General features: G+C 38.8%; 41 protein-coding genes. 17 read left to right on the forward strand and 24 right to left on the reverse strand.

The window, feature by feature from the left end; translation table 11 throughout:
- Nucleotides 1–513: 513 nt before the first annotated feature.
- A complete protein-coding gene (locus tag ACINWC743_RS04885; protein WP_009584615.1) occupies nt 514–1,779 on the reverse strand; it encodes an OprD family outer membrane porin in 1,266 nt (421 codons plus the stop codon).
- A 302-nt stretch (nt 1,780–2,081) separates the two neighbouring features.
- Entirely contained in the window at nt 2,082–2,999 is a 918-nt protein-coding gene (gene catM / locus ACINWC743_RS04890; protein WP_009584605.1) for a cis,cis-muconate-binding transcription regulator CatM, read from the reverse strand.
- A gap of 575 nt (nt 3,000–3,574) precedes the next feature.
- On the opposite strand from catM, the gene ACINWC743_RS04895 reads away from it, so the two are divergent.
- Entirely contained in the window at nt 3,575–6,046 is a 2,472-nt protein-coding gene (locus ACINWC743_RS04895; RefSeq protein WP_009584614.1) for a penicillin acylase family protein, read from the forward strand.
- Between the two features lie 165 nt (nt 6,047–6,211).
- Here the strand turns inward: ACINWC743_RS04895 and ACINWC743_RS24595 are convergent, their stop codons facing one another.
- The gene (locus ACINWC743_RS24595) at nt 6,212–6,889 is read right to left on the reverse strand and encodes a hypothetical protein (RefSeq protein ID WP_009584625.1); all 678 of its coding nucleotides are present in this window, start codon (nt 6,887–6,889) and stop codon (nt 6,212–6,214) included.
- Nucleotides 6,890–6,979: 90 nt separating this feature from the next.
- Between ACINWC743_RS24595 and ACINWC743_RS04905 the strand changes: the two genes are divergently transcribed.
- The 6 genes from ACINWC743_RS04905 to ACINWC743_RS04930 are packed head-to-tail and all read left to right on the forward strand — an operon-like array spanning nt 6,980 to nt 10,183.
- The gene (locus ACINWC743_RS04905; RefSeq protein WP_009584604.1) at nt 6,980–7,180 is read left to right on the forward strand and encodes a hypothetical protein; all 201 of its coding nucleotides are present in this window, start codon (nt 6,980–6,982) and stop codon (nt 7,178–7,180) included.
- Entirely contained in the window at nt 7,177–7,677 is a 501-nt protein-coding gene (locus tag ACINWC743_RS04910) for a DUF4123 domain-containing protein (protein ID WP_009584612.1), read from the forward strand. The genes ACINWC743_RS04905 and ACINWC743_RS04910 overlap by 4 nt, the downstream gene beginning before the upstream one ends.
- Entirely contained in the window at nt 7,667–7,999 is a 333-nt protein-coding gene (locus tag ACINWC743_RS04915; protein WP_009584635.1) for a hypothetical protein, read from the forward strand. Before ACINWC743_RS04910 ends, ACINWC743_RS04915 begins: the two co-directional genes overlap by 11 nt.
- Before the next feature lie 9 nt (nt 8,000–8,008).
- On the forward strand, nt 8,009–8,752 hold the full coding sequence (locus ACINWC743_RS04920; protein WP_009584603.1) for a Tox-REase-5 domain-containing protein: 744 nt from the start codon (nt 8,009–8,011) through the stop codon (nt 8,750–8,752).
- A 15-nt stretch (nt 8,753–8,767) separates the two neighbouring features.
- Entirely contained in the window at nt 8,768–9,460 is a 693-nt protein-coding gene (locus tag ACINWC743_RS04925; protein ID WP_009584637.1) for a hypothetical protein, read from the forward strand.
- 30 nt (nt 9,461–9,490) lie between these two features.
- Nucleotides 9,491–10,183, forward strand: a complete 693-nt coding sequence (locus tag ACINWC743_RS04930; RefSeq protein ID WP_009584634.1) for a hypothetical protein — start codon at nt 9,491–9,493, stop codon at nt 10,181–10,183.
- Between the two features lie 80 nt (nt 10,184–10,263).
- Here the strand turns inward: ACINWC743_RS04930 and ACINWC743_RS04935 are convergent, their stop codons facing one another.
- From ACINWC743_RS04935 to ACINWC743_RS04970, 8 genes are all read right to left on the reverse strand, one after another.
- Nucleotides 10,264–11,229, reverse strand: coding sequence for a p-hydroxyphenylacetate 3-hydroxylase reductase component (locus tag ACINWC743_RS04935; RefSeq protein ID WP_171064867.1), 966 nt, complete (start codon nt 11,227–11,229; stop codon nt 10,264–10,266).
- A gap of 71 nt (nt 11,230–11,300) precedes the next feature.
- On the reverse strand, nt 11,301–12,254 hold the full coding sequence (locus ACINWC743_RS04940) for a PDR/VanB family oxidoreductase (protein WP_009584600.1): 954 nt from the start codon (nt 12,252–12,254) through the stop codon (nt 11,301–11,303).
- A 34-nt stretch (nt 12,255–12,288) separates the two neighbouring features.
- Entirely contained in the window at nt 12,289–13,026 is a 738-nt protein-coding gene (locus ACINWC743_RS04945; RefSeq protein WP_009584633.1) for an SDR family NAD(P)-dependent oxidoreductase, read from the reverse strand.
- Between the two features lie 10 nt (nt 13,027–13,036).
- Nucleotides 13,037–13,522 carry an aromatic-ring-hydroxylating dioxygenase subunit beta gene (locus ACINWC743_RS04950; RefSeq protein ID WP_009584632.1) on the reverse strand — a complete coding sequence of 162 codons (486 nt, stop codon included), beginning with the start codon at nt 13,520–13,522 and terminating at the stop codon, nt 13,037–13,039.
- 10 nt (nt 13,523–13,532) lie between these two features.
- Nucleotides 13,533–14,810, reverse strand: a complete 1,278-nt coding sequence (locus tag ACINWC743_RS04955; RefSeq protein ID WP_009584639.1) for an aromatic ring-hydroxylating oxygenase subunit alpha — start codon at nt 14,808–14,810, stop codon at nt 13,533–13,535.
- A gap of 30 nt (nt 14,811–14,840) precedes the next feature.
- Nucleotides 14,841–15,368: a nuclear transport factor 2 family protein gene (locus tag ACINWC743_RS04960; protein ID WP_009584627.1), complete on the reverse strand. Its 528-nt coding sequence runs from the start codon at nt 15,366–15,368 to the stop codon at nt 14,841–14,843.
- 43 nt (nt 15,369–15,411) lie between these two features.
- Entirely contained in the window at nt 15,412–16,578 is a 1,167-nt protein-coding gene (locus tag ACINWC743_RS04965) for an acyl-CoA dehydrogenase family protein (protein WP_009584636.1), read from the reverse strand.
- Nucleotides 16,579–16,596: 18 nt separating this feature from the next.
- Nucleotides 16,597–17,709: an amidase gene (locus tag ACINWC743_RS04970; protein WP_009584608.1), complete on the reverse strand. Its 1,113-nt coding sequence runs from the start codon at nt 17,707–17,709 to the stop codon at nt 16,597–16,599.
- A gap of 149 nt (nt 17,710–17,858) precedes the next feature.
- On the opposite strand from ACINWC743_RS04970, the gene ACINWC743_RS04975 reads away from it, so the two are divergent.
- A complete protein-coding gene (locus tag ACINWC743_RS04975; RefSeq protein ID WP_004831289.1) occupies nt 17,859–18,326 on the forward strand; it encodes a MarR family winged helix-turn-helix transcriptional regulator in 468 nt (155 codons plus the stop codon).
- A gap of 49 nt (nt 18,327–18,375) precedes the next feature.
- Here the strand turns inward: ACINWC743_RS04975 and ACINWC743_RS04980 are convergent, their stop codons facing one another.
- From ACINWC743_RS04980 to ACINWC743_RS04995, 4 genes are all read right to left on the reverse strand, one after another.
- Nucleotides 18,376–19,374, reverse strand: coding sequence for a 3-hydroxybutyryl-CoA dehydrogenase (locus ACINWC743_RS04980; protein WP_009584638.1), 999 nt, complete (start codon nt 19,372–19,374; stop codon nt 18,376–18,378).
- Between the two features lies 1 nt (nt 19,375).
- Nucleotides 19,376–20,482 (reverse strand): NAD/NADP-dependent octopine/nopaline dehydrogenase family protein, encoded by a 1,107-nt coding sequence (locus tag ACINWC743_RS04985; protein WP_009584616.1) that lies wholly within the window; start codon nt 20,480–20,482, stop codon nt 19,376–19,378.
- A 99-nt stretch (nt 20,483–20,581) separates the two neighbouring features.
- Nucleotides 20,582–21,577 carry an AraC family transcriptional regulator gene (locus ACINWC743_RS04990; RefSeq protein ID WP_009584619.1) on the reverse strand — a complete coding sequence of 332 codons (996 nt, stop codon included), beginning with the start codon at nt 21,575–21,577 and terminating at the stop codon, nt 20,582–20,584.
- 90 nt (nt 21,578–21,667) lie between these two features.
- A complete protein-coding gene (locus ACINWC743_RS04995; protein ID WP_009584631.1) occupies nt 21,668–23,011 on the reverse strand; it encodes a spinster family MFS transporter in 1,344 nt (447 codons plus the stop codon).
- Between the two features lie 376 nt (nt 23,012–23,387).
- Here ACINWC743_RS04995 and ACINWC743_RS05000 point away from each other — a divergent pair, with 376 nt between their 5' ends.
- The 4 genes from ACINWC743_RS05000 to ACINWC743_RS05015 all read left to right on the forward strand — a co-directional run bounded on the left by ACINWC743_RS05000 (nt 23,388) and on the right by ACINWC743_RS05015 (nt 28,424).
- Nucleotides 23,388–23,780: a hypothetical protein gene (locus tag ACINWC743_RS05000; RefSeq protein WP_005029804.1), complete on the forward strand. Its 393-nt coding sequence runs from the start codon at nt 23,388–23,390 to the stop codon at nt 23,778–23,780.
- Between the two features lie 516 nt (nt 23,781–24,296).
- Nucleotides 24,297–25,688 (forward strand): GntP family permease, encoded by a 1,392-nt coding sequence (locus ACINWC743_RS05005; RefSeq protein WP_035300368.1) that lies wholly within the window; start codon nt 24,297–24,299, stop codon nt 25,686–25,688.
- Between the two features lie 32 nt (nt 25,689–25,720).
- The gene (locus tag ACINWC743_RS05010; protein WP_009584617.1) at nt 25,721–26,881 is read left to right on the forward strand and encodes an iron-containing alcohol dehydrogenase; all 1,161 of its coding nucleotides are present in this window, start codon (nt 25,721–25,723) and stop codon (nt 26,879–26,881) included.
- Between the two features lie 46 nt (nt 26,882–26,927).
- On the forward strand, nt 26,928–28,424 hold the full coding sequence (locus ACINWC743_RS05015; RefSeq protein ID WP_009584622.1) for a CoA-acylating methylmalonate-semialdehyde dehydrogenase: 1,497 nt from the start codon (nt 26,928–26,930) through the stop codon (nt 28,422–28,424).
- Between the two features lie 47 nt (nt 28,425–28,471).
- Here ACINWC743_RS05015 and ACINWC743_RS05020 read toward each other — a convergent pair whose 3' ends face one another.
- Nucleotides 28,472–29,224 (reverse strand): IclR family transcriptional regulator, encoded by a 753-nt coding sequence (locus tag ACINWC743_RS05020; protein WP_009584602.1) that lies wholly within the window; start codon nt 29,222–29,224, stop codon nt 28,472–28,474.
- A gap of 265 nt (nt 29,225–29,489) precedes the next feature.
- Between ACINWC743_RS05020 and ACINWC743_RS05025 the strand changes: the two genes are divergently transcribed.
- Both ACINWC743_RS05025 and yddG (ACINWC743_RS05030) read left to right on the forward strand, forming a co-directional pair.
- A complete protein-coding gene (locus ACINWC743_RS05025; RefSeq protein WP_009584610.1) occupies nt 29,490–30,545 on the forward strand; it encodes a GlxA family transcriptional regulator in 1,056 nt (351 codons plus the stop codon).
- A gap of 194 nt (nt 30,546–30,739) precedes the next feature.
- A complete protein-coding gene (yddG, locus tag ACINWC743_RS05030) occupies nt 30,740–31,660 on the forward strand; it encodes an aromatic amino acid DMT transporter YddG (protein ID WP_035300372.1) in 921 nt (306 codons plus the stop codon).
- Nucleotides 31,661–31,783: 123 nt separating this feature from the next.
- Here yddG (ACINWC743_RS05030) and ACINWC743_RS05035 read toward each other — a convergent pair whose 3' ends face one another.
- From ACINWC743_RS05035 to ACINWC743_RS05070, 8 genes are all read right to left on the reverse strand, one after another.
- Nucleotides 31,784–33,112 carry an MFS transporter gene (locus tag ACINWC743_RS05035; RefSeq protein WP_035300375.1) on the reverse strand — a complete coding sequence of 443 codons (1,329 nt, stop codon included), beginning with the start codon at nt 33,110–33,112 and terminating at the stop codon, nt 31,784–31,786.
- 167 nt (nt 33,113–33,279) lie between these two features.
- On the reverse strand, nt 33,280–34,167 hold the full coding sequence (gene yddG / locus ACINWC743_RS05040) for an aromatic amino acid DMT transporter YddG (protein ID WP_171064866.1): 888 nt from the start codon (nt 34,165–34,167) through the stop codon (nt 33,280–33,282).
- A gap of 75 nt (nt 34,168–34,242) precedes the next feature.
- Nucleotides 34,243–35,439 (reverse strand): hypothetical protein, encoded by a 1,197-nt coding sequence (locus ACINWC743_RS05045; protein ID WP_009584618.1) that lies wholly within the window; start codon nt 35,437–35,439, stop codon nt 34,243–34,245.
- Between the two features lie 157 nt (nt 35,440–35,596).
- On the reverse strand, nt 35,597–37,093 hold the full coding sequence (locus tag ACINWC743_RS05050) for an aldehyde dehydrogenase (protein WP_009584621.1): 1,497 nt from the start codon (nt 37,091–37,093) through the stop codon (nt 35,597–35,599).
- The gene (locus tag ACINWC743_RS05055) at nt 37,093–37,998 is read right to left on the reverse strand and encodes a dihydrodipicolinate synthase family protein (RefSeq protein ID WP_009584606.1); all 906 of its coding nucleotides are present in this window, start codon (nt 37,996–37,998) and stop codon (nt 37,093–37,095) included. Before ACINWC743_RS05055 ends, ACINWC743_RS05050 begins: the two co-directional genes overlap by 1 nt.
- 71 nt (nt 37,999–38,069) lie before the next feature.
- The gene (locus tag ACINWC743_RS05060) at nt 38,070–39,398 is read right to left on the reverse strand and encodes an MFS transporter (protein ID WP_009584629.1); all 1,329 of its coding nucleotides are present in this window, start codon (nt 39,396–39,398) and stop codon (nt 38,070–38,072) included.
- Between the two features lie 191 nt (nt 39,399–39,589).
- Nucleotides 39,590–40,915 carry an NAD(P)/FAD-dependent oxidoreductase gene (locus ACINWC743_RS05065; protein ID WP_009584620.1) on the reverse strand — a complete coding sequence of 442 codons (1,326 nt, stop codon included), beginning with the start codon at nt 40,913–40,915 and terminating at the stop codon, nt 39,590–39,592.
- Between the two features lie 76 nt (nt 40,916–40,991).
- Nucleotides 40,992–41,669, reverse strand: coding sequence for a GntR family transcriptional regulator (locus tag ACINWC743_RS05070; protein ID WP_009584626.1), 678 nt, complete (start codon nt 41,667–41,669; stop codon nt 40,992–40,994).
- Between the two features lie 628 nt (nt 41,670–42,297).
- Between ACINWC743_RS05070 and ACINWC743_RS05075 the strand changes: the two genes are divergently transcribed.
- From ACINWC743_RS05075 to ACINWC743_RS05085, 3 genes are all read left to right on the forward strand, one after another.
- The gene (locus ACINWC743_RS05075) at nt 42,298–43,887 is read left to right on the forward strand and encodes an alkaline phosphatase (RefSeq protein WP_009584607.1); all 1,590 of its coding nucleotides are present in this window, start codon (nt 42,298–42,300) and stop codon (nt 43,885–43,887) included.
- Between the two features lie 15 nt (nt 43,888–43,902).
- Nucleotides 43,903–45,432, forward strand: coding sequence for an alkaline phosphatase (locus tag ACINWC743_RS05080; RefSeq protein ID WP_009584613.1), 1,530 nt, complete (start codon nt 43,903–43,905; stop codon nt 45,430–45,432).
- Between the two features lie 69 nt (nt 45,433–45,501).
- Nucleotides 45,502–46,158: a hypothetical protein gene (locus ACINWC743_RS05085; RefSeq protein ID WP_009584599.1), complete on the forward strand. Its 657-nt coding sequence runs from the start codon at nt 45,502–45,504 to the stop codon at nt 46,156–46,158.
- Nucleotides 46,159–46,806 lie beyond the last annotated feature (648 nt).

Consider the following 46,806-nt stretch of genomic DNA (forward strand, 5'->3'; position numbering starts at 1 on the left):
TTATTAACTGATGTTACGCAGTAACTCTAAAATTAAATTTTGGAGCTAGATGAATATGGATACGCGAAAACGTCATCCGCAATTGCTTGAGGCAAGACTCCTTCTAATAAGTAAAGTTTCTGCGAAACTTTGAATATTTTGACGATAGTGAACGAGTTCTGCGGTGAGCAGCGATGTCGCTGCGCAAGATGGTTGCCCTTGCGGAGCTTTGCTCCTCATGCCAAAACAAAAGTACCTCGAGCCGAAGGCTATTCCATAAATTTAAACTTTGGATGTAAGACTCCGTCGTGTAAATTTAGCTTTTTCTTTTTCACCTACTTAATTTAAATCAAGTGCGTAACATCAGTTATTAAATTTAGAAAAATTAATGGGCATATTCATTTAAAGGAAGAAAAAATGCTGATCTTTTCATGGCAAAAATTGAATATGGATAATAATTTTATCCATATTCAATCAATGATAGTTTTTGATTGTTACGAAGCCCAATAAAAAAATATTGAGTTTTGCATCTAATCAAAATTTGAACGTATATGTTCCTAAAATACGGTTTTCTACAAAATCTGCACCCGGAGTATTTCCTGCCCCATATTTAATATCAGCACGAATATGCCGCCACTCAGCACCTAGACCTTTAAACTTTCCTTGTGGAACGATGTAACTAACAATCAGATTTTTTTCAGTTTCTTTATTATCCTTTAATCCTGCTCGATAAATACCACTTCCATTTAAATAACGTAATGTCAGTTTCAAACCTGGAATTCCGTTGTCTTTAAAATCATAACTATATAAAGCATGCCAAGTGAATTCTTTGGCTTTATAGAAAGCAACTGAAGACCATGTTTGTAAATAGCCTTGTGGAACAAAGCCGTTTAACAAAGGAATATTATCTTCTCCTGAATTTTTCTGTATGCCTAAAGACAATGTATTTGCACCATTTTGCATGGTACTTTGCAAACTCGTGGATTGAGCATCAATCTTTCCAAAATAAGCATCGCCATCCTCTTTGTAATTGAAATAGCGAGTTTCAACTTTAAATTTTGTTGCGCCTATTTGATTTGAATATGCTGCACTGACATAGTGTTGTTGATAAATATCTTCAAGTTGCCCAAACCAATAAGCACCATTCCAATGCGGTGTCAGCTTATAGTCCAAACCAATGAAATTTAATCCATCACTGCGTTTACGAGGATCTGTCGATGCTCCTAAAGTAAATTTCCTAAACTCATCATCATCACGTGCATTGACATGTGTAAATCTACCAGCAGATAACTTTAAATTTTCAATGTCTTTACTTTCCAACATTACACCGGCAAAAGTTGTGATCAGTTGGCGAGAGTCATCCATGAATAATACGGGCGTTTTTGGAAAAAGTTCACCAATTTTGAGTTCGGTATCCTGATATTTTAATTTTAAAGTCGCACCCAGTTTTAAATAATCTCGTGCCTGACGCCCTTCAGATTGATCATATTTAAAAATGGTATCTGATCGTTCGTCATAACGATCACTCAGACGCAATGCATACTGCACACCTAAATCTAATCCAAACTGTACGGGTGTATTTGTATAGCCAGACTCAAAACGTCCCATCACAGCTTGTGACCAACTCCCAATATCTTTATTTGTACCTTCAATGTTCCGCTCCATATAGAAATTACGTAAATAAATACTTTTTTCACTATTTTCTAAAAAGTCTGCATGAGCAGCATGAACATTTAAGTAAGCTAAAGCGGTATAAAGTGCGATTCTTTGCACTTTATAAAATACATTTAATCTCAACATAGGAAATCCTTTCCTGAAAGCTTAAGTTTTTGTTTATTGCAACGATGGGACCTTTACCCCGTTGTTATCTCAATCCAGTTCACTTTAAGAAATTAAATAAAAATCAGTGCTATATAATCTTTAAGTGTTTTGGCCTAAGCCTAAGTATTGGAATTATTAATGTAATTTTCCATATCATTAAAAGTATATTGTTATACCTTTTGCTAAATCCCCATCTCATCATCCATTTTGACAGGCACAACATACATCACTCAGCGATTAAAAGCTGAAATACAACAAAGCTCCAACTCGCTGTATTTGCCTTAGTATCCTTCGAATTGTAAGGGAATTCCTTCTTCTTCAAATACCTGTTTAACACACTCTAACACTTTGGATAAATAAGGACTTTGATCCATATTTCTCACCGCTAAAGAAATCGGACTATATGCTTCCATATCCAATATTGGGATATAAACTAGATTTTTCATTCCAATATCACTGGCACTTTCAGGAATAATACACACCCCTTCACCCGATGAAACCAAACCTAAAGCCATATGGATTTCACGAACTTCTATCATATTTTTTGGCACCAAACCTAATTCAGTAAAAATAGATTGAATCAACGTAGAAAAATTAGGTTTTTGTGTTGCCGGGTAAGAAAATATCGATTCATCAATAATTTGAGATAAATAAATCCCTTTATGAACATATTCAGTCAAATAATGATTTTTATGAATTGCTAATTTTAATTTTTCTTTGCGCAGTAAAATTCGTTTGATTGCAGGATCACTGATTCTCAAACGCCCAAAACCCAAATCAATTTTTCCAAGCTTTAAAGCTTCAATTTGATCTTTGGTTCCGTATTCGAGCAACTCAACCTGAATATCAGGATTATTTTGACGAAATAAGTAAATAATTTGTGGCAACAAAGCATACAGTAAAGAACTGACATAGCCGATCCGTATAATCATATTGATTGAACTGATACGCTTTGCCATAGATGTTGCTTGTGCAGTATGTGTAAGAATTTGCACAGCATGTTGATAAAAAAATTGACCTGCATCTGTTGTTCTTACAGGTCGAGAACCCCGTTCAAATAACAAAATACCCAGTTCTTCTTCTAACTTCTGAATTTGTCTACTTAAAGGTGGCTGAGCTATACATAACTTTTCCGCAGCTTTGGTAATGCTCTGCTCTTCAACGACCGTGACAAAATAACGAAGATGTCTTAATTCCATTTAATTGCCCTGCTTTGTTGAATTTCCATAAGATACAAACCCAACAGTCACAAATATAAAATATATTGAGTAATCAGCTTGGTGTTTAAGCATGATCCAATCATCCTTCATGGAACATTAATAAAGTCACAACATCTCAACTTTAATCACACCAAAACTGAACAATCCCACTCAAAACTCGCTTAACTTATAGAACTCTCCATCTTTAATATTTAAAAACAACTGCTTCAAAATACAGATCTATAAATTTGATCTTTTTCTAGTCTCCAATGAATAAAAAATATTTGAGAGTCTGATTTATAAACATTTGATTAAAGTAAAAGAACCAATTCAAGATCATATAAAATAAATATATAAATCATATTCTTAATAAATATTCATCATTTTAAAATAGACTTTTAACAATGCATTTTGGAAAAAGTATAAAGATATACCTTACAAATACTAGAAAATTACATATAAAAATAACAATAATTTTACCAACAATGCAAGCCCGTACGTCTTTAAGCTCACTATTTTAAGACCGATGCCACTGAAAGTATTGTTTTCTCATAATAATGAAAAGGATATTTCAATTGAAACTAAGCATATATAACCCTCAGCCACTCCGTTTAGTCCATTTGCTCAAAGCAAGTGCTTTAAGTTGTTTCTTTCTAGCAGGCTGTAGTTCCTCTTCACATCTAGAGTCAAATCAACCACAAAAGCAAGTCAGCATTAAACGAGATAATTATGGGACACCTCATATCTATGCAGATGATACATATGGGCTTTTTTATGGTTATGGTTATGCGGTAGCAACAGATCGTTTATTTCAGATGGAAATGTCTAAACGCACTGGCTTAGGCACTGTTGCGGAAGTACTTGGGTCAGAATACCTTCAATATGATATCGCAACACATAGCCGCTTTAACCCAGATGAAATTAAACGGCAAATTGCGCAACTTTCCCCTGAAGATCGTGCCATTTTTGATGGCTATGCCGCGGGTTTCAATAAACGCATCAAAGAAGTATTGGCAAATCCTGAACTGATGCCAAAAGAGTTTATTGATTATGATTTTCAACCATCGCTATGGGCATCAGAAGATATTGCAATGGTTTGGGTCGGTTTAATTCTAAATCGATTCTTTTCTGCCAGTTCAGAGGTCTCAAATTTAGATTTACTGACACAACTTCAGAAAGAAAAAGGTCAAGCTACAGGTTTAAAACTCTATCAACAATTGCGTTGGCTAGATGACCCAAGCGCCCCAACGATCATTGAAAGTGATCAAAAAGCACAAATCTCAGTGCATCAAAAAGCGCAAGTAAAAAATATTTCACCGATCTCAGATCAAGCCGCTAAGCAATATCTCGCTCAAGCCCGAGTCGCAATGGGTAAGAGTGTGGTCGATGGTGTTCCTACTGCAAGTAATGCATGGGTTGTCAAAGCAGATAAAACGGTTGAAGGTCAAACGGTTTTATATAATGGTCCACAGCAAGGCTGGTACACTCCTGCAATTACTTACTCCATCGGATTACATGGTGCTGGTTATAATCTGACAGGGATTACACCAGTTGGATTACCTGCAATTTTATTTGGTACCAATGGTAAAATTGCTTGGGGTTCGACAGTCGGCTCTCTTGATACTAACGATATTTATCAACTCAAATTAAATCCGAATAATTCAAAGCAATATCTCTATCAAGGACAATATATTCCTTTAGAACATCGTCAAATCAGTATTAAAGTACGTAATCAAGCAGACCATGTTTTAGATGTTTATAAAAGCAAACAGGGCTTTGTCAGTACATGGGATGAAAAAAACCATACCGCATATGCTCAAAAACGGAGTTGGGAAGGTCTAGAAATTGAAACCTTATTAGGTTGGGCAAATGCAGCTAAGGCAAATAACTGGAATGAGTTTCTTGATCAAGCCAAGCGTATTGCAGCATCTATTACTTGGTTTTATGCCGATACACAAAATAATATCGGTGTTGTTGCATTGGGGCGTTTACCGATCCGCCCTGAAAATCAACATATTCAGTTGCCAGCTCAGGGTGATGGCTCGATGGAATGGCAAGGTTTTTATGATTTTTCGCATAATCCCAAAGCTTATAACCCAGAAAAGGGCTATATCAGTAGTTGGAACAATAAGGCTTATGCTGGCTTACGTTCAGACTCATCCAACTTTTCCTATGTCGATCGAGTCAATGAACTAATAGATCCTTTGACGAGCAAACAAAAATTAAGCCAGCAGGATATTTGGGACATCAATAAACTGGGGGCTTGGTCAGACCTGAATGCACGCTATTTTATTCCTGATATGGTCAAAGCGGCTCAAAGTCGTAAATCTTCGTCTTTAGCCAAAAAAGTCGCACCATTATTAGCAAGTTGGGATTTTAAATTACGCCCTGACAGTGAAGGAAAATTTTATCAAGGTGCAGCTCCAGCGATTATGCGAACATGGCTCAGTCACATGATAGAACTCGTGCTTAAGCCTCATTTATCTGAAAATATTTATACACGTTACACAGATACACTTTATCCAGTCAACAATGATCCGAGAAGTACTCAGCCAGCCAGCGCATCGAAACTCATCTGGAATACTTTACAAGCTAAACAAGCCACGGTTCCTCAAACCGTTGATTTCTTGAATGGTCAATTGCCTGAAGATGTGGTTTTGATCGCACTTGAAAAAACATTGCTCGAATTAACTAGCCAATATAACTCGAAAGAACCGAGTGACTGGAAAATACCTGTCGCGACTATGGGTTTTTCAAACAAAAATTCTGTCGGTATTCCTTGGGCTGATCAGGCAAATCAACAACAACTCAACACTTATGGCAATACTGGAAGTGCGACTTTCCGTGTGGTATTAGATCCTAGCCAAGTGACAATGTGTTCTATTCTTGCCCCAGGTCAAAGTGGCTTTATTCATCGAAATGGTCAACTTAATCCACACTTTGCCGATCAGCTTTCATTGTTTGAAAATTACACTTGTAAAAATGATGCAGTCAGTCAAAAGCAAATTGATCAAAATACACAGCAAAGTATCACGTTAAATTATTAATTTTGCAAAAATGATAATGCGTTATAAGTGATTTTAAAGGTTCCTTCTCCTATTCATTAGGGTGAAGGTTCTCTATATAAAATTATTGTTCAAACAAATCTTCGTTGAAGAAGCCTATTGAACTCAATAACTTTATTATTTGTAATACAACTTCTTAGAATAATTTTATAAGATTGATATCTTCGCGATTTTTTCACTTCTGTTAGGGACAGGACCTGAGTAATAATTTTCTTTATTTTGAAAATAAATATCAAAACTTTCACTCATAAAAGCATCATGTTTACTTTGCTTTTTATAGATTCTAGCGATTTGGGGAATATAATATTCAAACCAGTCATTTAAACTTTTAAAAGATGAATAGTTTCTTAAATGATCGAATAAATACTGTAAGTCTGTAATTACAGCCGATACATCTGGATTAAACATCCAAAGTGATACTTTCATTGGTTCTATTGCTGTCATCGTATAATTATCTCGATGATCCAAACGAGCTACTGTATACAGCTGTGCACCTTGTTCTGTAAAACGGGAACATAGCAGTTTTGTCCTTTGTATCTGAGAATAATCTGTACCCACTTCTAACTCTCTAGCTCTTCTTGAAATCTCAAGACATTCAGGTAGCTTTTGTATGTTTGAGCACGCAATTAAACTAAAAATTTCAAAAGCTCTTTGCACCACATGATATTCGCCACTCCCCGTAATCATGCCCTCTTCCCAATAGTGCATTTTTCTAATTTTTTCTTCTGAGAAATCTAAAAATCCATCCTCATGTAAAATGGCAGATTGATGATCAGAAGCCACGATGGCACTGTCTTTAAGTTGAATCGCAAGGATAAATGTCATTTTTGTAATTAACTTTGTAGTTTACTTAATAGGTATATTAATATAAATTAAATACAAATTTAACAACATCTATTATAAAAAGAGGAGTATATGGCAGCAGACTCTCAGTTAATCATTGGTAAAGATGGAATAACCTTTATTACACCACGAGAATTCAAAGTTCATGCAGGTCAACACCAATTTAAAACTGGTGAAAGAATATCTATGCCAATTTTCCCTTTACAACAACCCATCTGTGTAGAATGTTTAATGGATGCGGCTAACCGAGGTTTGGGAATTATCAGGCGATGATTATAACAATAAAAGATTTTGATCAATTCATTGAGAATAACCAAAAAAATCTAGGATTCTATTGTCTAATCGATGGTGCTCAGATCGACCATAAACAAATTACGCATATTGAACATACCTTTGGCTCATGTGATTATCTATTTAAGGATACCTTTGAAGAAGAAGCTTATTTATTTGGCGGAATTTTAATTCATTTACCGTTTATTCAATCTTTACAATTCGAGAATATTATCAAGTTGATGAATCAACATAATGCGATGATTTTTTTCAAAAGCGCACTCAGCATAAAACAATTGAAAAATATATTACGTGAAAAACTTTATCTTGAATTAGAAGATGGAGGAATCGGTATTTTGAGATTCTATGACCCACGAATTTTAAATAGACTTCACCAAATCTTAACGCCAGAACAAAAAAAAGAGTTTATGAACGGAATTGATGTATATTATTTTAAACTCAATGACTTGGGGTATGAGATCAACAATAATGAAACTTAATCAAAATCAAATACTCAGCCTAGAATCATTAAAAGATAGAGATGAAATATGTGAAAGTATTTACAACGAAATTTTAGAAAACTCGTTATTACTTTCGATTTATGATCATGAAATACAACATCTTAAAACAGAAATTTATAACAGTTTTGATTTACTCGTCACTCAATTAATTACAGATAACGGTGTCATGATTGAGCTCATCATTTGGAATGTAATTCTTAGAAAAAACTTTTTATTTGATGAAAATATTCAAAAATTTATCTTTGCATCGAATGTTAAAGCCAAAGATTTATTATCAGTCTTAGAGTACGAAATGAATTAAGGACATAAAATGGATAACCTCTCTACTTTGGTACTCGGTTGGGCTGGTGTTGGTGATCAACCGAATCCTACAAAAACAACACCAAAGCCTCAAATTGGACAACCTACTCCTACGTCACCCAGCATAGGTGGTAAGCCCATAAGTGTGGGAACAGGAGCTGTCATTTTCGCTGGAATTCCAAATACTAGAGAAATTCCGTTATCTCCTGAAGCTTTAGAAGATTTAAAGAAAACTGCCAAAGAAACACAAGAAAAAATCAAAAATAAAGAAATCGAAAAGGAAAAACAAACCAAATGTAAAAAATGTGAAGCCTTTACGTTTGGCAAAAAACATCGCAAGAAAATTTCATTTGGTGATCCCGATAATGCCAAATATCAATTTAAAATATCCAATATGTTAAGTGATCCATTAAAGTTTAGAGCAGGCACGCCTTCAGTTTCAGAGGGAAAAACAAAACCTTCGACCCCGATTGAAGAATGGCTTTTAAATGATGTCTCTTTTGATGGCTTATGGCCAATACCATGTACACTGGTTGAGGCTAAAGGAAATTATGCGCAGTTTTTAACAGAATCAAAAAAAGGAATACGTAAATTTATTTTTGAAGGACTCACTAAAGAAGCAATAGGTCAAAGAAGTGTAAATATAAAATATAAAACTAATAAACTGGTATGGTATTTTCTTGAACAAGAAGCAAAGCAACATTTTGATATAGAAAGTGGTGAAATTGTTAAAACTATTTTTATGCCACTTTAAATTGAGGTAATTTGCATGGAATTTATTATTCATTCATTATTCTATAAAGCTTTATCAAACAAAGATAATGAAATTAAAAAACAACTTGAAGCTTTCAAAAAAATAATAAATGAAGCTCATCAGCTACATCCAATATTTTCAAATTTACATATTAATAATGCCATCAACCCATCTAAACCACTAGGCTATCCATTTCCTAGCGATGAGGCATTAAGATACTTTTATAAGTCACGAAAAAAAGACCCTTTTGATTCAGCACTTTTATGGAATGGAAAAAATGACAGCGCTGAATATATAAGTGTAACTCTCAATAGTATTAGTTTAAAGTTTGGTCTTGAAAATCAATTAGATATAGAAATATTAGAAAACTTATTAAAAATACTTCTTAAATATCTAAAATTTAAATACATTTTTATTTCCAATCATTTTTTTAGAGATACTATTATTTTCGAACACAGACATCCTGTTTCAGCAATATGCTTTGTTCCACAAATCATAAGTGAAAATTCCATTCCCCACTTATATAAAAAAATAGATGTTTTAAATGATCTCAATCATGGAAGTATCTTAATTTTTGACGAAAATATTTTTGAAGAATCTGATCGTATGAAAAAAATTATAGAAGAAAATGCTATTGCTTTAGTTGCCTTAAATGCAATTCCTGAAACTGAGCTGGATTCAGATTTTTTTAGTGAAGTTGATTTGTGATTTTGACTATTGATGATAAAGCTTTTTGATATGGAATATAATTTACACGCTTTATTTTACAAAGCCTTATCGAACTCTGATCAAGAGATTCAACAACAATTAAAAGCTTTAGAGAGTATCGTTCTTGAAGCTCAGAAATTACATCCTATTTTTTCAAATCTTTATATTAATAATGCGATTAACCCATCTAAACCTTTGGGTTATTCATTTCCAGGTCAAGAAGCTTTTAATTATTTATATAATGCTAGAAAAATAGATTCTTTTGAATCAGCGCTTTTATGGAATGGAAAAAATGACAGCGCTGAATATATAAGTATTACATTCAGTAATAGCGGATTGAGTTTTGGACTTGAAAATCAATTAAATATTGAGCTTTTAACAAAGCTGTTCCAAATAACGCTTACTCATTTAAAGTGTAAATTTATTTTTATTTATGATGACTTTTTTAGAGATATTGTTGTTTTCGAACATCGACAACCAGTTTCAGCGATATGCTATGTTCCACAAATCATAAGTGAAAATTCCATTCACCACTTATATAAAAAAATAGATGTTTTAAATGATCTCAATCAGGGAAGTATCTTAATTTTTGACGAAAATATTTTTGAAGAATCTGATCGTATGAAAAAAATTATAGAAGAAAATGCGATAGCTCTAGTTGCCTTAAATGCAATTCCTGAAACTGAGCTGGATTCAGATTTTTTTAGTGAAGTTGATTTTTGATGACAATAATTTTGTCTTCTCTCATCCTATACGACAAAAAGCCAATAACTGAACCTAATCAGTTACTGGCTTTTGTAATCTTATGCAATTCCTGCAATATCCTTTAAGATTTTTATAAATACTTCCTTTTCTTGTTCAGGATATTTTTCAAAAACTTCATTTTGATGACTGTCTGCAATATCAAATAAATAATGTGCGGTTTTCTTGCCCTTTTCGGTCAATTTGAAAAAACCATCACTTTCAACCATTAAGCCATCTTTTTTAAGAATTGTTGCAGCCTGTTCAACCTCGCGCATCGGCATGGCAATATCTCGAGGTAAATCCGCTTTATTGGAAGCTGTTCCACTTCCCAATACCAATAATAAGCGAGCTTCACTGGTACGGAACCCTGTCACAAGCTGTTTAGGAATATAATCGGTTTGATAGAATTTAAACGCCCGACTCATCAGATAACACACATTACTGTATAAATGTCCTTGATGAAGTTGCCCTAAATCCTCTGGTTCAGCTTGAACGGTATCTTTCAACTGAAGCAAAGGGTGTGGAATTACCCCAGAATAAGCCCCTTGATGGTAAACCAAAGGACTACGTCCTTGATCATGAAACTTCACCACTTTTCCAATAATGATCCAATGATCTCCACCTTCAATAATTTCATGTCGCTCACATTCAAACACAGCCGAACAATGATCTAAAACTGGCGCTTTGCCGGCACCTGTCTGATAGCTTGTTCCCTCATATTTGTCGATATTACGGCGTGAAAATTTGTTGGATAACTCAATTTGAGAACCCGATAAAATATTCACAGCAAAATGAGTGGCTTGTTCAAATACAGAAAAACTAGATGAGTTCTTATCAATACTCCATAAAATCAAAGGCGGATCCAAAGACACAGAGTTAAAGCTATTTGCAGTGACACCGACTTTTTCACCTTGATCATTTTGTGCGGTGACGATGGTGACGCCAGTTGCAAAGTTTCCTAATGCACGTCTAAACTGCATCGGATCTATTGCGATTTCATCCATTGATTGTCGTGAATTCATTATTCTCTCCTGAATTTTTATCCTATTCGATGTCCTATCTTTGTCATCTCGATATCGTGGTTTAATCCAACTGATTAAATATCAAGGACCAACCGTGCTGACTTAGATCGAGAACAACACACCAATATTTGTTCATTGCTAGACTTTTCTTCATCTGTAAAGTACACATCACGATGGTCTGGTTCGCCTTCAATCACATCGCACATACAGGTACCACACACCCCTTGTTCGCATGACATCTCGATGTCTATGCCTTCACGTGCCAAAGCTTGCAAAATGGTTTCTTCAGCATTGACCATAATGATCTTGCCACTACGTTCCGCCACGACTTCAAATGCATCTCCGCCAGTTTCTATCTCAACCTGAAAATACTCTTTATGAATTTGCTGTTCGGGAAAATTTTGACTAAGGGCTAAGTTAATTACCCAATCCATAAAGCCATTGGGACCACACGTATAAATATGGCTATCCTTTTCGATGTCTTGAATGGCGGATTGGAAAAACTCTCGATGGTTGGCACCTTCCGATTTAAAATGAAAGGTGCTAAACGGTGCCAGCACACCATTTTTAATTTCATCGACAAAAGCACACTGCTCTGGGCTTGCTCCACAATAATGCAGCTCAAAGGAAGCACCTTCTTGTGCAAGTTGATAAGCCATCGTAATCAAGGGTGTGATTCCAATACCCCCTCCTACTAATACTGCATGTTTGGCTTTAACCAATGGAAATAGATTTTTAGGTTCACTAACTTGAATCTGTATGCCATCTTTTAAATCATCAAATGCAGATACTGACCCACCGCGTGATTCAGGATCACGCAAAATTCCTAATCGAAAGGTACCAATCGCATTTGGATTTTGGCAAAGTGAATACTGACGTACCATGCCATTTGGCAAATGCACATCAATATGTGCACCTGCTTCAATTTTAGGTAATGCCGTTGAATTTGCAGACTCAAATTCCATGACTGCAACATTTCCACCTTCAACGTGACGGTTTCGAACAACCACATTATAGAGTATCGTCATGATTTATCTCCTTATTATGTGCTGAGCGCTAGGCTTAGCGCATAAATAATCCACCGTTAATATCCCACGTTGCACCAGTCACAAATGCAGCACTTGGGCTTGCCAGTAATGCACAGGTCTCAGCGATAAACGTCATACTGCCTAATGCCTTAACAGGGATATTTTCAATAAATTGCGTCATTTTTTCATCGGATACCACGCTATGTACAATCGGGGACTCCATCGGTCCGGGAGCAATCGCATTCACAGTCACCCCTTTGGCTGCAAATTCTTTAGCAAAAATTTTAGTTAGGGTGACGATTGCGCCTTTACTCGCTGCATAGTGTGCGCCTGTAGCAGTTCCACCATTTTGACCAGCCAAAGAAGCCATATTCACGATACGCCCATAACCCTGATCAGCCATATATTTGCCAATAATCTGGCAAGCTTGGAAAGTGCCACGTTGGTTCACCTGTGTCACCCAGTCAAAATCCGCAGCAGTAATCTCTAAAACAGGCGTTGCCTTGGTCACAGTTGCATTGTTAACCAATACATCCAGTTTTGAGAATTTCTCTTGAATCCACTGCACTGCTGCATGAAAGTCAGCCTCTACTGAAATATCGAGTTTTAAGGCAAACATATTTTCAGCATATTGACTGCTTGCTTTGGCATTCTCTGCCTTTTCTAAGCTACTTGCTGAAACAATGACTTGATGTCCTTGAGCCGCAAAATATTCGGCAATGACATTACCCAATCCAGAAGCAGCACCTGTCACTAAAACAACCTGTTTCATTTTTCTGCTCCTAGAGGATATAACTGATACCTGCCAAGGTATCGGTCGAGTTGACTAAGTTAATAATTTTTCTGTTGATTTTAAATCCATGCTCTGAGTCACGAACCAAATGAAATGTCACATCAGCGGTATAATGTTTTAGACTTTCCTTACGAAACTCACGTAAGTTTTGTGCGCAACGTAAAATAATTTCTCCATCTTGATCTTTTACAATGCGAACACGTGAGACACTACGTACAGTATTGGCTTTTGGTGCAGTTGAAATTGCCTCACCATTTTGTAAACGTTGCACACGTAACTTACGCATATGATGATCGTCATAGGCATAGTTCAAATTATTTTCATAATCTGTCAGTTTGGGATCAATCGGAATAATATACACGCCCTTCTCATTCCATAAATCTAACCATTTATCATGCTCAGAGTGGTCCAACATATCTGCCTCAGCCCAAATAAAAGCTGTAATTTCATTGAGCAAATCTAAATCAATTTTCATGGCATTCTCCTTAAGCCGTCATCAACTTTTTCCACTGCTGATAAGCAGCACGCATGCCTGTTTCAGCACTGACATCACTCTTTAAACCATCTTCAGTTTTCACTTCACCCGGTAGACCGCGATTTAACATGATCCATAAATCATTGCCTGCGTTTGCACCATGTTGTACACGTTCCCATGCCTCAGAATCGTCTGGAGTTCCAAAACCAAATGGTCCTTGGAAATGTTCATGTAGACGTAAACGATATTGATTGGCGATTTGTGGTCCACCATCCATGGTAATGACGGAGTGGTGAATTTCGGTTTCTTTGGCTGAAATAGGTTGCATGACTCGGAAGAAAGCCATTGAACAGGCGATGTTAGGAAACAAATTCAAGTTAAAACCAGATCCGCCAACAGCACGTACGATGCGACGGACTTTCAATTCTTCATGACCTTCATCACGTAAAGCCTGAGCCAAGTCCTCAAAGCGCTCTTGGATTGGTCGCTCCATTAACTCTTCATCTAGATCGACCAGTTCAGGAATCATCACCATGACACTGTGACCATTGCCTAAGTCTTCGACAAAACCGGGTTGATTTTCAAAATTGAACAGTTCTTCTGTTTTCTCATCAACTGAGCTTAAGAAAGACTTATGTACTAAAGGGAAATGATAGGCATCCGTGGTATTTTCTAACTGAATTTTCCAGTTACCTGGGAAACGAAAACGATGCTCACCCAATACTTTGATTGGATACCCTGCACCTTGCTTCATAAACAGATCAATCCATTTTTTAGCAGCCCCCAAAAAATCTTCTAAGGGTTCGATATCCTGTTTAAAGGTGGCAAAAATCATTCCATTGTATTCTTCAACCCGTAAGCTCACCAACGGAAATTCAGACTTGTCGAGACAGTCGCCATAACTTTCGGGTGAAGGTACACCACGTAATGAGCCATCAAGCGCATAACTCCAACCATGATAAGGACAGACAAAACTATTGGTCTTGCCCTTTTTATGTTCGCATACTGTTGCTGCACGATGACGGCAACGGTTTAACAAAACATGAACTTTCTTCTTACGATCTCGAACCACAACAACAGGTTGTTGACCTATATTGATCGTTTTATAACTTCCACCTTCTGGAATTTCACTGGCATGTGCCACCCAGACCCAAGTGCTGTAATAAATTTTTTCCATCTCTTGTTCGAAGATATGTTCATCTTTATATAAAGAGGTATGTACACGATCACTTTGAACCAAATCACTGTAATCAACTTCAATGTTCTGCATTGGAATAATACTGTTCATATCAATTATCCTTTTCAATCTATCCATAGGTTATTGCTGAGACGGTACTGGCAATTTCGCTGTACTGTTCCAGTGGGATACGGGGCGACTAAAAATATTTTCAGTCTGGAAATGTTTAATTTTCCAACGCCCATCGGCTTGCTGTTTAAACTTCACTGTAAGTTTTGCGGCGTTTAAATGGCTTTGATCATCAGCAAAGGTTGAGGTTTGCAACATCAACCAACTTGCATTTGCCTGTTCATCATTTATTTCAATTTGTTCTGAACTGACGAAGTGCGCATTCATCACAAAATGTGATTCTTTCTGGGTATAGCTTTTAAACATGTTGAAAATGGCTTGCCAAGAATCATAACGTCCAAAACATTGGGCATATTTTTCCCCAATCCCTTCCCATATACTGTCTGGATCAAATAAATCCATGAGTTCATCTAGATCAGTATTGGCATTTAAGCCATCACAAATTTCCATATAGCGGTTGATACAATTACGAATCGCATTTTGTGCTTCAAGTTGTTGTATCCGCTGTAAAAGATGCTGTAAAACGGCTTGATCATTCATCTTTGCTTCATCCCTGTACTATTTTTTAATGTTGTTTATCAAACTATAGATAACCGGGTGTTGGCTTCATGCCAAAACTGACCAATGCCGCATTTTGTAAGGTGGCATCTCCCATAAAGGCATGCTGTGTCACCACATTGGTATCATTCACAAAACGGCTAAATGGATTGTGGGTATAGATTGCGGTCATACCTGCCAGCATTTGGATTTTACGTGTTACTTGTGCGCAGACTCTTGCTACATGGGTACATGACAAACGCATGTCACTAATCTGTTCCGCAGTTGGTGTACGGTCAGCAAGCACTTCATTCCAAACGATTTGCATGGTGTCATAGAACCAAACACGTGCTGCTTTAAACTCCGCTTCAGCCTGTGCAAATTCATATTGGGTCACCGGACGATTGGCAATTTCAGCCCCACCTGTAATTGAAGATTTACCCGGTGCCAACTTTTGAAACTCTTCAAGTGCTGCTGCTGCTACACCAATCCCGACCACAGTTAAAACCTGTGTTGCCAGTGACAGTGAGGGATATTTAAAAAATGGTTCGGATAACTTCGATGGTTCGCCACGAACAAAAGTCCATTCTTTTGCGACCAGAACATCTTTCACCACCAAATCATGACTACCTGTTCCTTTAAGTCCCACTGTATCCCAAGTCATTTCAATTTGTGCCTGTTGAGCAGGCATAACTGCCATACGTGGCAAACCTTGAGTTTCATTATTTTTTTGTGGTGAAATCCCGACTCCTACGATATCAGCTCCCATGCAGCCACTAGAAAACTTCCAACGCCCACTGACCACAACGCCTTCTTCAGTAATTTCCGCAGGTTGTGGTGGGAAAATACCTCCTGCAAAAACGATATCGGGACTGTCTTGGTATAACTGCTCAAGCGTTGCTTCAGGTAAACTGCCTAAATATGCAGGGCTCATCCCAAAGCTTGCAACCCAACCTACTGAGCCATCCGCTTTAGACAGTTGCTCAATCAATTCACAAAACTGTTTTGGTGACCATTCATTGCCACCAAATCGTTTCGGAACCAAAGCACGATATACACCAATTTTTTTGAGTTTCTCGATAATGTCCTGACTAACATAAGCTTGATTGTCAAACTCACCTGTACAAGCACGCTCACGTATTTCCTGACATAAAGCGGCTAATTCTGCTGTTTTTGTGTCCATTACAAAATCCTTTGTCGCTAACTGATTCATTACCTGCTTCCTTGTAATTTATTGCCCCGCCTGAACGATATATTTCGCAATTGCACAGAGATATTCATCTGCATTTTGTTTTGCCACGATTTGTAAACCGATCGGTAAACCTGATGCTGTTTGTAGGGGTATTGAAATTGCTGGGTGTCCTGACAAATTAAAAGGACGAACCAAACTGGTTAAATTCAAAAACGCCACTGTATTTTCAGCCTCACTCACTTTGGGTGGAATCTGTGGCAAGGTTGGTAAAATCAAGGCATCGAATTGCGCCAGTAAAGCATCAATTTCAGCCTTAAAATTGGCTTTGATTTGTTCTGCTTGTTGGACTTGATCCATTGTTGTTTGTGCAGCTTTGAGTAATCGACCGTTGACATCTGCTCCAACCAGTCCTGTTTCGGTTAAAGCTGCATATGCCTGCCAGTTTTCATAATTGATAATCTGCATACCTGCTTCAAATGCTGGATCAAACCATTTTGATTTCACCTTAGTCAGTGTCAAATTAGCGTTGGCAAGATAATTCTGAATGGATTCAATCACTACAGCATCAGCACTGACATCAAGCCAAGCGAGTTTTGGTGCCTGCGCTAAGTCCGTTAAAGGGTGAAAGCTTGGATCAATAATCTGCATTGCGGTTTCAATCATGTTGACTGACATTGCAAATGGTCCAACACAGTCCAAAGAACTTACCGCTGGATGCACACCTTGACGACTGACTCGATCAAACGTTGGTTTTAAGCCATATACACCACAGCATGCAGCAGGCATACGGATTGAACCGCCTGTATCAGTACCTAATGTAAAATCAGCCAAACCTGCTGCTACGGCTGCCGCAGAACCACTTGAGGAACCACCCGGGATCAACTCAGGATATTTAGGATTAATTGCCGTACCAAAATGATGGTTAATGCCTGTAATGCCAAAGGCAAGTTCATGCAAATTGGTTTTCCCAGTAATTTGACAGTCGGCTGCCAAAATACGATCCACAACTTCTGCATTTTGAGTCGCAGCAGGTGTATTCATTAACGCTTGGCTGCCTGCCATCGTTTTCATACCTTGAATGTCGATGGAATCTTTCACCATCACTTTCAAAGCACCTGTGCCTTTTTGTACCTCTTGCACAACGATATTCATTCACTTTTCCATGTATTTTTATAGTTAATACAAATATCGGAAAAAGTAATGTAATTGTCAAGATATTTTTATTGATAAACAACAAAGAAAAATAAATTTAATTTTTGTATAATGGGAAATATCCATTTTTATAAAGTTATTACTTGGCTATGCTGACTCATTTAGAACAATTTCTACCTAACAATGAACCAAGCAGTTTACAAAGCTACCCTTTTTTCTGGATCTCGCAAGTTAACGGAAAATATACCCAGCTTATTGAAAAATCGATTAAAAAATTAGGTATAGATAACACGCGTCGTAAAATTATCTTGAGTACTAATGCTTTAGAACAAGCCAGTATTACAGAGATTGCCAATCTTTCTACGCTCAAATTAACCACGGCAACCAAAGCGATTTATCGTTTAGTTGAAGATGATATTGTGCAAGTTTTTTCATCAGAGGCTGACGAACGAATCTCGATGGTCAAACTGACTGATAAAGGTAAAGAACTGGTTGAACAAATTAATCAGATCAGTCAGGTGACCTTGTCTGGGATTCTAAATGCCTTTGAAGATGAAGAACTTCATCAGTTAAATGCCCAACTCAAAAAACTGTTTAATCTCATGCCTTCGAGTTAAATTTGATCGTAAAAGCTCATCTCTATCGAGATGAGCTAAGTAGCAAAGTTTAAACGGCATCATTTTGTAAGATATTAAACAGTGGTTTTAAATGCTGGCTGGTGATTCGATCTGCAAATTGATGTAACACTTGCTGTTTGTAATCAGCAATATCGACCTGATCATAATTATAAAAGCCTTGTTTTTCACGTAAGCCATTGCGTTGTTGACGCATATTGTCAGCAATGATTTCAGGTGCTTGATAGCGATCTCCTAGCTCCCTCTGCAAATATTGTGAGGCATAATACAAAATATCACCACCACCCCAATCAATGAATTCTAATAATCCCAAAACAGAAAAGCGCAAACCAAATCCTGTACGAATAGCAATATCAATATCTTCAACAGAGGCTACGCCTTCTTCGACCATTCTTGCTGCCTCATTCATTGCCAATGCTTGAATCCGTGGCACGATATACCCAGCTTTAGCATTACATACAACAGGAACCTTGCCGATGTCATGCAAAAAGTGTTTTAAGTCAGCCACCACCTCATCTGAAGTTTCTTCAGAACGACTTAATTCCACCAAGGGAATCAAATAAGCAGGATTCAACCAGTGTGCATTGATCACTCTCTCAGGATGAGAAATCATTTGCGCAATATCCGTGACCAAAAAGGTAGAGGTTGTCGAAGCAACAATACAATTGGCTAAAATATAGGGGTCTAGCCAAGCAAAAATTTCCTGTTTGAGTGGTTTTACTTCTGGAATAGCTTCAAGTAATAAATCACAATTGGATAAGATCTCGATTGATGCATCTCGGCTTAAAATACTAATTTGCTTATCTATGAATATATGCTGTTCAGCATTGATAAATTTTATTGTTTCAAGCAATCGAAGCTCTTTTTGCAAATCGCTCTGGATTTGATTGTGATAATCTTGGAATTCTATTTCACTTCGTTGCCTAGCATCAATTAACGCGACCTTAAGCCCTGCGTAGGCAAAAGCAATCGCCATTGCTTTGCCCATTCGACCCGCACCCAATATTGCAATCTTTGAAATTTTCCTCATTTTAAACTCCTTGCAATAAGATCGCTTGCAGTTCAGCTTTACTGTGATGGGCTAGACCTAAATTTTCAAAGGTCCGACCTTCCAGATATAAATCTTTTCCAGTAATTGCAGAGGCAATATTCAGCAAACCCTCTGCCACAGGTGTTGCGACACCCGCCCAACGTCCCACCGAAACTAAAAAGGATAATCCTAAACGCGTGTCTTCCAACATATAACGATGTGACTGTAGATCAATATCTTCTCGCCAATCTCCACTATCAGTTAATTTGCCATGCGCACCTCGACCATACATCCATTCATCTCCCTCATCGGCTTTGTTATAGTGATCCGCCAAAGGGAAATGAGGTGCAGCATAACCTAGTGCCTCACGTACTTGCATTCGCTCAACATCGAGCTGATTGGTCACACGGCGAATTGAAGGTTGCGTACCTTCATTGTGAATATCCCAAGCTTCAAAATGCTCTAGCGGACCAGCATTCATGAGGATCAAAGGAGGATGAATAATTGGACCAGCATTCATCAATGCTCCGCTTAAACTATCTTCAATCGGCTCCACACTTGGATAAGCCTGCTTAAGCTGCTGAAAAGCATGTTCTGACAATGCGCTGGGAAACACACCCGTCGGCAATCTTGTAGCATAACCACTAATTACAATTTGATTGACTCCATGTTTGCGCACTAAATACGGTAAAGTCCCCGTTTCTGCAAAAGCCACTTCGGCATGGTTATCAGCATCTCGCATGGCTTTGGCGAAAATAAAACTACCAAATGTTGCCGGAGGTAAAAACACCACTTGCCCTGCTTTAAAAAATTTTGCCGCTTGTTGGGCTAAATCTTCATGTGTGGTCGCTGGCAAAGGAATAATGATCAATTCGGCATGTTGGATCGCCGCTTGCAAATCATCAGTCAAGTTGATCTGACTCTGTTCAAATCCCACTGTTAGGGTTCGATCTCCTTGATAATCCTTAACCTTCAATTGCCCTGTCATGGCGAATTGTTTTAAGGCTGCTGAATCACGACGCCATAACACCACGTCATGTCCTTTTTCTGCCATTTCTGCTGCAGCTGCATAGCATCCATGCCCACCGCCGAGTACTGTAATTTTCATGATCTCTCCTGATGATTCATTTTCAATTGAACATAGGTGAGCCATAATCATCTGGCTTATCCAAATGCGCATGGCTTATTCAATTCGCGCAGGCATTTTTTAGTTGAGCTGAGTATTCATTTTTAAGGTCTGAGAAGGCAAACATCCATAGCGCTTTTTATAAATTGTCGAAAAATGTCCAAAACTTTGGATACCGTAACGCAATAAAATATCAGTTACCGTTTCATTGATTTGTGTCGCTTGTAAAGCCTGATGCACATGCTTCAATCGTTGCTCACGGATATATTCCACTGGGGTTTGCTGTAAATATTGCCCAAAGCCTTTTTGCAATGTACGGATCGACACATCACAGTGTTGACTCAAGTTTGACAATGAAATCGGTTGTTGTAATTGATCTTGAATATACTGTTGGGCTTTTTTCAGATACCGTGGTAAAAGCTGATGACCTTGTATACGCAACTGCTCGCTATAGTTGTTTGGAATTTTGAGTAAAATCAATTCAATCAGATACTGGCTAAAGCTACTCGAAATAAATTGCCAGTTGTGAATATGATAATAAGCATGACACAGATAATTGAGCGTTTCGATCACAGCATCTATGCGCTCATTCGTACAAGACGGCGAAGTATCAAACTGAAGTGGTTTATGAGCAGAATGTCCCAACATCTTACATAACTGTGCTTCTACATCGTGCTGTGACAATTTTAGAATAATATTGCGACAATCTTGGTTGGTGATAATCTGTTGCCGTGTATAAGGATGTGTGACGGACATGATTCCAGCGGATTGCAGCACATGTTGATTTGCTAGACTGACTTTGCATTGTCCTTCAAGCGTAAGTCGAAATAAATAAAAGTTAGATCGCTCATCAATCGTAATCATCACAGGCGCACTATATTTCAAATCGTAGAGCGCATTATTTCCAAAACTAAAACCATTTAATCGTGTATTCAATGGTTCTCTTAAAGCAACATCAAAATGATGCGGACATAAGTAATGGCTAATTTGTTCTTTGATGGTCTGATAGTCATCAGACTTCAATAATAAAAATTCATCCAGATAATGAAGGTGATTCAGTTTGACAGATATTTCCATCATTACACTCCCTTGTTATGGATTGATCAAATCAACAGCAACGCCCATCACTAAAGAATGGGCGCGGATTGGTCATCAAACATGACTAAATCATGAAGCATGTTCCCTTTGCATACTGTCACTAAATGCCTGACAGCCTTTTTTCAATAAAATAAATGCCAATATGCATGAAATTGTTCCCACAATACTCAATGAAGTTCCGACCATCAGTGGGTTTTCAAAAACTTTATCGCTAATTAATGCCACCAGAGTCGTACCTATTCCAACGGCAACCAGATTACTGATGAGTAAAAAGATGGCAGAAATTTGAGCACGGAGTTGGTTTGGTGCCAGCATTTGCATCGCTGTGGTTGAAATTGGCATCGGAAAAGATGCAAAAAACATGGCAGGTACAAGGAAAACAACTGAGAGCCATAATTGATCGACGTGGGTAAATATCATCATCGGTAAAATTAAACCGACAATTCCAATAACACCAGTAATCATGGGTGCATCTTTACGACCTTTTTGAATAAACCAGTCATTTAACCAGCCTGCACAGAATACCCCTAAAATATTTGCCACCAATAAAACACTTCCAAGCATATAGCCAGCTTCTGTTGGGGTCAGTCCAAATTTACGCATATAAAATGCAGGTGACCAACTGATTAAGCAGTACAACGCCATCGCATAAAATGTAAAACCTAAATAATGACATTTAAATGTTTGTGCATGTTTTTTGATGAATTTGAAAGCATCAGCCATGCTGGTTTTTTCCACTTCGCCTTGTGCATTTAAACGTTGTCCCTTACGTTTTGGTTCTTTGACGGTGAGTAAAACCAATAATCCAATAAATACCCCTGGTAAACCGACAATAATAAATGCCGCCTGCCATGCTTTTAAGGCTCCAAATACAGGAATCAGAATCGTATCCATATTTTTGAGCAAACCAATCACATACCCACCGACCAGAAAGGCAATACCACCTCCGACAAAAGAACCGATGGAATAAACTGCAACCGCTCGTCCCAATTTATCCTTACTAAACATATCACTAAACATCGAATAGGCTGCTGGGGATAAGGCCGCCTCGCCTACACCTACGCCCATACGACTTAAAAAAAGTTGAATAAAGTTTTTACTGAGTCCACAAAATACTGTTGCGATACTCCAAAAGACCACACCGATTGCAATAATTTTTGGTCGTGAAAATCGGTCTGCCAAATAGGCCAAAGGTAAGCCCATAAAAGCATAAAACAATGAAAATGCTAAACCATGTAATAAGCTAAACTGAGTATCTGATAGACCAAGATCGGCTTTAATCGGTTCAATCATCAGTGCCAATATCTGTCGATCAATAAATGAAAATATATATGCCAACATACACAGTAAAACGACATACCATGCATATATATTGGATTGAGCCCTTGTTGGCTCAGTTGTATGAGTATCCATCTTTCTTCCTTGTCCATGCCATTTTTCTAATGGGTCTACTTATTGAAAAATCTTGCGACCAGAACACATCTCCTTTTCCAGTCAATTTTCAATAAGGTAAATCATCCTGCCATATAATTATTATTTTTACATGGAATTTTCCATAATAGTTCAGGTATAAAGTTATACCTTTTTTGCTATTTTGGCTATTCCCGATTTTCCTCAGTATGATAAATAATTAAAAAATAATTTATAAACATATGATATATTTAGTTTTATGATATTTTATTGCTTAAATAATTTTCTGACCAAAATATATTTTTTAAATTTATATTGAATTTTACATTTATTTTTGCAATAAAATAAAAAGAGAGAAAAGCTTTCAACGGAAATGGATATGGCACTTTTAAAAGAACACGCAATCGAAAGTATACATACAATGCATGTATTGATCGAAAAGATTTTTACTGGACAACATTCAGAACAAGATCTTCCCCTTCTGATTGATTATTTTGCAGATCATTTTGAAATGGTCGGTGCGGCAGGAAAACGAATTAAACTCCAAGAAGTCAAAGGGCTGTTTGCAAATAATCAAGGAAAGATGCCCGATCTTCAAATTGAAATTTATGATGAGCAAATTCTGACACAGAGCTCAGATACCATCGTACTTAGCTATACTGAGAAACACACCAAATCTTCGGGTGTACTGATTCGCCGTTCATGTGCACTGATTGAGGAAATTGAAGGAAAAATGCGCTGGAGTTATTTACAAGAAACATTCTTATCTTAAACATAACCATCATCAATAAATCATGCCCTGTATCTAATTGATCTGCTAAATGTATATGGGGCATACTCTATTTTGTGATATTCCTCTTTTACTGCCATTTAAAGTTGTTGCGGCTTAAAATGTATTTGCCTTTTTATCCCTTAAAAAAACAATCTTCGATGCATTCAACCCTCCATAAAAATAAATTTATTTCCTCTCATGGTAAAACCCTCTCTTTATTTAGTTTTTTTCTCAATACTTCCGATCTCAACGACAACTGATCATTAAAAAATCACATCATTTTAATGTCTATATTGCATATGAAATTTTAAATTATTCATAAAATCAAGCAATAACACCCCCATCAAAACGATCTAACATTTTTAAAATGTACTCAAATCTGATTCTCTCATCTCGGCAGTATAAGAAAAAAATCGTTTTTAATTTTCTGTTGACATCATCAAGATTAAATTATATACATTAATAACGATACGAATCGTATCATTATAGATAAAATGATAAACAGGATGTTTAAAAATGATCGGACTAATTGGGATAGTCATATCCTTAATATTGCTGATGTATTTAGCATATAAAGGATTTAGCGTTATTGTACTTGCTCCACTACTCGCTTTATTTGCAGTGGCTTGGAGTGGATTAAGTAATGAGCTGCTTGGTTTTTACTCGCAAGTGTTCATGACAGGTTTAGGCGGTTATATCATCAAATATTTTCCACTGTTTTTATTGGGTGCAGTATTTGGAAAATTAATGGATGACTCTGGTTCAGCCCAAACCATTGCCAACTTTTTTGTTGATAAATTAGGACATCGTCGTGCAATGTTATCTATTGTGCTGTCCTGCGCTATTTTGACTTATGGCGGTGTTTCGCTTTTTGTAGTTGGTTTTGCTGTATTTCCAATTGCCTCAGCACTGTTTAAAGAACTTGGTATCCCGAAACGCTTAATTCCAGCAGCGATAATGCTAGGTGCGCTCACTTTTACTATGACTGCTCTGCCTGGCACTCCTGCGATTCAGAATGCGATTCCAATGCCCTTCTTTAATACCGATCTATATGCCGCACCGGGTCTGGGCACTTTAGCGTCAATTTTTATTTTGCTGACAGGCATGTGGTGGTTAAACAAGCGTCTTGCACAAGCAGACCTCAATAAAGAAGGCTATGGCAACCATGTTGAAATGCATGTTGAAACAAAGTTGGTAAAATCAAACCCAAGTCTGATCATTGCATTTGCCCCAATTTTAATTGTGATTATCACCAACTTAGTGCTGACTAAATTGATTTTACCTTCGCTGGACACTGCCTATTTAGCAACAGATAAGTTTGGTAATACTTCATTGAATTCAGTGATTGGATTATGGGCAATTATCTGTGCCTTAGTCTTGGCGTGTGTGAGTATTATTGTTCTCAACTGGAAAGCCATTGTTGATATTAAAGATTCCATTCAACAAGGGGTTTCCTCTTCCTTTTTACCCATATTCAATACTGCCTCGGAAGTTGGCTATGGTTCGGTAATCGCATCATTGGCTGGTTTTATTATCTTACGTGACTTTTTGGTCGGCATTGCGCCAAACAATCCGCTGATCTCGGAAGCCATTGTGATCAACGTATTGGCAGGTATCACAGGTTCGGCATCTGGGGGATTAAGTATTGCACTCAATACCATGGGTGAAACCTATAAAAATCTAGCGATTGAGCACGGTATTTCTCAAGAACTTATGCACCGTGTCGCTTCTATGGCTTCTGGGGCACTTGATTCTCTGCCTCATAATGGCGCTGTAATTACCATTATTACTTTATGTGGTTTGACGCACAAACAATCTTATTACGACATGTTTGTAGTCGCTGTCATTATTCCACTGATTGCGCTGTGCGGTGTAATCACATTGGGAACATTATTCGGTTCATTTTAAAAACACATCATCCATTACGAAAGGAATTAAAGATGTCTCATTCAGTTAACCTTCCAAGGATTATGGAAGTTGGAAAAAATGCCAGAGCGAAGCTCCCGGCGATTCTTGAAAGTTTAGGTGCAAAAAAGCCACTGATCATTACCGATAAAATGATGGTTACGTTGGGTTATATTCAACAGATTCAAAACATTCTAGAGGCAGCCGGAATCGAGAGTGACTATTTTGATGAAACGATTCCTGAACCGACTTCAGGTTCAATCGAAGCCGGCGTTCATCATTTGCAAACTCATCAATACGATGCGATTATTGCAATCGGTGGTGGTAGCCCAATTGACAGTGCAAAAGCGATCAGTATTTTGAGCAAACATGGTGGAAAAATTTCGGATTATAAATTTCCTCGTCAAGTCAATGAAATGGGACTTCCAATTATTGCCATTCCCACAACAGCAGGAACAGGTTCGGAATGTACCCGTTTTACCATCATTACCAACGATCTCACCAGTGAAAAAATGCTCTGTGCAGGTTTAGGATTTCTCCCTGTTGCCGCCATCATTGACTATGAACTCACCATGTCCTTACCTGCTCGTACCACGGCAGATACTGGTATTGATGCATTAACGCATGCGATTGAAGCCTATGTCAGTAAGAAAGCCGGACCATATAGTGATGCTCAAGCAATTGCAGCGATGAAACTCATCGGACCAAACTTGCAAGTTGTTTATCATCAGCCTGATCACGAACAAGCTCGTGAAAAAATGATGCTGGGCTCTACTTTTGCAGGCATTGCCTTTTCCAATGCTTCAGTCGCTTTAGTGCATGGAATGAGTCGTCCAATTGGTGCATTTTTCCATGTTCCACATGGCTTATCCAATGCCATGTTGCTGCCGATGATCACTGAATTTTCAATACAAGCTGCACCTGAACGCTATGCAGAATGCGCTAAAGCAATGGGCTGCGCACATCTTGATGATTCAAATGACGTGGCAAATCAAAAACTAATTAATACTTTAATCGAAATCAATCGCGATCTCAAAGTGCCGACTTTGGCGGAGTTTGGTGTAGACAAACAATATTTCGATGAGGTAGTGCAAACCATGGCAGAGCAAGCGCTGGCATCTGGTTCACCATCCAACAACCCTATTGTTCCTACAGTTGAACAAATGGTCTCGCTCTACCAAAAACTTTGGTCATGATTGAACGCCCTTTTACTATTTTTTATCACAATGAGGATATCCCCACATGGAATTAATCGGACATTTTATTAACGGTGCTTTAAATACTGAACACAGCAGAACTCAAGCTGTTTTCAATCCATCACTTGGTACACAAACAAAAGAAGTCGCATTAGCGACCAAAGCTACAGTTGAAGAGGCTATTGCTGCTGCTGAAGCTGCATTTCCTGAATGGCGTAACACCCCTGTGATAAAACGTGCTCGTGTCATGTTCAAATTCAAAGAGTTGCTTGAACAAAATGCTGAAAAAATCTGCCAATTGATTGGTGAAGAACACGGAAAAATAGTGCACGATGCAGCAGGAGAATTACAGCGCGGTATTGAAAATGTCGAGTATGCCTGTAGCGCACCAGAGTTTTTAAAAGGTGAATTTAGTAAAAATGTAGGACCTTCAATTGATTCATGGAGCGAATTTCAACCTTTAGGTGTGGTTGCAGGGATTACGCCTTTTAACTTTCCTGTGATGGTGCCTTTGTGGATGTTCCCGATGGCAATTGTCTGCGGAAATACCTTTGTCTTAAAACCGTCTGAACGTGACCCATCTTCGACCTTATATATTGCACAATTACTCAAAGAAGCTGGACTACCTGATGGTGTACTCAATGTGGTCAATGGTGACAAAGAAGCAGTGGATACTTTACTGCATGATACACGTATCCAAGCGGTGAGTTTTGTGGGCTCAACACCAATTGCAGAATATATTTATAAAACCGCAACAGCGGCAGGTAAACGTTGCCAAGCATTGGGCGGCGCCAAAAACCATGCCATCGTTATGCCAGATGCAGATATTGATAATGTCGTAAACTCATTACTTGGTGCGGCTTTTGGTTCATCAGGTGAACGCTGTATGGCATTATCTGTGGCGGTTGCTGTAGGAGATGAGATTGCAGATCAAATGATTTCAAAGCTCTCTAATGAAATCGGTACATTGAAATATGGTCCATACTCCGACAAAAACAATGACTTTGGTCCCGTCATTACTGCACAACATAAAGCAAAGGTTGAGGGTTATATCAGTAGCGCAGAACAGCAAGGTGCAAAAATTGTTGTTGATGGTCGAAATGCAGCACCAGTTGGCTATGAAAATGGCTTTTATGTTGGTGCAACATTAATCGACCAAGTTCAGCCCAATATGACCAGTTATAAAGAAGAGATCTTTGGTCCAGTACTGCAAGTCATTCGTGTAAAAACCATGCAAGAAGCCATGAATCTGATTGATGATCATGAGTATGGTAACGGAACGTGTATCTATACTCGTGACGGTGAAGCTGCTCGCTATTTTAGTGATCACATCAAAGTCGGTATGGTGGGTATTAATATTCCGCTTCCAGTACCTGTGGCTTATCATAGTTTTGGCGGTTGGAAACGTTCATTATTTGGTGATTTAAATGCATATGGTCCAGATGGTGCTCGCTTCTACACACGTAGAAAAACCATTACTCAACGTTGGCCGAGCACCAATGTCCGTGAAGGCGCACAGTTTGCGATGCCGACATTAAATTAATCCTATTAACTTTGTTTGAACAAAAGCAGGCTTTATCGCCTGCTTTTTTATGCAACTTCAATTAATTTATTTAAATCATGGGCTGCTTGACGTAGTAAAGGTTCAAACTGCAACAGGTCTTCAAGTGATTTTCGGATGGTTGGTGCATGTACATATAAGCAGGCAATAATCGTATCACCACGCTGAATTGGTACTGAACATGCCACCATACCCGAAATAAATTCCTCATTGTCTGTTCCAATTTTATTTAAATAAATCTGATCTAAATTTTCTTCAAGTAATACTGGGTCAGTAATGGTATTTCGTGTGAGTTGCGTAATCGGTAAATGCTCTAAAATACTTTTTCTACGTTGACTGGGTTGGAAACTTAAAAAAAGTTTTCCACTTGAACTACACCATAAAGGAACAGTTGAACCGACAGGTAAATACACCTGCAATGGCCAGTTGGCTTGTACACGGTCGGTATATAACATTTGATTATTATTTAGGATGGCAATGCCACAAGTTTCATTAATTTGCTCTGAGAGTTTTTGTAATATCGCCAATCGTTCCATTTTTCTCGGCTCTTGCTCCCAAGAACTTAGCAGCAATTTATAGGTTCGATCACCCAAGATATATCCACCATACATATCCGTTTTAACGAATTTTTCTTGTTCCAGTGTCTGTAGTAAGCGATGAATACTGGGTTTTGGTATATCCAGTTCAACGGAAAGATCGAGGGGTGTTGGTGGATGTTTTGCTGTTGATATGGCTTCAATAATGTCTAAAACGCGTGTAATTGATGAACCTTTTTTATTCATTCTGATGTTCCCAACAATTCAATCTGGTCAGTCTATGTTCTGCACTTTGTTTATCATAACAGATTGTATCTGATAAATAATAATTGAGGTTTTATCAATAATTCCAAAGATAGACATCAACCGCCTTAAAGACGACTTATATTTAATCTTTTTATAAGCGCTTCTCAGTTATACCTGTTAAAATAAAAACTAATTTCAGCCAAAGCATCAATAAAATAAATCATCTTGGCTTCACACTGCTCTTATGGATTTGACGGTGAACACGATGCAACAAGTATCTTCCAATGCTTATGATGAGGTTTCTCCTACCCCAGAAAACCTTTCAAAAATTAAGCCTGATCTCCGAGTTGGCTTTATCCTCATGGATAAATTCACTTTGGCGCCCGTTTCAGGTTTTGTCGAATCTTTAAGATTTGCTGCTGATCAATCTTTCCGTAGTTTGCAAATCTATTGTAAATGGGATTGGATGACCTATAACAACCTTCCTGTGAATGCCAGTTGCGGCTTGTCGGTCAACCCAAACAAAGAAATGGATATCCAACAGCTCAAACAAAACTATGATTATATTGTCATTGCAGGTGGGTTGCTCAGTGAAACCCGCAAACCACCAGAATACTTACTGGAAGCTTTAAAAGAGATACATGCTGCCAAGATTCCGATTATTGCTTTGTGTTCAGGTTGTTTTGTTTTGGGCAATGCTGGCTTACTCGACGGTCGTAAATGTGCCATCCATTTTACGACCCGAGATGAATTTGCAGGGCTTTTTCCCAAAGCCATTACGCTCATTGAACAAACCTATATTGAAGATCATGGCATATTCACTTGTCCGGGTGGAACAGCAATTGATTTGGCGGCTGATTTAATTCGAGTCCATTGTGGTGAAATCCGTGCACAAAAAACCTTGGATTATTTGCTGATTCAGCAGAAACCACTTCATTCACAAGACAAAGAAAAAACCACTTTAGATAATCCCAGCACTTATGAAAATAATATGGTGTCTAAAGCAATCGCGTATATGAGTGAAAATTTAAGTGCCCATGTGACCTTAAAAGAAGTTGCTGAACACGTAAATACTAACCCAAGACAGTTAAATCGAGTCTTTTTAGCAAATACTAATGAAGCACCTGCCAATTACTGGCGCAGACTGCGCTTAGAACACGCTCGAAAACTACTTGCAAACACCAGTGCGTATATCACCAATATCGCAGTCGAATGTGGCTTTTCCGATGGTTCTCACTTTATCCTATGGTTTAAAAAGCAATATGGTGAAACCCCGTTTGCCTATCGAAAACGCCGTCATGGGGTAGACAAACTAAAATGAAATATGACTGTCTATAAGATGATTACACGCTTAAATCGCTTACAATATTTTATTTTCCAAACTTCGCTCATGTAAAAATATTCTAGATAATGTCTTAATCTTTCTATTTTACTTGGTCATTTTTTTCTATTCTGTAGGGCTACATTTATATTTACCTTCTCTACGCCTACCGTCACCCAATTTTTGAAATGTTTATGTCTAAGAATTTAGCAACATTGATCGGCCTTAGTGCAATTCTCATGTGGGCATCCATGGTCGGCTTGGTCAAATATATCAGTACTGCTGTCGGCCCTGCGATGGGAATTACCCTGATTTATAGTTTAAGTGCGCTGATTGTCCTGCTTATTTTTAGGTTTCCCAACTTTAAACTGATTTCAAAAAAATACTTAATTCTTGCTACATTCCTGTTCATTGTTTATGAGTTGTGCTTTTCATTTGCAATCGCCTATTCAAAGACATCACAACAAGCCATTGAAGTGAGTATTGTAAATTATTTATGGCCAAGTCTGACCATTGTGGCTTTTGTCATCTTTAAAGAATTAAAATTTAATGTTTTGATATTAATTGGCTTATTTATTTCAATTAGTGGCATTATTTATATTCAGGCAGGTAGCGGATCATTTAGTGTCCAAAGTGTTGTGACAAATCTAAAAGACAATCCACTCAGTTATCTTTTAGCACTTTCAGGCGCAGTGATTTGGGCATTTTACTGTGTGGTCACCCGAAAAATGAGCAACGGTCAAAACCCAATCTCACTTTTCTTTATCGGTGTTGCACTCACCCTCTGGTTAAAATTAATAGTCAATGATCAATTGGTAATGCCCGATTTTGATCTTGGATTGTCCTTATATCTATTATTCGCTGCTGCTGCCGTTGGTTTAGGTTATGCAGCTTGGAATATTGGCATTATTCACGGCAATATTACTATTCTTGTTGTTGCATCCTACTTTACACCGATTGTCTCATCAGTCTTGGCGATGTTTGTATTAGATACTCAATTACCAATCACTTTTTGGCAAGGAACCAGCTTAGTGACACTGGGCTCCTTTATTTGCTGGATTTCGAGCAACTGGATTGCAATCAAACCTTTATTAAAAAAATTAAGAACCTATTGAAGTCAAAGCTTGTTTTTAAAAGCTTATTTTGCTCAAACCTTAATTTATAAAACATTGTCCTTGATCTGAGCAAGATACAAGATTTTGTACCCTGCTCATGTTACCAACAGCCTTCACTCTAGATCATTCCAATGCGGCTGCCTCAGAAAGATCTTTTGATTTGGTTTCTGGCGCCCAAGCAACTGAAACAATTAGCCCAACCAAAGTTACCGCCGCAGCAACATACATGGTATTTCCAATCCCGATGGTTTCAAGGGACATCGGAACAAGAAAGGTTCCTATTGCCGCACCAATCCGTGTCGCTGAGACCGCCCATCCCATTGCATAAGGACGTAACTCGGTCGGAAAAATCTCATTCGGATAAACAAGTTCCAAAACTTGCGCACCACCAATCAATAAGGCATAAGCGCCGAAGAAGACCAATACCACCATTTCAGAAGAATCAGAGAATGCACCCAGTAACAATAAAGCCAAACCTGACCATAAAAAACTGTGGATCAGCATTTTACGACGCCCCAACACATCAATCAGCTTGGTTCCCACAATACAGCCAATGACAAATAACAGTGTGATGGCAACCGAACCATAGGCTGCCCAATCTCCTTCTAACTTCAGCGCTGCAAGCACTTTTGGAGCAAAAGCATACACAGCAAAAACAGGAATGATGGCGCATGTCCAAAATATAATGACAAACATGAGACGCTTGCCATAGCCCATACGCAACATATCGGCCAATGAGAGTTTTGAAGAAGTCGGTTCTTTAGGTAAATTCGCCAATGAAAATTGATTGCCATATACCTTTTTGATGACATCTTCCGCATCAGGACTTCTATTTTTGGTAATCAGCCAACGTGCTGACTCAACAGTACCTAGCCGAGATAAAAGTAAAATCACACCAATGACAACTGAGCTAGAAAGTGCCCAACGCCAGCCTTCATTGCCCATGACACGAACAATAATATCGCCAAAAATATAAGCCATTGCTGCACCTGCAAACCATAGAATGGTAAAGCTGGCTAAGCGTGAACCTCGGTATTTTTTGGGAACAAACTCTACAAACAGACTGGTTGCAGCAGAATAATCAATCGCAATCGCGATCCCGATTAAAAACCGCAACATAAAAATCATGATGGGTGAGTCTGTCCAAAATTGTAAAACTGAACAAATCAAAAAAATAATAGGTGCCACAAATATAACTTTTCGGCGACCAAATTTATCGGTGAGCCAACCACTAAATAACCCACCAGCAAAAATTCCAAGGAGTGCCGAAGTTGCAATCATCCCTTGCCAAAAGTTAGTAAGTTGTAGATTGGCTGTCATCTGTACCAACGCAATACCAATGATACTGAGTATATAGCCATCCATTAATGAAGCGCCGCCAACAGAGACTGTAAGTCTCTGATGAAATCCATTTAACGGGACATCTTCAACTGAAATGTTAGAATTATTCATTGTTACTTCCTTAATTAAAAGTAAGCCGAACCCACTAAACAATTGAAATAAAAATATTTCAAAGTTTATATTTTATCCCTGAGATTAGGGAATTCAGCTTTTTTCCATTTAAAAACGAGTTGTTATAATATTTCTCTGATCTATGACCTCATTTAAATCAAGAGTCGTTACTTCTGGCGTGTGGCAAACCAACATAAAATTGAACCTAAACACACCATGCCAGCTCCTTGCCAGAAAGAGAGTGAAAGCGGCGTTTGTAAAACGATTGCCGCAAGTGCAGCTGAAAACACAGGAATAAAATAAGAAGCACCAGCCAAAAGTGTGACATTGCCATGCAAAATACCAATATTCCAAGCTGCATAACCAAAACCCATTGCCCCCGCAGCAAGTACAAGATAAATCAGCGCATGTAAATCAAAGTGCATCGGTACTGCACCCATAGCGAGATATTTAATCCATAACACCGCAGCCGTAAGCATAAAAAAGAGTGTGACTCCATTTTTGCCATTGGCAATTCTTGCTGTAACGGTGCAATAGGCAGCCCAAATCAAAGCACCTATAAATGCCAGTCCATAGCTCAAGGGATTATCTTGAATATTTCGCCCGATACTGACCAAATCAAGTCCCTGCTCTCCACCTAAAACCCAACAGATGCCTAAAATTGCGATGATAAAACCGGGTATAACCAGTAAATTTGACTTTTGATGATTGAATAAAATGGCACAAACCATGGTCAAGGCTGGCCATAAATAATTAACCATTCCGACCTCGATTGCCTGTTGACTGGTATTTGCATAGCCAATCGACAGTGCCAAACACAATTCATAAGATACAAACAGTAGGCTTCCCCACATTAGGTAAGCTCGTGGAAATTCTCGTAGTTTGGGAAATCCAATACTCAAGAACAAGAACACTGAAGCAACGCTATATATCATTGCTGCACCTCCTGTTGCTCCCAGACTCTCACTGACGCTACGAATCAGCCCAACAATTGCACTCCATAGCAAGACTGCAATGAGTCCTATGAATGTTGCATTTCTTCTATTTACAATCATCTTCATCACTTATTTAGCTTGTGACACTCGGTCTTTTTTTTGACCAAAGTGCCATTTTAACTGCTCAACAATCACTTAAAAGTTGTATACCAACATCACATTCAGCAGCTTATTCGATTTACCATCGTCGCCTTTTGCCAAAGAGCTGACTGTTCCACCAACAAACGGATCATTCTTACTGATCAAATATTCGGTGTATAGCGTTGCATTCTTGTACTCCCACGCCAGCCCAACAATATTACGTTGTGAGTTTTCAAATTCTTTGTGCTTTTTATCAAACCCGCTGAGTACCCAATATGGTATTAAATTCAAAGCGCCACGCACATGATCGAAGCGATAACTGCTGTCAATTGTGTAGAAATAACCTTGATTGGCAATATCATATTCACTATCAAAAGAACCAAAACCAGAGCTGTCGGGTCTGAGATGATCTTTGTTGTTGATCGATTGTTTTCCACCCGTCATGACAATATTTAGATTTTTATAACCAATTCGATTAAACAGTGCCCATGTATTTCTTGAGCCATTTTCTGAGGTTTTACGGTTCTCAATCTGTGAATACCAATAACTTGCACCTGCCGAAAGCTTAAGATCATCATGATTAAAAAAGGGGCTTAAAAATTTTAAGTCTTGATCTACACGTGCCATCCACATGTTCTTTTCTTGCAAGTTGGTTTTTAAAGGGTCAGAGGATGTCACCATATTTGCAGTGTAACGAGCTGAGTCTCGACTCTCACCATGATAATTGCCTCCATCTGTAGCAAAGTAAGCCAAATCCACTTTGGTTGCTGACGGCATTTCAAAATGATAATTCACACCTAAATTATGTATATCTTGCAGACCCAGCGTATTGTTGATACTGGCATAGAAACTGCTGTCCCAAAAACGACTTGGACCAAATGGTATAGGCTGTAAACCTACAGTAAGATGGTCAGTTGAATTGAAACGATAGCCTGCATAGCCATAAATTAGCGCTGAAAAATCACATAAAGTGTCATATTGATAGCAACGATACTCGGCTTTTCCAAACCAATCAGGAGCGTCATATGCCAGTCTAAGAATTGCAGCATCAAGTTTTATCTTCTGATCTGCAGCAACTTCTCCATAATCTTTGTCTTGATAATTGACGCGTAATGTACCAGATAGCGTTAATGCACCTGTTTCACTTTCTGCTGAGCCAAACGTAATCCCTGCCATAACGGGAAAAGACATCCCCAAGGTCAGTAATCCCAAGCCTATTGTGCTTGCTCTTGTATTTGTTGTTTTAAGCATTTTTAATTCCTTTCTTTCCATGATTTATTGCAACAGCATAGTTTTAAAATTCTTGAACACATCTGATGCAAATGTTGATACTTTTGTCTGGTCCACAGATCAAAGATGAGGAACGATTAAAGGTTGTAGTACTCATCGTTCCTCGTTGGTCATCCAATTAAGATTCTGAAACATCAATCCAGATTGTTTTCAGTTCTGTGTATTGGTCATGTGCCCAAATGGATTTGTCACGTCCACCAAAGCCAGACGCCTTATAGCCCCCAAACGGTGTGGTGATATCCCCTTCACCAAAACAATTGACTGTGACTACACCAGCTTGAATCGCTCGCGCCAATTTGATGGCATGACGTAAATTACTGGTATAAACCGAGCCAGCAAGCCCATAGATTGTGTTATTTGCCAAAGCAATCGCTTCTTCAATGGTGTTGAAAGTGGTCACGGCAAGCACAGGTCCAAACACTTCTTCTTGAAATAAAGTATCCGTGGCTTTCACACCGTCTACCACGGTCGGTTCAACGAAAATTCCTTTTTCAGTCTGACCACCATGTAGAATCTTGAGTTTCTCTTCTTTAGCTTGCTCGATATAGGATTTAACTTTTTCAAAATGGGACTGGCTGATCAATGCACCCAATTTATGTTCTGGATCAAGCGGATCGCCCATTTTCCAATCCGTTAGATGGACGCCAATCAAAGCTAATAATTCATCTTTGACATCGTGATGTACAATCAGGCGTGACGAGGCTGAACAGTTCTCTCCCATATTCCAGAAAGCCCCATTAACAATATGTTGAGCAACCTGATCTAAATCTTCAACATCGTTCATCACCACAGCAGGATTTTTACCGCCGCACTCGAGTACGACACGTTTTAAATTTGATTCAGATGCATATTGGAGAAATAAGCGACCTGTTTCAGTAGAACCCGTGAAGCTGACCATGCTGACATCCATATGCCTGCCTATAGGTTCACCAACTTCGCGTCCCCCACCCGGCAGCACGTTGAACACGCCTGCAGGAAGACCTGCTTCAACAGACAATTCAGCAACACGTAATGCCGTTAATGTTGTTTCTTTTGCAGGTTTCACCACCACAGAACAGCCTGCCGCTAAAGCAGGACCAATTTTCCAAGCCAACATTAACAGTGGAAAATTCCATGGTAAAACCAAACCCACGACACCAATTGCCTCACGCTCAACAATGGATAAAGTATCTGCTCCCACAGGCGCAGTGTTATCATAAATTTTATCAATCAATTCAGCATGCCAACGGATGGTATGAATCATTTCAGGAATATCAGTGAGCTGACATTCACGAATTGGTTTACCACTATCCAAACTTTCCATGACTGCAAGTTCAATGGTATGCGCTTCAAGTAAATCGGCAAATTTGAAGAGAATATGTTTGCGCTGATTTGGTGAAAGCTTACTCCAACGTCCATCTTCAAATGCTGCTTTGGCATGCTCAACAGCAATATTGACGTCCTGTTCATTACAAGCAGTAATTTCAGCGAGCACTTCACCTGTGGCAGGATTGGTGGTTCTAAAGGTTTTACCTGAAACTGAAGCTTGAAATTTGTGATTGATAAAAGCCATTGTTGGCAATTTTAATTTTTGTGCAATATCACGATATTCTGCTGCACTTAACAACCCAGCCATTACGCACCTCCTGTAATCGCGGCAACATCACGTTTAAGTTCTGCGACAATAGTTTGGAAGGTCTGCTTTTTCTCAGCGTCCATATCTTGCAATGGCGCACGCACACTTCCTGTACGTAAGCCATTCAATTCACAACCGTATTTAATACATTGAATAAAATGACCTGTTTCTAGGAAATCCATCAACGGCATCATGGCTGCCATAATTCGGCGACCTTTATCAAAGTCTTTTTCAATGACACATGCTTCATATAAGGCAATATGTTCACGTGGAATAAAATTTGAACCTGCACAAGTCCAACTGCGTGCTCCCCATGCAAAGAACTCAAGTGCTTGGTCATCCCAACCACATGAAATTTCCAACTCTGGATAGTGACGTGCCAACATATGCAGTTGATTCATCTCACCGGAACTCTCTTTCAGTCCGACAAAATTTTTAGATTCAGCAAAAACTGTGTCAAAAAATTCTTTTCCCATACTCACACCCATACGTGCTGGGTAGTTATAAAACATCACGGGTAAGTCTGCTGCTTGATCGATGCTTAAAGCATGAACAGCGACTTCTTTTTCAGTTGGTAATGCATAAGGTGGGATCGTCACCAAAATACTGTCAGCTTGAATTTGCTTGGCAACTTTTGCAAACTCTATTGAATCTTCGGTACGAATAGCCCCTGTTCCCACCATCAATGGAACGCGTGAACCAATCACTTCTTTGGCATACTTTGCCAAGTCATAACGTTCTTGCGCAGTATGGGCGTAATATTCACCTGTGGTTGCAGCAACAATGACCCCATGTACTTTTGCCTCGATTAAATATTCTAAAACATCTGCAAAAGCTGCTTTGTCTATTGCGCCATCTGCTGTCAATGGGGTAATTACAGGTGTGTAAATGCCGTCAAAATTCATGTTCTTTTCTCCATTTGAGGTGTTATATGCTTGCCAGTGCTCAGTTCCAAATCATGGCAAGGTTTTCTGAACTAATTTAAGGTTGTGGATTGTTCCAAACTCATTCCACGTGTTTCAGGTGCAAACGCCAGAGAGACAATCAGTCCCAACAGCGTGACACCCGCTGCCACATACATTGTGTTTCCAATGCCAATTGAATCCAGCGACATTGGCACTAACCATGTTCCTATTGCTGCCCCAATCCGAGAGAAAGCAGCGCCAATTCCCACGCCAATGGGACGTATTTGTGTAGGAAAAAGTTCATTTGGATAAACAAATTGCAAGACTTGTGCACCGCCTATAAACAGTGCATAAAGTCCGAATAAAACCAAAATAAGAATGGGTGAAGCTTCTGAGAAAAAGCCCAAACCCAGTAAAGCCAACCCAGACCACAGGAAACTTTGAATAACCATACTGCGACGCCCCATATGATTGATTAGGCGAGTCGCAAGCACACAACCCACGACAAACAATAAGGTGATCGCTACTGATCCATAAGCCGCCCAGTCACCTTTTAAATGCAAGGCATCCAGAACTTTTGGAGCAAAGGCATACACTGCAAAGACAGGAATGACTGAACATGCCCAGAACATAGAAACAAAAAACACCCGTGTTCCATAACCAGAAGTTAAGAAGCTACTAAAGGAGATTTTCTTTTCTAAAATTTGTGATTGCAGATTATTCAGTGAAAAAGTAGGTCCATAGACTTTTTTAATAATTGCATCTGCTTCAGCAGTACGACCTTTGCTCAATAACCAACGCGGAGACTCAGGTGTACCTAAACGCAGAATGATCAGTAAGATACCAATCACGGCTGGACTCGCCAGTACCAAACGCCAAGCATCTTCAAAGTGACTATTTAAAATCAAGTTTCCAACGATATAAGCCAGTGCAGCACCCACAAACCATAAAATGGTCAAAACGGCCAGACGAGGTCCTCGCGACTGTTGTGGCAAAAACTCAGCAAGTAATGACCCTGCAATGGTGTATTCAAATCCTACACCGATACCAATCACGAAACGGCAGAGGAACAACATCATTGCTGACTCGACCCAATATTGTGTTAGAGAACACAAGGTAAATAAGATCGGTGCAACAAAATAAAGTTTTTGTCGTCCAATTAAACCGCCAAGCCAACCACCGAGGAAACTACCAAAAAAGATTCCGATCAAAGCCGAGGCTGCAATCATTCCCTGCCAAAAGCTTGTCAATTGTAATGCTGAAGATAGTTGTACCATTGCCACACCGACAATACTCAGTACATAACCATCTAAGAGCCATCCACCACCAGTACGGATGGTTAACAGTTGATGAAACCTATTTAAAGGTACATCTTCAATAGAAACATTATTTGTTGTCATCTCTGTCTCCGATCCCTCCAATATTGAAAGGGTGTGCTTCCTACACATTTCCTAAAATAAGGCTGAACAAAGCCTGCAAAATCGAATCAACAATTTCGCTGCGATGAAATGCTTCTGTATTTAGGAGGACTGAATTAATTTAAATCGTTTAAATTCAAAAGTTAAAAATAAGCTTTCATGATGTTGACATATTAACTCTCCAATCCAGCTTTCATTTGCCCCCACCATAGGGTTGCATTTACACCTATGGATAAAAAGGGTTCTGGTGGAACTTTATTCGGTCCAGACGTTGCCAGTAAAAAGTCAATTAATTCACTCCGTTCACCTGCAAGCCAATCTGCCAACAATGTTCCTGTCACAGTACCACGTGTAATGCCGAGTCCATTGCAACATAGTGCACCAAAGACATTTGGAGCTAACTGTCCAAAAAAGCCTTTATGATTTTGTGAAAGCGCCAGTGAACCACTCCATGTATATTCAAAATCCACCGCAGGTAACATGGGGAATCTGTTCTTAAAAGACTGTTCATGGCGTTGTAGAAAACGTTTTAAGCAATGTGGCTTAGGTTGACCGTTGGGATTAAAACTAAAACTGTTTCGCATCAAAATACGATGGTCATGAGTACGGCGTACAGTACTCCCAAAAGGATCAGAAGGAATCACGCCCCAGAAATCTTTACCACCCAGTTGTGCTTGTTCAGTTTCTGTCAAAGGTCGTGTCATGCTGGCATAGAGAAAAACCGGCAACATGGTGCGTTGAATCTGTGAAAAACCAAATCGTTGCCCAAAAGCATTATTGGCAAGGATCAGTTTATCAACGATGATTAGTCCACTTTCATGTTTTAGAACAACTTTATCCCCATATTCAACTTCAGTAATTGCTGTATTCTCATACAGTGTGACATTGGGAGGCAGACTGTCCGCCAAACCTTTTACCAATGCCGATGGCTGTAATAAAATCGTTCCTGGGGTAAACAATGCCTTTTTATAAAATGAGGTTCCAATGTGATTCGGCAAATCCTGTTCACTGATCACTTGATAATCTTGCCCGAGCTTATCTAAACCACGCTGGTATGCCTCGAGTACTGCAATCCCCCGATTTTCAACTGCACCTTGATATTTACCACTACTGCGCATATGACAATCAATACCGTACGCTTTTACCTGTGTTTGAAGTAGTGATTGACCCAGTACATTGAGCTTTAAGGTTGTTTTGGCAATTTCGATATCACCAATATAATCTTCTGCGCCAATATCGTGAGGCAGATCTATCGCAAAGCCTGCATTGCGTCCTGCTGTACCATATCCGACTTCCTGTGCTTCAATTAAAATCACTTCATCATGAGGAAAATGTTCAGCCAAACGTCTTGCTGCTGCCAGTCCAGTATATCCCGCACCAACCACAGCCCATCTCGCAGTACTTTTGCCTGTATGGCGTGCTTTAACTTGCCTTTGATGGCTCAAATGATACCAAGCGCATTGTTGATCATCTGCGGGTAAGGCGGTGACTTTTGTCATCTTTATCAAACTCCATTGATATATTCACTTCATATTCCACTGTGAAGTGAGCAGATATGTTTAAATCTTTCGTTGATCAATATGAAACGGGTACTTCTATGCCCACAGGCACAACATATTCAGTCATTCGACGGCGAGACAAATCCATATGCAATCTAATGATCTCACCTGCTTCACCTGCATTGTGAGCTTCAATTGCTTCAATGATTTGCTCATGTTGTAAAACCGCCGTATTCAAATCTTCTTGCATATCCTCTGTAGTTGGTGAGCGATAAAAGATTTTGCCTAAACGAGCATGATCAATCAGTAAACGTTCCAAACTTGGTAATAAATATGGGTTATTTGCAATCCTGCCAATTTCCAAATGAAATTGATTGTTATAGTAAACTCGCCCTTCTATATCGCCTTGATCAATCGCTTCTCGAAAGCACTGCTGAATCTGTTTCAGTTGCTGGATTTCAATTTGTGTCGCATTGATGGCTGCTAATTGCGTGGTCGAAATATAAATTAAGGGCGCAGCCAAGAAAAAGTTTCGAAGCGACTGATGGCTCATTGAAGACACACGTGTTGCACGATTTGCCTCAAGTTCTAAGTATCCCTCAGCAGCCATTTGTCTTAAAAGTTCTCTGACGGGCGAACGAGACAGACCAAACTCTTCACTTAGCGCCACTTCATCGACAACAGCACCCGGCGCTAATTCCATGCTAATAATTCGGCGTTTTAGTGTTTCGGCTAAACGTATTTTCTTGTCCATAACAAACCTCTGCGTCCCTGAACTTGATGTCAGTCTTAAACCATTCAAGTTGTGTCGACACTTTGTATAATCTCCACTTTTTCAAATCATACAATGTGTCGACAATGCAAAAGATAATAAAAAGGACAGAAAATATAAGAAATTTACTCGACTCATATATTTTTTATGTAAAAATGGGATAAATTAAACAACACTTAAAATTATCCATAAATATCAATAAATTATAATAAATTTTATATAAGGTCTTGTTGAAATATAAAACTCAGAAAAATCATACATAATCATTTCAAACAAGATTGGTTCCATTGAGGATTCAATAACTTCCATGAATCCGCCTCAAAAGCATTATTCAAGATAAATCAGTATTCATGGAAGTGAAAAGATTTTAGTTTGAATCCGTTCCCTCCCTACAATCATCATTTGAGTGACGAAACAACTTGCTTTTATTGCGTCATCATCATCGTTCATTTTTTAATTTTGAAGACACCATATAAAGACATCATCGTTAAATTACAATTTAGTCATATTTAAGAAATTCTAAAATTGGCAATAAAAATGTCATCAACACTAAATAGACTCAAATCGAACAAAAAAAAGCCACTATTATTATTCAAAGGGTATTTGATCTATGTTCTTTCTAAAAATGACCAAGAGGAAAAAACTTCTCGCATTCAGCTTGTTAGCAATCCTCGGCGGTACAACCATTACAGCTTGCTCGGACAATGACAAAGATAATCCGCAAGTGGTTACACCAGTAAAACCAACGACGAAGAATGTCATTTTTTTCTTGGGTGATGGGATGGGCATAACCACCTTAACCGCTGCACGCATCTATTCAGTGGGAGAAGATGGCGATTTAACCATTGATCGCTTACCAGAATCCGCTTTTGTACGGACCTTTTCTGAAGATGGTCAAGTTACAGATAGTGCACCATCTATGGCTGCCTATATGACAGGCGTAAAAATGAAAAATGAAGTCATTTCAATGCAGACAGGTACTGTTGCGACACCACCCAATAGCAATGGAACAAGTAACTGCGACAGTGCTGCCGACAATAAAGATAAAAAACCAGCAGAAACCCTACTTGAACTTGCCAAGTCAAAAGGAATGGGAACAGGCATTGTTACCACAACACGTGTTACTCATGCTACGCCTGCAACCACCTATGCTCATGTTTGTCACCGTGATGCAGAAAACGATATTGCAGCACAGCTGGTTCCAGGGGGCAAAGGCACAGGTTATGCAGCATATAACACTAAGCTCAAAGATGGTGTTGATGTCATTCTCGGTGGTGGTTTAAGACAATTTAAACCTACCTCTGCGGGTGGAAAACGTGCCGATGGTCGTGATCTTATTCAGGAAATGCAAAAGCAAGGTTATAACTTTGTTGCAAATGGAACTGATTTTGCAAAAGTCGATCCAAGCAAAACTCAAAAACTTTTAGGCTTATTTAATTCTAGTCATCTCAATTATGACCTTGATCGATTGAATAAAAAAATTGATGAACCAAGTCTTGCCGACCTTACCAGCAAAGCGATTGATGTACTACAAGCCAAAAATAAAAGCTTTTTCTTGATGGTAGAGGGTGGACGTATTGACCATGCACTCCATGACACCAATGCAAAACGAGGGCTTCAAGACACTGTGGCATTTGACAATGCAATTAAAACTGCAATTGAAAAAATGAAAAAAACAGACCCTGAACTCAAGAATACATTGATCGTCGTCACTGCTGACCATGACCATACAATGGTTCTGAATGGCTATGCAAAGCGTACAGGGAAATATGTTAAAGGTGGAGAAACCAGTGTTCTTGGACTGGTTAAAAACTATAACGGTGAAGGTGTAGCAAAAGATATTAACGGAAATCCGTATGCCATTATCGGATTTGGTACAGGTAAAAAACGCCTTGATTTTGATCGTAAAGAACCACGTGGTGCGCTCGTCGACAACGATATTTGTAATCCAGTCAAAGGACCTGTTGGAAATTATAAAGACAGTCTCGGTACAGACATCAGTACTGTTGGTTGGTGTACAGGGGTTGCCTCAGATGACTTTCAACAAGAAGCCGTCGTTCAAACAGGTTTTGCTGATGACGAAACACATGGAGGAACAGATGTATTTTTAGGTGCAATAGGAGCTGGATCTGAAAACTTTTACGGCAGCCTTGAAAATACTGAAGTGTTTCAACGTATTCGAAAAGCCATTGGTCTATAAACAAGGAATATAACCATGTCAAAAAATATAAAACGAGACAAAATCAACCTTGGGGCGTCCATCATTGCTGCCACATTATTACTGAGTAGTATGTCTGTTCAAGCAGCGGGTGAAGCCAAAAATGTGATTTTCTTTCTAGGTGATGGTATGGGACCAACCGTGGTCACTGCCAGTCGAATATATGCTTATGGTGAATCAGGTAAACTCACCATGGATACATTTAGCCGTGCTGTGCGTATCAAAACCTTTTCTGAAGATGGACAAACGACGGATAGCGCACCTTCAATGGCAGCCTACATGACAGGACAGAAAACCCGTAATGAAGTGATTGGGATGAGTCCTGGTACAGTAGCCGTTGAACCAGCAGCAGGTAAAGCACCTGATGGGACAAGCGTTCGGAATGCTGTAAATCGTTGTCCAGAACCTGGTTCAAGCACTGCGGCAGGTACAGCTGCAATGACAATTCTTGAATTGGCAAAAGCCAAAGGCAAAAAAGTTGGGGCAATCACCACAACTGAACTGACCCATGCAACCCCTGCTGCAACTTTTGCACATGTATGTAATCGAAATGCCCAATTTGAAATTGCCCGTCAAATTATTCCTGGTGGGGCTGGCTACAACAGCAAACTACTTGATGGTGTGGATGTATTGATGGGCGGTGGTCGTAATCACTTTACCCCATACAGCCCTAGCAATAGCAGAGGGCGTATTGATGGACGTAATTTATTAAGTGAACTGTCGGCAAAAGGTTATACCGTTGCTGCAAACAAAGCCGAAATGCAATCTGCGCCACTCAACAAAAAATATATTGGTCTTTATACGGCAACCTCTCACCTTGCCTATGATCTGGATCGCTTGAATGGTAAGGCACCAGATCAACCTAGTCTTGCAGAAATGACCGTAAAATCACTTGAGATGCTACAGGCACAAAGTGGCGACAAGGGTTATTTTTTGATGGTCGAAGGCGGTCGTATTGACCATGCCCTGCATGGCACTAATGCCAAACGTTCACTACAAGACACTATCGCCTTTGATAATGCGATCAAAGCCGCTTTAGACAAAGTGAAACAAACTGATCCTGATCTCAAAAACACCTTAATCGTGGTCACAGCAGACCATGACCATACCCTAACCTTTAATGGCTACAACGCCCGTACAGGAAAAACTACAACGACTAATCCGGGGATTTTAGGCTTAAGCTATTTGTATGCTGTTGCCAACACTGCTGCTGCACCAAATCGCATTTTGGCTGATGGAAAACCACATGCTCCTGCCCTTGATGTAAATGGCAATAATGGATCAGTACTGGTATTTGGTAATGGTGGTGGTCCTCGTCCGACTTCTCGTGTCAACATTTCTGAACAAGATGCTGCTTCTGATGATTATCTACAAGAAGTTGGGATTCGCATGGGTGCACCTGGTTCTGAAACCCATGGTGGTGGTGATGTCATGCTATATGCAGAGGGCGCAGGTTCATCGATATTTAAAGGAACACGTGATAACACTTGGGTCTTTAGCAAATTAAAAGAAGCTTTTGGGTTCTAAATTTTGATCTATTTAAAACCTCAGCGAGGTGTATCTAGCTGAGGTTTTCTTGCTTATACAGGGTTATTTATGCGTTTTATTATCACTGTTTTATTTATCTTCTTCATCCATACTGTTCAAGCCGCACCAGTGCTTAAAGCGACCATTAGCCGAGAGTCTCAAGTGATTGGCAATGATGGTGTTACCCACACTTCAGTATTTCAAGAACACATGTATCGTGATCAAAATAATGTTTGGCTTGAGCGAGTGCTTCCAAAACATCATCAACATTCAACCGATGCTAAAAATAAACCCAACCATAAACACCTAGATTTATCTGAAACGGCACAACATTATTTTCTCGACAATAAAAAATCAACACGACTCAATTTGGTTTTGCCTGAGGATAAAACTGTCATTCATTTACAAACTGTAGATATTGAAATGCTGGGTTTGACTAACTGCTGGACTTGTGTCTTTTCCATTTTTGATTCTCGATCAGTGAAAAAAATGAAAATCACTCAGCAAGGTAATGGCTATACGTGGTATGAGAGCCAAAATGCAAAAAATAAGATTAAAGTAAAATGGGACAATAAAAATAATTTAGCGCTGATCATCGATATTCGCAGCTTAAATGGGCAAAGTTACAGCTTGACCAAAACCCACATCCAACAAGTGAATATTACGCCACCATGGACTCAATATGGAAAATTCATCTCGAAGGAATATGCAGATTTTGGGGATTGAACTATAGCTGATTAAAGTATAAAAAGCTTAATCTAACTGGAACATATTTTTATTTGGCTGATGTTCAATATTTCCTAAGCCCTCTTCCAAATTAACAACTTTCTAATAAAAGATTGGACATCAACCGAATTTTTTTAATAAAAATTTTAGTTTGATTTTATGAAAAATCCAACCGACCTAAATAAATAGATCAGCATAGTTCACTCATTCATGAGTAATTCATAAATTTAATTATCGTGAATTCGATGCAATTAAACCCTCAACTCATTGAAAGATAATAAATCTATGTGGATTTTTGCTGGATTTTCATCCGATTTTGGATGAGGAGCGAAGTTCCGTAAGCGCAACCATCAATATAGTTTCATTGCTCTGATCAATAAAATGAAGGCGATCAATAGATTGTTTGATGATCTAAAGCTTGCACTGCCACGCTTTAGTGCTAAAGTTTAAATTCTTTTGCGTGGGCGATGCCTCACTTTTCAGAGATGAAAAGTGACAAAAATCTTTCGTTGAGCGAGGGGTACATCCTCATACCCCCGCTCAACATGGCAACATCCATGTCGCCTCACGATAGCAAGACCATCAATGATTCAAAAAGTACAAAATAAATGAATCATCCAAATCAATTGTATGAATAATCAGGCGGTT

Origin of the sequence: Acinetobacter sp. WC-743, assembly GCF_000335555.1 — a bacterium.
GTDB lineage: Bacteria > Pseudomonadota > Gammaproteobacteria > Pseudomonadales > Moraxellaceae > Acinetobacter > Acinetobacter bereziniae.

What these genes read in the sequence shown, in the direction of transcription:
- ACINWC743_RS04885 (WP_009584615.1), bottom strand. Translation starts at nt 1,779, where the DNA reads ATGTTGAGATTAAATGTATTTTATAAAGTGCAAAGAATCGCACTTTAT.
- catM (WP_009584605.1), bottom strand. Translation starts at nt 2,999, where the DNA reads ATGGAATTAAGACATCTTCGTTATTTTGTCACGGTCGTTGAAGAGCAG.
- ACINWC743_RS24595 (WP_009584625.1), bottom strand. Translation starts at nt 6,889, where the DNA reads ATGACATTTATCCTTGCGATTCAACTTAAAGACAGTGCCATCGTGGCT.
- ACINWC743_RS04905 (WP_009584604.1), top strand. Translation starts at nt 6,980, where the DNA reads ATGGCAGCAGACTCTCAGTTAATCATTGGTAAAGATGGAATAACCTTT.
- ACINWC743_RS04910 (WP_009584612.1), top strand. Translation starts at nt 7,177, where the DNA reads ATGATTATAACAATAAAAGATTTTGATCAATTCATTGAGAATAACCAA.
- ACINWC743_RS04915 (WP_009584635.1), top strand. Translation starts at nt 7,667, where the DNA reads ATGAAACTTAATCAAAATCAAATACTCAGCCTAGAATCATTAAAAGAT.
- ACINWC743_RS04920 (WP_009584603.1), top strand. Translation starts at nt 8,009, where the DNA reads ATGGATAACCTCTCTACTTTGGTACTCGGTTGGGCTGGTGTTGGTGAT.
- ACINWC743_RS04925 (WP_009584637.1), top strand. Translation starts at nt 8,768, where the DNA reads ATGGAATTTATTATTCATTCATTATTCTATAAAGCTTTATCAAACAAA.
- ACINWC743_RS04930 (WP_009584634.1), top strand. Translation starts at nt 9,491, where the DNA reads ATGGAATATAATTTACACGCTTTATTTTACAAAGCCTTATCGAACTCT.
- ACINWC743_RS04940 (WP_009584600.1), bottom strand. Translation starts at nt 12,254, where the DNA reads ATGACGATACTCTATAATGTGGTTGTTCGAAACCGTCACGTTGAAGGT.
- ACINWC743_RS04945 (WP_009584633.1), bottom strand. Translation starts at nt 13,026, where the DNA reads ATGAAACAGGTTGTTTTAGTGACAGGTGCTGCTTCTGGATTGGGTAAT.
- ACINWC743_RS04950 (WP_009584632.1), bottom strand. Translation starts at nt 13,522, where the DNA reads ATGAAAATTGATTTAGATTTGCTCAATGAAATTACAGCTTTTATTTGG.
- ACINWC743_RS04955 (WP_009584639.1), bottom strand. Translation starts at nt 14,810, where the DNA reads ATGAACAGTATTATTCCAATGCAGAACATTGAAGTTGATTACAGTGAT.
- ACINWC743_RS04960 (WP_009584627.1), bottom strand. Translation starts at nt 15,368, where the DNA reads ATGAATGATCAAGCCGTTTTACAGCATCTTTTACAGCGGATACAACAA.
- ACINWC743_RS04965 (WP_009584636.1), bottom strand. Translation starts at nt 16,578, where the DNA reads ATGAATCAGTTAGCGACAAAGGATTTTGTAATGGACACAAAAACAGCA.
- ACINWC743_RS04970 (WP_009584608.1), bottom strand. Translation starts at nt 17,709, where the DNA reads ATGAATATCGTTGTGCAAGAGGTACAAAAAGGCACAGGTGCTTTGAAA.
- ACINWC743_RS04975 (WP_004831289.1), top strand. Translation starts at nt 17,859, where the DNA reads ATGCTGACTCATTTAGAACAATTTCTACCTAACAATGAACCAAGCAGT.
- ACINWC743_RS04980 (WP_009584638.1), bottom strand. Translation starts at nt 19,374, where the DNA reads ATGAGGAAAATTTCAAAGATTGCAATATTGGGTGCGGGTCGAATGGGC.
- ACINWC743_RS04985 (WP_009584616.1), bottom strand. Translation starts at nt 20,482, where the DNA reads ATGAAAATTACAGTACTCGGCGGTGGGCATGGATGCTATGCAGCTGCA.
- ACINWC743_RS04990 (WP_009584619.1), bottom strand. Translation starts at nt 21,577, where the DNA reads ATGGAAATATCTGTCAAACTGAATCACCTTCATTATCTGGATGAATTT.
- ACINWC743_RS04995 (WP_009584631.1), bottom strand. Translation starts at nt 23,011, where the DNA reads ATGGATACTCATACAACTGAGCCAACAAGGGCTCAATCCAATATATAT.
- ACINWC743_RS05000 (WP_005029804.1), top strand. Translation starts at nt 23,388, where the DNA reads ATGGCACTTTTAAAAGAACACGCAATCGAAAGTATACATACAATGCAT.
- ACINWC743_RS05005 (WP_035300368.1), top strand. Translation starts at nt 24,297, where the DNA reads ATGATCGGACTAATTGGGATAGTCATATCCTTAATATTGCTGATGTAT.
- ACINWC743_RS05010 (WP_009584617.1), top strand. Translation starts at nt 25,721, where the DNA reads ATGTCTCATTCAGTTAACCTTCCAAGGATTATGGAAGTTGGAAAAAAT.
- ACINWC743_RS05015 (WP_009584622.1), top strand. Translation starts at nt 26,928, where the DNA reads ATGGAATTAATCGGACATTTTATTAACGGTGCTTTAAATACTGAACAC.
- ACINWC743_RS05020 (WP_009584602.1), bottom strand. Translation starts at nt 29,224, where the DNA reads ATGAATAAAAAAGGTTCATCAATTACACGCGTTTTAGACATTATTGAA.
- ACINWC743_RS05025 (WP_009584610.1), top strand. Translation starts at nt 29,490, where the DNA reads ATGCAACAAGTATCTTCCAATGCTTATGATGAGGTTTCTCCTACCCCA.
- yddG (WP_035300372.1), top strand. Translation starts at nt 30,740, where the DNA reads ATGTCTAAGAATTTAGCAACATTGATCGGCCTTAGTGCAATTCTCATG.
- ACINWC743_RS05035 (WP_035300375.1), bottom strand. Translation starts at nt 33,112, where the DNA reads ATGAATAATTCTAACATTTCAGTTGAAGATGTCCCGTTAAATGGATTT.
- yddG (WP_171064866.1), bottom strand. Translation starts at nt 34,167, where the DNA reads ATGATTGTAAATAGAAGAAATGCAACATTCATAGGACTCATTGCAGTC.
- ACINWC743_RS05045 (WP_009584618.1), bottom strand. Translation starts at nt 35,439, where the DNA reads ATGCTTAAAACAACAAATACAAGAGCAAGCACAATAGGCTTGGGATTA.
- ACINWC743_RS05050 (WP_009584621.1), bottom strand. Translation starts at nt 37,093, where the DNA reads ATGGCTGGGTTGTTAAGTGCAGCAGAATATCGTGATATTGCACAAAAA.
- ACINWC743_RS05055 (WP_009584606.1), bottom strand. Translation starts at nt 37,998, where the DNA reads ATGAATTTTGACGGCATTTACACACCTGTAATTACCCCATTGACAGCA.
- ACINWC743_RS05060 (WP_009584629.1), bottom strand. Translation starts at nt 39,398, where the DNA reads ATGACAACAAATAATGTTTCTATTGAAGATGTACCTTTAAATAGGTTT.
- ACINWC743_RS05065 (WP_009584620.1), bottom strand. Translation starts at nt 40,915, where the DNA reads ATGACAAAAGTCACCGCCTTACCCGCAGATGATCAACAATGCGCTTGG.
- ACINWC743_RS05070 (WP_009584626.1), bottom strand. Translation starts at nt 41,669, where the DNA reads ATGGACAAGAAAATACGTTTAGCCGAAACACTAAAACGCCGAATTATT.
- ACINWC743_RS05075 (WP_009584607.1), top strand. Translation starts at nt 42,298, where the DNA reads ATGTTCTTTCTAAAAATGACCAAGAGGAAAAAACTTCTCGCATTCAGC.
- ACINWC743_RS05080 (WP_009584613.1), top strand. Translation starts at nt 43,903, where the DNA reads ATGTCAAAAAATATAAAACGAGACAAAATCAACCTTGGGGCGTCCATC.
- ACINWC743_RS05085 (WP_009584599.1), top strand. Translation starts at nt 45,502, where the DNA reads ATGCGTTTTATTATCACTGTTTTATTTATCTTCTTCATCCATACTGTT.